We start from the raw sequence: 53,759 nt of genomic DNA on the forward strand, positions 1-53,759 counted from the left end.
CTGACGCAAAAGAATGGTTAAAACTGCTTTTGCGCGGCAGGGAGCTTTAACCATTGCATGCTAGGAACCGGACCGCACATCCGATCAAGAGTCATCATGTTTAAAATTCGCTCCGAGGCCGACAAATGGAAATATGTCGTGGGCATTACCGGCATGGCCGTTTGCCTTTCGGTTCTGCTGACATGGCTGTTGCTGGGGGATGGGCTGACGACCGATATGCTTCGGGCTTCGATTCTGGGGCCGCTGCTGATCGCGCCGCCTGCCTGCCTGATGTCGGCCAACCGCTCGCTTGAAATCCACCAGCTTAACAAACAGCTGGAGCATCTTTTGGCCCATGACCAGATGACCAACCTGCTCAGCCGCAGTCATTTCATGCGGCAGATGCATGAGATGCAGGGGGATCTACGGGGCAGTTTCCTCATGCTGGATATCGACCTGTTCAAGCAGGTGAACGATACCTATGGCCACCTTGTAGGGGATGAGGTGATCCGCCGCGTCGCCGCGGTGATTGAAGAACACGTGAAGCAGGACGGGCTGGCGGCGCGCTATGGCGGCGAGGAATTCGTGGTCTGCCTGCCGCAAAAGGATCTCGATGATGCCATGCAGCGCGCCGAGGACATCCGGCAGGCGGTGGAGCGGCAGACCGTCAAGGTGCTGGACAAAGAGCTGAACTGCACGATTTCCATCGGGCTTGGCTATGCCGATGGCCGCAACCCGGTGGAGGAGGTGCTGCGGCGCGCAGATGAGGCGCTTTATCTGGCCAAGCGTCAAGGTCGCAACCGCGTTGGGGCGCCGCTGCCGCTGGCCACATAGGCCGGGTGCGCCGGGTGCGCCGGAGTTATTTCTGGCCGATTTTCGGTTCGGTTCCGGCGCGCAGGCGGGCGATGTTTTCCGAATGGCGCCAGAAAACGATCACGGTCAGGGCAATGGTCAGCGCCACGATCTGCGGCACACCCAGCAGCAGTGCCCAAACCGGGGCGGCCAGCGCTGACAATAGCGCCGAAGCCGATGACATGCGGGTGATCGCAGCGCCTGCCAGCCAGGTCAGGCAGGCAGCAACGCCCACCGGCCAGGCCAGGGCCAGCATCAGGCCCAGGAAGGTCGCAACGCCCTTGCCACCCTTGAAGCCCAGCCAGACCGGGAAACAATGGCCGAGGAAGGCCGCAAGACCTGCCAGTTGCGCCGCGTCCTCTCCGGCCAGCATCCGCGCCAGAATGACTGCGACCGCGCCCTTGCCGCCATCCAGGAGCAGCGTCAGCAAGGCCGCCAGTTTCGATCCGGTACGCAGCACATTGGTGGTGCCGATATTGCCCGATCCGATGTCCCGCAGGTTGCCAAGTCCCATCAGCCGCGTCAGCACCAGACCAAAGGGAATTGACCCCAGCCCGTAACCCACAAGGGCCCAGAGCAGCATCATCAGGAACGGGGTGTCGAATGCAGGCATCAGTCTCTCCGGAAAACGGGCGCGCCGGCCACATAGGTTGCCAGCACTCTGCCCTGCATCCGCTGGCCGTCAAAGGGGGTATTCTGCGATTTCGATTTCAGCGTAAAGCGGTCCAGCACAAAAGGCACATCCGCATCGAACAGGATCAAGTCCGCAGGTGCCCCGGCAGACATACGCCCGCAAGCCAGACCCAGCCGTTTTGCGGGGTTCAGGGACATCGCCCGGAACAGGGTCGGCAGATCCAGTTGCTCGGCATGATACAGGCGCAGGGCCGCAGGCAGCAGGGTCTCCAATGCCACGGCGCCGGCAGCGGCTTCTTCAAACGGCAGGCGTTTGCTTTCCTCATCCTGCGGCGTGTGCATCGAGGAAATCGTGTCGATCAGCCCGCTGCGCACCGCTTCGATCACCGCCAGGCGGTCCTCTTCCGCGCGCAGCGGCGGTTTCACCTTGAAGAAGGTGCGGTAGTCGGCCACGTCGAGCTCATTCAGGGTCAGGTGGTGGATCGAGGTGCCAGCCGTGATGTCCAGCCCATTGGCCTTGGCACGCTCCAATGCGGGCAGGGCGCGGGCGGTGGTGATCTGGTCGGCGTGATAGCGCGCGCCGGTCATCTCCAAGAGTGCGATATCCCGGTCCAGCCCCATGCGCTCCGCCATCGGAGAGACCGCAGGCAGGCCGCGTAGGGTGGCGAATTTGCTGCTGCTGGCGGCGGCGCCCGCGCTCAGCACCGGTTCCTGCGGGTGGGCGATCACCAGCGCGCCGCAGCTCTTGGCATAGGCCAGCGCGCGGGAAAACACCTTGGTATTGGCGACCACGTGATCGCAGTCGGAAAAGGCGACGGCGCCCGCATCCAGCAGAAAACCGATCTCGGTCATTTCGCGCCCTTCGCGCCCCTTGGTGAGCGCGGCCATGGGCAGCACGTTGACCGGCGTGTCGGCTTGGGCGCGGCGGGTGACGAACTCCAGTGTTTCGGGGCTGTCGATTGCGGGATTGGTGTCCGGGCGGGTGACCATGGTGGTGACACCCCCCGCCGCCGCCGCAAGGCCGGCGGTCTTGTAGCTTTCCTTGTGCCGCTCACCCGGCTCGCACACCTTCACGCCAATATCGACGATACCGGGGGCGAGGCATTTACCACCGCAATCGACCACTTTGGCCTCTGCCGGGTCAATGTTTCGCGCACGAAACAGGTGCTCTACCTGCGTACCCTCGGGCAGGATTTCGGTAATCTGACCGTCCGCGACAAGCACAGCCCCCGGCGCATCCGTTCCGGCCTCGGGGTCGATCAGTCGGGCATTGATGAACAGAGTGGTCATGCGCGGGCTCTTTCGATGGCTGAGAGGGTGGCGGCCGGATTGGCCTGATACTTGATAAGGTGCTTGTCACCGCCCCTGGTGATGATCTGGACATAGCTGCCCATCGACCGGGCGGTCTCGATCTCACCCAGCGGCACGCGGCGTTCGGCGGGGCCGGTCAGCACACCATCTGCGATGCGCCAGACGACGGCCATTTCCTCGCTCGCAAGATACCAGCCGCGCAGGGCGATGGCAGCAAGCCCGCCGATGGCGCCGGTCCAGATATGCGGATTGCCTGCCGCCCAGAGGAGCCCCATGCCCGCCGCCATGGCAAAGGCCGCCATCCAGGCGTGGGCGCGGATATAGGCGCTGCGGTCGGGGGTGAAGCTGATCTCGTCGGTGCCCTGCTGCATGTCAGCGCACCAGCAGATAAAGTACGAGCCCGACCAACCCCATCACCACCGCAAAGAGCGTGGCGCCGATGCGGCGGGCCTCGGCGCGCGCTTTGCGCGGGGCCAGCTTCGGTGCGGAATAGGGTTTGGCGCTTTCGGTCTCAATCGGGGCGCCGCTCCAGCTGGTGCCGGGCGTGCCGTAGGTGGCGACGGGCTTGATCTGCTCGGCGGGCGTCAGGCGCATCTCGCGCCCGCCAAAGGCGCGGGAGCGGATCACCATGACATGACCTTCGAGCGCGGCAAGGCGCTCCCGGTCCGGGGTGATCTGCTCTTCCGGAACGCCCATGCCTTCGGTCAGGTAGCCTGCCAGGCCAAGCTCTTCGAGGTCGCTGACCGGGAAGATTTCGACCTGTTCCATATCCAGCGCATCAATCCCCAGCACCTGCGCCAGTGCGCCTGGCTCGCGCAGAAAGACGGCCTGTTCGGGGCGCATGTCGAGGCGGAACAGGCGGATCACGCCGTGTTCGCCCGCAGGGATATGAATGACACCCTCCACCGGGATCAGCCCGCCTCGGCCACGCGGTCGGCGCGCAGGTTGCGGGCCAGAAGGTCCATCGCGGCCATGCGCACGGCGACGCCCATTTCCACCTGCTCCTGAATGACCGAGCGGTTGATGTCATCGGCGATGGTGCCGTCGATTTCGACCCCGCGGTTCATCGGGCCGGGGTGCATGACGATGGCGTCAGGTTTGGCCAGTGCCAGCTTTTCGGCATCGAGCCCGTAGCGGTGGTAGTATTCGCGTTCGGAGGGGATGAAACCGCCGTCCATGCGTTCCTTTTGAAGGCGCAGCATCATGACGACATCAACACCCTCAAGCCCCTCGCGCATGTCATCATAGATCTCGGCGCCGAATTCGGCGAAATGGCCGGGCACCAGCGTTGGCGGCCCGATCAGGCGGATGCGGTTTTCCATCTTGCCCAAGAGGATCAGGTTTGAGCGCGCCACGCGGCTGTGGGCGATGTCGCCGCAGATCGCGATGTTGAGGCGATGCAGCCGTCCCTTGGCGCGGCGGATGGTCAGCGCATCCAGCAGCGCCTGCGTCGGGTGTTCATGTCGGCCGTCGCCCGCGTTCAGCACCGCACAGTTTACCTTTTGCGCCAAAAGGTCCACGGCGCCGGAATGGGGATGGCGCACCACCAACAGATCGGGATGCATCGCATTCAGCGTCATCGCGGTGTCGATCAGCGTCTCACCCTTTTTGATGCTGGACGCCTGCATCGCCATGTTCATCACATCCGCGCCCAGCCGTTTGCCGGCCAGTTCGAAGCTGGCCTGAGTGCGGGTGGAGTTTTCAAAGAACATGTTGATCTGCGTCAGCCCCGCCAGCACGTCTGAATGTTTTTCCGGGCGGCGGTTCAGATCCACGTAGGTATCGGCCAGATCCAGGATCTCGGTGATCTCATGGGGCTTCAGATGCTCGATCCCCAACAGATGACGGGCTGCAAAACCGGGGCCGGTGGGGGGTGGGGAAACATGAGACATGAGGCAGGCTCCGCGCTGTTTGCGCGCCCTTATAGGCGCGGCGTCGCTGCCGGGCAAGGCACCGTGCTGCCGCTGCGGGGTGGTTTGGCTCAAAGGTGTTACCTCTTGTCCCGATGCGCAAGTCTCTGGTTCCGCTTGGCGCTGAGGCAGAGTAGCTTTGCGCCATGGAATCGGCATTGGATTATCACAGCGCCCGCGCCTTGCTCGCGTGGCAGATCGAACTGGGCGCAACCGAGGCCCTGTGCGAGACGCCCGTGAACCGCTACGAGCTGGAGCAGCAGGCGCCCAAGCCCGCGCGCGGCGCCCAGCCCGATGCGCCGCAGCCGGGCCAGATCCAGCGCCTGCCGGAGGTGGACCCGGTCGAAGTCGCACAAAAGGCCGCCGCAGCTGCGACCTCCCTCCCTGCCCTGCGCGAGGCGATGGCTGCCTTCGATCACTGCGAGCTGAAGCGTGGCGCCCGCAATCTGGTGTTCTGCGACGGTCAGGCCGGTTCCCGCGTGATGATCATCGGAGAGGCCCCGGGTCGCGACGAGGACCGCGAGGGGCGGCCTTTCGTGGGGCGTGCCGGGCAATTGCTGGACAAGATGCTGGGCGCCATCGATCTGGATCGCGACAAGAACGTCTATATCACCAACGTGCTGCCCTGGCGCCCGCCACAGAACCGCGATCCGCTGCCTGCGGAAATGGCGATGATGGTGCCTTTTCTGAAACGCCATGTCGAGCTGGCCGAGCCGGAGGTGCTGGTGCTGATGGGCAATATTAGCTGTCAGGCGGTCCTGGGCAAACGTGGCATCACCCGGCTGCGCGGTCAGTGGGATCAGGTCTGGGGCAAGCCGGTGATCCCGATGTTCCACCCGGCCTATCTTTTGCGCCAGCCCGCGCAGAAACGCGCAGCCTGGGCCGACCTTCTGGAGCTGAAGGCGCGGCTCACCGCCCTTTGACGAGGCTTTACACATGAATATTCTTGCCTTTTCCGACCTGCATCTGGCCCGCGCCCGCGCTGCCGATCTGGTGGCGGCCAGCGCCGATGCAGATCTGGTGGTGGGTGCCGGTGATTTTTGCAACGGGCGGCAGGGGCTGGATCAGGCGATGGAGCTGCTTTCGGGTATTACCGCGCCGATGGTCATGGTCGCCGGCAATGCCGAAAGTGCCGAAGAGCTGCGCGCTGCTGCGCCCGGGCATGCCCATGTGCTCCATGGAAATGGTGTCACAATCGATGGCATTACCTTCTGGGGGCTGGGCGGCGGTGTGCCGGAAACACCCTTTGGCGCCTGGTCCTGGGATCTGTCCGAAGACGCAGCCGAGGATCTGCTCGCACCCTGCACGCAGGCAGACGTGCTGGTGACCCATTCGCCGCCCAAGGGGCTGGGCGATCTCACCTCCACCGGCCTGTCGGTCGGCTCCACAGCGATCCGGGCCGCGATTGAGCGCCTAAAGCCGCAGCTGGCCCTGTTCGGTCACGTGCACGAGGCCTGGGGCACGCGCGGGAAGATCGGGCAGACGGCCTGTGCCAACCTTGGCCCGACGGCCAGTTTTTTTGAGGTGAGCAATGATTGATCCGCTGACGCTTCTTGCCTTTGTGCCCGCGGCGCTGGCGCTGAACCTGACGCCGGGGGCGGATATGATGTTCTGCCTTGGGCAGGGGCTGCGCTCGGGGCGGCGCGCGGCGGTCGCGGCCAGCGCCGGGATCACGGCCGGGTGTTTCGTGCATGTGGCACTGGCGGGTCTCGGCCTTGGCGCGGCGGTTGCTGCGGTTCCGGGACTTTTCGATGTAATCCGTTGGGTCGGCGTGGCCTATCTTCTTTATCTCGCTTGGACCACCTTCCGCAGCGGGCCTGTGACGGGCGATGCGCCTGCGGTGCCCGCGGCGCGGGCCTTTCGTTCCGGTTTTCTGGTGAATCTCACCAACCCCAAGGTGATCCTGTTCGTCCTCGCCTTTATCCCGCAATTCGTGGTCCCCGAGGCAGGTCCCGTGCTGCTGCAGTTCCTGATCTTCGGTGCGGTCCTGTCGCTGGGCGGTTTCGTGATCAACGGGTTGGTCGGGATCTTTGCGGGGCAGGCCGGGCGGCGGCTGATCACCAACCCGGTGGCGGGGCGCTGGCTGGGGCGGATCTCTGGCGGTATTTTTGCCGGTCTCGCGCTGAGGCTGGCCATTCTGGAAAAAGCATAAGGCGTAGCAGACCATGTCGCGTATCGATGAGAGCAAAGACTTCATTCCCGTCCGCATTGCCATCCTGACCGTCTCGGATAGCCGCTCGCTGGAGGAGGACCGCTCCGGGCAGGTCCTGGTGGATCGGCTGACCGAGGCAGGGCATGTGCTGGCCGACAGGAAGATCCTGCCGGATGAGCGCAGCGAGATCGCCGATCAGCTGCGCGCCTGGGTGGCGAACCCGGAGGTGGACGTCGTGATTTCCACCGGCGGCACCGGCCTTACGGGCCGCGATGTCACGGTCGAGGCGCACCGCGATGTCTATGAAAAGGAAATCGACGCCTTCGGTACCGTCTTCACCATCGTGTCGATGCAGAAGATCGGCACCTCGGCGGTGCAGTCACGGGCCACGGGCGGTGTTGCCGGGGGCACGTATCTGTTCGCGCTGCCGGGCAGCCCGGGCGCCTGCAAGGACGGCTGGGACGAAATCCTGGGCAGACAGCTCGATTTCCGCCACCGCCCCTGCAATTTCGTCGAGATAATGCCCCGTTTGGACGAACATCTGCGACGGAAGTGATCCGCGGCCGCGTGTAACCTCGTAACGGGTATGTTCAGTTGCTATCTTTTCAGGTGGGCGATTGCGCCTGCCCGGGTGTTTTGCGGGATCGAAGCGGCAGCATCTGCCACCGGAAGGAATATGAATGCGGTTTTTGCGGCATAGTTTGACGGGTCTGTTTCTGACGGCGGCGATGCTGGGTCTGCTGCTCTACGCGGGCTGGCTGGTGATGGGGGCGGTGCAGGCGCGGCTCAATGCCGAACCGCGCACGCCGCCTGCGCGCGAGCGCGTTTTTGCGGTGCGGGTAGTCTCGGCGGATGTGCAGACTATCGCGCCAGAGCTGATCGCCTTTGGCCGCATCGACAGCCGCCGGACGCTGGAGTTGCGCACCGCGTTGGCCGGTCGGGTCATTCACCTGTCCGAGAATTTCGAAGAGGGCGGCCGCGTCGAGGAAGGCGCGCTGCTGGTGCAGATCGATCCTGCCGATGCGCAGGCGGCACTGGACCGGGCCGAGGCCGACATGATGGATGCCCGCGCCGAAGAGCGTGATGCGGGACGGGCCCTGATCCTGGCCAATGATGAGCTCGAAGCCGCGCAGGATCAGGCGGAATTGCGCGGCAAGGCCTATCAGCGGCAGCTGGATCTTGAGGAACGAGGTGTCGGTACCACGGCAACGGTGGAAACCGCAGCGCTGGCGGCAGCGCAGGCGCGGCAGGCGGTGATTTCCCGCAGGCAGGCGATTTCGCAGGCCGAGGCCCGGGTGGATCAGGCCAAGACGCGGGTGGCCCGCGCCGAGATTGCGCTGGAAACCGCACAGCGCGATCTGGAAGATACCACGATTTCGGCCGCCTTCAGCGGTACCTTGCAGGCGGTCAGCCTGGTCGAAGGGCGTCTCGTCTCGGCCAATGAAAAACTCGCCGAACTGGTGGACGCGGACCGGCTGGAGGTGGCTTTCCGGGTTTCGACCCTGCAATACGCCCGCCTGCTGGATGATGCCGGGCACCTGATCGAGGCCCCGGTGCGGGTGACGCTGGATGCCGCTGGCGCAGCCCTGTCGGCCACCGGGCAGTTGTCGCGGGTCAGCGGCGCCGCCGGGGACGGGCAGACGGGCCGTCTGGTCTATGCGCGCCTTGATGCGGCGCCGGGCTTCAAACCGGGGGATTTCGTGACCGTTTCGGTGACCGAACCGCCGGTGGAGAATGTCGTGCGGGTGCCTGCCTCGGCGCTGGGCAGCGACGGCGCGGTGCTGCTGCTGGGCGCCGAAGACCGGCTGGAGGCGCTGCCGGTGGAACTGGTGCGCAGGCAGGGCGATGCGGTTCTGATCCGGGGCGAAGGCCTAGCAGGGCGCGAGATCGTCACTGGGCGCACGCCCCTCCTGGGCGCGGGTATCCGGGTGCGACCCCTGCGGATCGACGCCAAGGCTGAGATTGCCCCCGAAGCCGCAGGGCCCGAGCTGATAGAGCTGACCGAGGATCGCCGCGCCCGTCTTGTCGCCCTTGTCGAAGGCAATGCGCGGATGCCGGAAGAGGCTCGCAAACGGGTGCTGGCGCAGCTCTCGGAAACGGCGGTGCCTGCGCAACTGGTCAACCGTATCGAAGCCCGCAAGGGAGGCTGATCCATGCGCGATCTGTCCCGGCCCGCTGGCGGCCTGCTAAGCTACTTCACCCGTCACCGGACGGCGGCCAACCTTCTGTTGGTGATCCTGCTGGTGCTGGGCGCGGCGGCGATCCCCAACATGCGGGCGCAGTTCTTTCCCGATGTGATCGTGGAAAACGTCACCGTCCGGGTGCAATGGGATGGTGCCGGCCCCGAGGACGTGGACAGCGCCATCGTGCAGGCGCTGGAACCGGCCCTTCTGGCGGTGGACGGGGTCGAGGAAACCAGCGCCATCTCCCGCGAGGGTCTGGGCACCATCACGCTGGAGTTCGAACCGGGCTGGGATATGTCACGCGCCTCGGATGATGTGCAGACAGCGGTCAGCCTGGTCACCACCCTGCCGGAAGAGGCGGAAGAGCCCACCGTCAAACGCGGTGCCTGGCGCGATCGGGTGACCGACGTGGTGATCACCGGCGATATCGGCCCCGAGCAATTGGGGCTCTTTGCGGATGAGCTGGTCGTGCGCCTGTTCGAGGTCGGGGTCACCCGCACCACTATCCGCGGTGTTGCTGCGCCGGAAACCATCGTTGAAGTGCCCTCGTCTGCGCTGATCACTTATGATGTCAGCATGGCGGAAATAGCTGCCGCCATCGCCGCCGAGGTCGATGCCGATCCGGCGGGCGATGTCACCGGCGCCAATACCCGCGTGCGCACCGGCAGCGAGAAACGCACGCCGGACGAGCTGGCCGGAATTGTCCTGCGCACCAATGCGGACGGATCGGCGCTGACCATTGGTGATGTGGCAACGATCCGGGTCGAAGGCGTCGACCGCAGCCGCTCCTATTTCGTGGGCGAGCACCCGGCGATGTCGGTGCGGGTCGACCGCTCGGATCAGGGCGATGCTATCGGCATCCAGCACAAGGTCGAAAAGGTCGTCGACGAATTGCAGCTGAGCCTGCCGCAGGGGGTCACCGCCGGGCTGATCCGCACCCGGGCCGAGGCGATCTCGGACCGGCTCAACATCCTTGTGGACAACGGGCTGATGGGGCTTGGGCTGGTGTTGATCCTGCTGTTCCTGTTCCTCAACGTGCGCATCGCCTTCTGGGTCGCGGCGGGCATTCCGGCGGCGATGTTTGCGGCCGTGGCGCTGATGTACGCGGCGGGGCTGACCATCAACATGGTCTCACTTTTTGGTCTGATCATCACCCTGGGGATCGTGGTCGATGATGCCATCGTGGTGGGCGAACATGCCGATTTCCGGGTTCGGCGGCTGGGCGAGACGCCGATGCAGGCGGCCGAGAACGCGGCCCGGCGTATGGCTCTGCCGGTGTTTGCTGCAACCCTGACTACGATCATCGCCTTTTTCGGTCTGGTTATCATCGGCGGGCGCTTTGGCGATCTGATCCGGGATATTCCCTTTACGGTCATCATGGTGCTGGCGGCCTCATTGGCGGAATGCTTCCTGATCCTGCCGAACCACATGGCCCATGCCCTGACCCACGCGCAGCAGCGGCACTGGTACGACTGGCCCAACCGGGCGGTGAACCGGGGTTTTCGCTGGGTCCGGGACGTCCTGTTCCGCCCGTTGATGGCGCTGGTGGTGCGCGCACGCTACGTGGTGCTGGCAGGCGCTGCGGTCATTCTGGCCAGCCAGCTGGCGCTGTTCATTGGCGGCGATGTCAAATGGCGGTTCTTCAACGCGCCGGAGCGCGGTTCGATCACCGGCAATTTCGCCATGGCCGAGGGGGCGACCCGCGAAGACACGTTGGAGATGATGCGCGAGATGCAGCGCGCGACCGAGGCGCTGGGCGCGGAATACGCTGAACGCTATGGCGAAAACCCGCTGGATTTCGTCATGGCCGAGATTGGCGGCAACGCCGGGCGCGGTCTGTCAGGTGTCGAGGCCAAGGACGCTGACCTGCTGGGTGGCATCTCGATCGAGCTGATCGACGCGGATAAACGCGATTATTCCAGTTTTGCCTTTGTCGCGGAGCTGCAGCAACGGGTGGTGCGCCATCCACTGGCAGAGACCGTTTCCTTCCGCAGCTGGCGTTCGGGGCCGGGCGGTGATGCGATGGACGTACAGTTCTACGGCGCCGACGTGCAGACGCTGAAGGCGGCCTCGGAGGATCTGAAAACCGCCGTCCTGCGTTACCCCGAGGTGTCGGCGGTGGAGGACAACCTCGCCTATGACAAGGAAGAGGTCATTCTGGATCTGACTCCGCAGGGGCAGGCGCTGAACTTTACCATCGACAGTCTGGGCCGGGCGCTGCGGGCGCGGCTCAACGGGATCGAGGCAGCGACCTATCCGGACGGACCGCGCAGCGCCACCATCCGGGTCGAACTGCCCGAGGGTGAGCTGACGGCGGATTTCCTGGAGCGTACCCTGATGCGGGCGCCGGGCGGCAGCTATGTGCCGCTGGCCGATATCGTTTCGGTCAGCCAACGCAGCGGGTTTTCCACCGTGCGGCGCGAAAACGGCGTCCGGGTGATCAGCGTTACCGGCGATATCTCCGAGGACGATCCCGCCCGCGCCGAGGCGGTGATCACCGCGCTGCAGGAGGAGATCCTGCCGACAATCGCCAGCGAGCGTCAGGTGGAATGGCGTCTTGCGGGCCTCAGCGAGCAGGAAGACACTTTCCTGTCCGAGGCGGGCACCGGTCTGATCCTGTGCCTGACCGGCATCTACCTGGTGCTGGCCTGGATCTTTGCCAGTTGGACGCGGCCCATCGTGGTGATGGCGATCATTCCCTTCGGCCTCGTGGGCACGATCTGGGGGCATTACATCTGGGAGGTGCCTCTCAGCATGTTCACGGTGGTGGGGCTTCTGGGCATGACCGGGATCATCATCAACGATTCCATCGTGCTGGTCACAACCATCGACGAATACGCGGCTGAGCGCGGGCTGGTGCCTTCGATCATCGACGGGGCCGCGGATCGTTTGCGTCCGGTAATGCTGACGACGCTGACCACCGTGCTGGGTCTGGCGCCTTTGATGTACGAAAGCTCGCAGCAGGCGCAGTTCCTGAAGCCGACGGTGATCACGCTGGTCTACGGGCTGGGTTTTGGCATGTTCCTGGTGCTTCTGGTGGTTCCCGCACTGGTCGCGGTGCAGCGGGACGCGGCGCGGCCCATCACATCGCTGCGCCGGGCGCTGCGGTCCGGTCAGTGCGCCCATACCCGGGTTTTGCGCTGGCTGATCGCCGGATCGGCTTTGGTACAGCTCGGCTGGCTGGTGCTGACGCTGGGCTGGGCCATGGCCACCGGCGCGCTGCATCCGGCCCTGCGTGGGGGGCTTATGGCCTCGGACACCGGGCTGGCCGCGATGGAGCCGGTGCGGGCGGGGCTCATCCTGTTCCTGCTGGGGGCCGTGGTGTTCGGGCTGCTGACCTATGTGATCGGGGCGCTGTCCCACGGGCTGCGGTCGCGCCAGCGCGACCGGGCCAAGAGCGCGACCTCGGCCACCTGATCGATCAGTTCCAGCCCGCTGCGGTGCAGATCGTCCACCGCCACCCATTTCGCCTGCAGCGCATCGTCATCCGGGGTCGGTGCACCGCTGACATAATCGCAGAGCACGGCAGTCAGCAGGTAGTGGTGCGCAACCGCCTTGTCCGGGCCGGGCAGGATCACGTCGACATTGGTCAGATAGCCCCGCGGACGGGCAAGGACGCCGGTTTCCTCGTGCAATTCACGCGCGGCGGCCTCCAGCGCGGTTTCGCCCCATTCCACATGACCGCCGGGAAAGCCCCACCAGCCTGCGTTGGGCGGATTGCGGCGTTGGATCAGGATCACGCTGTCCTGTCCGGCTACGGTCTGGCAGACCACGGCCAGCGCGCCCAGAACCGGGCGGCTCATCCGGCGTCGCAGCCTTTGATATCCACCGAATGGCTGCGCCCCAGCACGGTAATGCGCAGTTTCGACCGGTCAATGGAGGTCGGGCTGTTGCTGGTTGCGGGCATGAACTCGGTCCGTGCCAGCAGAATACTGCCGCGCCGTTCGGTGCTGGTTTCCCCGGCCATCAGATGCGGTGTGCCCGGTTCGATCACCGCGACTTCCTCGCCGCCGGCGCTGGGCATGGTGATCTGCGCTTCGACGCGCATGCCGTAACTGCCGGGGGACAGGCTGCAGATCGCCGAGGAGACGCCTGCCTCCTGCGCCGAATAGGGGCGCGAGGCCAGCGCCGCGACGATCGCCGGGTTGCGGCCTGCCTCGGGGTCTGGCCGGTGATCAAAGGACAGCTCGGACGGCACGCAGACGTCCTTGCAAACGCCCAGTTCCATGCGTCCCTTGATGCGGACGGGTTTGGCAGGATTCGCGGGGGTGATCTCGATCGGCAGCACCAGCTGATCGTGATAGCCGATGGTGCGGTAGCCGGAGGTCATGAAGACTTCGGGGGCGGGCCATGTCATCGACACGTCGCCAATGTTGCGCGATCCACGCCAGGAAAATCTGGGCGGAATGCCGGCATCCCCGGGCGCCCGCCAGTAGGTTTTCCAGCCGCTGTCGAGCGTTAGCCGCAGCGCGCCCATATAGGTGCCCCGTTTCGTCATCCCGCCATCGAGGATCTCGATCTGCACCGGATCGGGCGATGCGCCCGCCTGCACAGTCGCGACCGGCATCAGCGCAAGAACGGCGCAAGCCGCCACGGCGGATTTCAGACGGGCCAGCCCGAACACAGATCGGGACACAGGGCGAGAGGAGGGGCGTTCATGTCTCATACACCAATAAATGCGCATTCCGGCTGCAAATGCCAAGTCACGTTCCGGTCAGACTTCGTCAGATCTGGCTGCTTCAGTGTCGCAGGGGACCAGCCCTTGCACCTCTGGGCGTGGGGCTGCATGCTGGTCGCATGCGGTCTGGTCCGATGGACCAAGCAGACAGAAAGACAGGCGATATGGATCTGACAGGTAAACTCTTGATTGCCATGCCGGGAATCGGCGATCCGCGGTTCGAACATGCGGTGGTGTTCCTGTGCTCTCACAGTGATGAGGGGGCGATGGGGCTGATCGTGAACAAGACGGCGCCGGGCGTGCAGCTGGGCAGTCTGCTGGAACAGCTGGAGATCGAGGCAAACACCGATGTTGCATCTCTGCCTGTCCGTTTCGGTGGTCCGGTCGAGACCCAGCGCGGCTTCGTTTTGCATTCGGACGAATATCATTCGCGGGTCAATTCTCTGGATGTTCCGGGCGGTTTTGCAATGACCGCGACGTTGGACATTCTGGAAGACATTGCCGAAGGCAGCGGGCCAGAGCAGATGGTCGTGATGCTGGGCTATGCTGGCTGGGGGCCGGGGCAGCTGGAAAGCGAAATCGTCGCCAATGGCTGGCTGACGGCCGAGGCCAGCGCCGAGCTGTTGTTCGAGATGGACGATCTGGAAAAATGGGGCGCGGCGTTGAAAACACTGGGCGTGGACCCGGTGTCGCTGTCCTCAAGCGCCGGAACCGCCTGACCCCACACGGTCAGTGCGGCGAGATACGCAGGGACGGGTCGCCCCTGCGTGTTATTGTCTGTCAGGTCTGCGCCAATTATGGACGGACGTAAGAGAACCCTTGTTCCTGCAGTTCCACCAGCCGGACCACACCGGAAGGCACGATCGAGGCTTCCTCGAGCAGGGCAACTTCCTTGCCTGCCTTCTCGCTCATCTTGCGGTGGGTGTTGCCGCAGGCGGAAAAGGACAGTTTGTCGTTCTCAAGGCTCATGGTTGCAATGCGGTCCGCGACCGGGCTTTTCCCCGGAATCAGCATGTGCAGGCCGGGGCCGTAGGCGACAACTTCCACAACCGCCGTGTCCCCTTGCGCCTCGTAATAGCGGGTCAGGTTCTGCACGTTGTTGAGCGCCATGTTCATGACCTTGGGGTCATTCTGATTGACGTGAACGGCGATGTGATGCGTGGCACCTTCGGCAAGGGCTGCGGTGGTCCAGCCTGCGCACAGGCTTGTGGCTACAGCGGCCGCTGTCAGTAAATGTTTCATGATGTTCCTCCCTAGTAGGAGGTCAGGATAGCCCGGTATCCCGTTTATGCATAGAGACTAGCGAATATATGAATAATTGATGGGGTTTTGGCGGATCTGGCTGGCCGTTCGGGCCGGGTCAGTGCGCGGAACTGTCGTCCCGGGGCGCGGCGGCCCGGCGCAAACGGTCGTTGATCGCGCTGCCAAGCCCGTGTTCGGGGATGGGCGCGACAGCAATCGGCTGACCGATTGCATCAAGCCGGTGCAGGTGTTCGAACAGATTGGCGGCGGCTTCGGCTAGATCGCCGACCGCTGACAGGTTCAGATCACAGTCCATGGAGCCAAAGCCGAGCAGCAGCTCGCCCTCACCGGCTTCTGTCGCGTTTAGGCGGACGCGGGCATTGGGCGCGTAGTGGGACAGCAACTGCCCCGGCGCCGACAGGGGATCGGCTGCGTCGCGGTCGGTCAGCGACGTACCGAGGGTTGCCTCAATGTCCTCGGCTGCCAGTCCGCCGGGGCGCAGCAGCATGGGGTCTGGTCCGCTGAGGCCAACGATGGTGGATTCCACTCCTACGCCGCAGGGACCATCGTCCACGACGGCAGCGATCCTGCCGTTCAGCCCGGCCAGCACATGCGCGGCCGTAGTGGGGCTGATCCGTCCCGACGGGTTGGCCGAGGGCGCTGCCACCGGTCCGTCCACGAGGCGTAGCAGCCGCAGGGCGGTGGGATGGGCCGGAACCCGAACTGCCAGTGTCTGAAGTCCCGCGGTCACCAGTCCGGAAACGCCGTGGTCCTCGCGCAGTGGCAAGACCAGGGTCAGCGGCCCGGGCCAGAAGGCCGCTGCCAGCCGTTCGGCCAAATCGTTCCACTGCACCAGCTGCTGCGCCGCCGCGACGGAATGTACATGGGCAATCAGCGGGTTAAAGCTGGGCCGCCCCTTGGCTGCATAGACCGAAGCCACCGCCGTGCCGTTGCGGGCATCGGCGCCCAGGCCGTAGACCGTCTCGGTCGGAAAGGACACCAGCTGCCCCGCCTTCAGAAGATCGGCGGCGCGGCTCAGATCAGCATCCGAGGTCCCCAGAATTTCGGTGGTCAGGCTGGACATGGCGGGTGACGCGGCGTTTCGGTTGATTGAAAAGGTCGAGAGGATAGGTAATCGGACAGGCCGCGAGATATAAAGGGCCTCGTAAGCAATGCCAAGACTGGGTAAAAGACTAGCCCAGACACGAGAGAGCCCCACAGGACGCCAAGAGGACGCCAATGACCTTCCGTTCCCCCGTTTCCGAGTATGAGTTCATGCTCAAGCACATCGTCGGTTTTGAGGATGTGTCCGCAACCGACCTGTTTGCCGAGGCTTCGGACGACATGGTGACGGCGATTCTGACCGAAGCGGGCAAGATGTGCGACGAGGTGATGGCACCGCTGGAGCGTCCGGGAGATCTGAACCCGGCCTATCTGGAAAACGGCGTTGTGCGTACTTCGCCCGGCTTTGCCGATGGCTGGCGTGCCATCGCCGAGGGCGGCTGGCTCGGGATGAGCGCACCGCAGGAGCACGGTGGCATGGGGCTGCCGATGACGATCACCTCGGCGGTCAATGAAATGATGTCCGGCGCCTGCCTGTCGTTGCAGCTGGCCCCGCTGATGAGCCAGGGACAGATCGAGGCGTTGGATCACCACGCCAGCGACGCGCTGAAAGAGCTATACCTGCCGAAACTGATTTCGGGCGAATGGACCGGCACCATGAACCTGACCGAGCCGCAGGCCGGATCGGACGTGGGCGCGCTTAGTTCCAAGGCCGTGCCGAATGGCGATGGCACCTATGCCGTCACCGGGCAGAAGATCTATATCACTTGGGGCGACAACGATTTCGCAGACAACGTCTGCCATCTGGTGCTGGCGCGGCTGCCCGACGGTGTGCCGGGCACCAAGGGGATCTCGCTGTTCCTGGTCCCCAAATTCCTGCCGGATGACAATGGCAACCCCGGCAAGGCGAACAGCCTCAAGGTGGTCAGCCTCGAACACAAGCTGGGCCTGCACGGCAGCCCGACCTGCGTGATGCAATATGATGGTGCCACCGGCTGGCTGGTGGGCGCCGAACATGGCGGTATGGCGGCCATGTTCACCATGATGAACAACGCGCGTCTGGGTGTCGGCGGTCAGGGTGTCGGCATTGCCGAAGCCGCCTATCAGAAGGCGCTGGCCTATGCGCTGGAGCGCAAGCAGGGCAAGACGCCGTCGGGCGGCATTGTTGACCACGCGGATGTGCGCCGGATGCTGATGGAGATGAAGGCGGATCTCTTTGCCTCCCGTGCGATCCTGCTGGCCTGCGCTCAGGCCATCGACATGTCCACCGCCACCGGAGAGGCGGATTGCAAGACCCGCGCCGCCTTCCTGACGCCGATTGCCAAGGCATTCGGCACCGACACCGGCATTCGCGTCGCAGATATCGGCCTGCAGGTGCATGGTGGCATGGGCTTCATCGAGGAAACCGGCGCCGCGCAATTCTGCCGCGATGTGCGCGTGACCTCGATCTACGAAGGCACTAATGGCATTCAGGCGATGGATCTTGTTGCCCGCAAGATGATGGATGGCGGCGAGATGGCCAACCGGCTGATGGATGAGATCGAAGAGCTGGCCGAACGCGCCCGTCCGACCCACCCCAATATGGCCGAAGCCGTCTGGCAGGCCTGCGAAAGCCTGCGCGAAGCGACCGACTGGCTGGTGGGGCAGGGTGATCTGCAGAACCGCTTTGCTGGGGCGGTGCCTTATCTGCGGGCCTTTGCCCGGGTGCTGGGAGGGCATTACCACCTGATGGCGGCCTTGGCTGACAAGGGCGGCCCGCGCGAAAAACTGGCGCGGTTCTACATCAAGCGGATGCTGCCCGAGCATGTCGGCCTGCTGCAGCACGCGCAGGAAGGTATCGAGGGTGCCATGGCGCTGACACTGGACGAGCTGGCCAGCTGATGGCCTCCGTTCCCGAAGTCGGCCCGCGTACCCCCTGGGAAGAACCGCCCGCGCTGGGCGAGGTGATCGAGGTCGCCGAAGGCGTCCTGTGGATGCGCCAGCCGCTGCCGATGAAGCTGGACCACGTCAACGTCTACGCGCTTGACGAGGGCGATAGCTGGACGGTGATCGACACCGGGTTCAACACCCGCAAGAGCCGCGAACTGTGGCAAAGCCTGATGGCAGGCCCGCTGAAGGGCAAACCCATCAGTCGTGTCGTGGCCACCCACCATCACCCGGATCACATCGGTCTGGCGGGCTGGTTCCAGTCCGAATACGGCGCCGAGCTGGTCACCACCCGCACTGCCTGGCTGTTCGCCCGCATGCTGACGCTGGATGTGCAGGAAACTTGGCCCGAGGAAACGCTGGCCTATTACCGCAGCGCGGGCATGGACAAGGAAATCTATGACCAGCGGGTTGCGGACCGGCCGTTCAATTTTGCCGATACCGTCTATCCGATGCCGCTGGGCTTTACCCGGGTGCAGCAGGGCGATGTGTTCCGCATGGGCGGGCGCGACTGGGATGTGCACATGGGCAACGGCCACGCGCCGGAACATGCCACCTTCTGGAGTCGTGACGACAATCTGGTGATCACCGGGGATCAGATCCTCTCGTCGATCAGCCCCAATATCGGCGTCTATGCCACCGAACCGATGGCGGACCCCTTGGGCGAATGGCTGGAGGCCTGCGAACGTCTGGCGCCGCTGGCACGGCATGATCATCTGGCCCTTGGGGGTCACAAGCTGCCGTTCTCGCGTCTGCCGCTGCGGATGCGGCAGCTGATCGACAACCACCACGGCGCGCTGGACCGGCTGATGGACCATCTCGACAGCCCGCGCACCGCGGCCGAGTGTTTTTCGCCGCTGTTCAAACGCGCCATCGGGCCGGGTGAGTACGGGCTGGCGCTGGTCGAGGCGGTGGCCCATGTCAATCACCTTTTCCATCTGGGGCGGGTCACACGCGAACAGCGCCAAGACGGCGCCTGGCTGTATCAACGCAAAGACTGACGGGGTGGCGCCAGGGCGCTACGCCGGGAAAGGCGGGCACAGATGAGTGACAAGACACGCAAACCGGGCGCTTCGGCCATTCACGACAGTATCGATACCAGTGCCGAGGCCGTCGAAGCGGCGATCCTGCCGCAGGTGCATGAGGTGCATTGCGACCCGAGGCCGGGCCAGAGCAGCCCGACGCTGCCCAAGGCGATGCAGAAACCGGCCGAAGAGAAAAGCCCGGCTCGCTGGGCCTATGAGCGGATGATTCTCTACATCAAGAACTTCGAGGAGCAGCTGGACAGCGCTCATGAGGTCGCGATGGGGTTTGCCGGTGGCGACGCCGGTGTCATGCGGATCGAGGGTATGGGCTATTTCGACCCTGACATCGTGACCTTTTACGGGTCGGATAACTCCGGTGCCCGCACGCAGCTGGTCCAGCATGTGACGCAGCTCAACGTGATGCTGCGGGCCCTGCCCAAGGCGCAGCCGGAAACCCCGGCCATGCGGATCGGATTTCGCCTGGCGAAGGATCTGGAGCCCGATCCGGCCCCGGATGCGGATCCCGATATCGTGGCAGAGGCAGAGCCGGATACCTGAGAGACCCGGTGCAGGGGCAACCGCGCGATTCGGCGATGTGATGCGTGACGACCCGCAAGTCGGGGCGAGACGGCTGTGCAAACAGGCCGCAGGCCTCGGGTTTTTCGCCCTGCTGCGCTGCATTGACGTCGTGACAGGGCGCGGGAAATCCAGTAATCAGCAGGAAATCGAACGCGAATAGGACATTTAGACATGGCTGAGCATAAACACGGAACCATGGACATCTCGGTTCAGGAAAAAACCTTTGCGGGTTTTGTGACCTTCACGGTGCGCTTCTGCATCGCTCTGGCGCTCTTCGCGGTCTTCCTGGCCGTCTTCGCGACCTGATCTTCGGGCCATGTCCGTGGGCCGTTTGCTGCTGCGCCTGACGCTTTGTGCGTCGGTTGCAGGGGGAGCCTTTGCGCTGTCGGGCTGCGCGTCGCAGCCGCAGCCCAATGCCGATGATGCAACGCTAGAACGTGTCGCGTATCGCGCCGAGGGCGCCCCATCCCTGACCCTTTATACGATGGTCAACAACCGGACTGGACAGGGCGGGCATACCTCGCTGATGGTCAATGCCTCGGAGCGGGTCATCTTTGATCCCGCCGGGTCGTTTTATGCAGACCGCGTACCCGAACGGGATGACGTGCTTTACGGGATCACGCCTGCCGTGGAAAAGGCCTATCGCGGATCGCACGCCCGCAGCACCCATCACGTGATGGTTCAGGAAGTTGCAGTGACGCCGGAACAGGCGCAACGCGCCTATGAACTGGTTGTCAGCAATGGCCGCGTGCCCGGCGCCTATTGCGCCAATGCTACCGCTTCGGTGTTGAAACAGGTTCCCGGTTTCGAGGATATCAAGGTTACCTTTTATCCGGTAAAACTCGCCGACCAGTTTGAACAGCGACCCGGCGTAAAAACTACCCGTTATTACGAGAACGACAGCGCCGACCTTCAGGAAGGACTCGCGCGCAACAATGCAATCCTAAACGGAGAGTAGCGCGGCGCATCCTCAGAACGTGCGCCGCAGCGGTGGACCCGTGGCCGACGCTCGCGTCTTAGCCCGATACGTAGAGCAGCAGCACGAAGGACCCTGCGCCAGTTCCCATGGCCAAGAGTACATTCTTGGTCAGATAGCCGACTGCCAGCGTCAGCGCCGCCACCGCGACATGCGGCAGGCTTGGGGTGCCGCCTGTCGGAGCGGGCCAAGCCACCAGCGGCGCCACCAGCGCCGGGATGATGGCAACCGCGGTATAGCGCAGGTGGCGCATCAGCCAGTCCGGCATGGCGCGCCCGCCAACAATCCCGATAAAGGCAAAACGCAGGGCAAAGCTGCCAACAGCCAGTCCGATGATGGCCGTCCACAGGATTACGGGATCAATCAGGGCAGGGGCAGTGCTGGTCATTGCGCGGTCTCCTCTTGGCTGCGGCGCAGCCGGTTTTCCAGCCAGACCTCTGTCTGGGCGCCGGCCATCATGCCAGCCAACCCAGCCACGATCAGACCCAGGTTATAGGGCAGGGCCGCAGCCGGCAGCGCAGTCGCGACAGCGACGAAACAGGCCACTACATGCGCGGGGGTGCGCAGCATCGGGCCGATCATCGCCAGAAAGGCCAGCGGCAGCACAAAGTCGAGGCCCCAGCTGTTCGGGACCTGCGCGCCGATCATGGCGCCGGTAAAGGTCGCGATCATCCAGCCCGGTGCCACCAACCCGTTGGTGCCAAAAAAATACGCCATGCGTTCTGGCACGGTCATCTCCGGCTCGGTTTCGAATTGCACGATCGACAGGGCATAGGACTGATCGACGGTGAAATAGGCGGCAATCGCCCGCTGCCACAGCGGCGCCGACCCCAGATAGGGCGTCAGAGAGGCGGAATACATCGCCACCCGCAGGTTCACCGCAAGCGCCGAAATCAACACGATTAGAATCGGTGCGTTCTCCTGCATCAGTTGCAGAGCGGTGAATTGCGCCGACCCGGCAAACACCGCGAGCGAGAAGGTCAGTGCCTCGGGGACAATAAGTCCCGCCTCGGCGGCCAGAACACCAAACAGCAGGCCAAAAGGTCCTGACACCAGAAGAAATGGTGCGCCATCGCGGACGCCCTTCCAAAAGGCTGATTTGGGTGTGGTGATCGCCATTTGCACGTCCTAAATTGAGACGCAGCACGGGGCTGCTGTCATGGCCTACGGGGGATTGGGGAGGTTTGCAATTGGCAAAAGCCGAAGATCACGCAGAGTATATCATCGCGCCTGCGCCGCAGAACGCGCGGCTGACCCGCGCGGTGACGGGCGTCGATCACACCGGCGCCCAAAGCGAGATTTCCGTGGTCGAGGAACGTCCGCTGACCATCTATCTCAACCGGCAGGAGATCGTCACCGCAATGACCATCGGGGATTATCCCGAGTACCTGGCGCTTGGCTTTTTGCGCAATCAGGGCATGCTGCGCGACGATGATGTGATCACCGGCGTCGATTACGACGAAGAGCTGGAAACCGCTGTGGTGCGCACCGAGGTCGAGACTTCCTACGAGGAAAAGCTGCAGAAAAAGACCCGCACCTCGGGATGCGCCGTGGGCACCGTCTTTGGCGACATGATGGAGGGGCTGGAGGATGTGCGCCTGCCCGCAACGCCGGTACGCACCTCCTGGCTCTATGCGCTGGCGCATAAGATCAACCGCACGCCGTCGCTTTACCTTGAGGCTGGTGCGATCCACGGCACGGTGCTGTGCCACCGGGACCGCCCGCTGGTCTATATGGAGGATGTCGGTCGCCACAACGCGGTGGACAAGATCGCGGGCTGGATGCTGTCCACGGGCAGTGATCCGGCGGACAAGATCCTTTACACCACCGGGCGGCTGACCTCTGAAATGGTGATCAAGACGGCGATGATGGGCATTCCGGTGCTGGTCTCCCGCTCCGGTTTCACCGCCTGGGGGGTAGAGATCGCCCGCGAGGTTGGCCTGACCCTGATTGGCCGGATGCGCGGCCAGCGGTTCATCTGTCTCTCCGGCGATGACCGGCTGGAACGGGACGTGGACCCCGCATCGATGCCGCAGGAAGACAAGAAACATCGCAGGAAGAGCGCAGAATGATGTCAGCTACTCGTCATTGCCCGGCAAAGCCGGGCAGCGCCCAACCCGCCCCCCACGGGGCGGGCGCTTCGCACCCTCCCCGCCGGGTCGGACGCTGGGAGGGTGTGGCATGACCAAACCGCTGGGCGTGATCTTGGCGGGCGGTCTGGCCACCCGCATGGGCGGTGGCGACAAGGGGCTGCTGAGCATCGGCGGGCAAAGCCTTCTGTCTCGTGTGATCGACCGGCTGTCGCCGCAGGTGGCGGGTCTCGCGCTCAACGCCAATGGGGATGCTGCGCGCTTTGCCGACCTTGGCCTGCCGGTAGTCGCCGACAGTATCGAAGGTTTTGCCGGGCCGCTGGCGGGCGTGCTCGCGGGGCTGGACTGGGCCGCCGAGCAAGGCGCCGAAGCAATCGTGACGGCGGCTGCCGATACGCCCTTCTTCCCCACGGATCTGGCGGCGCGGCTGATGGCAGCCTCCGAAGGGCAGTCCCATCCCCTGGTACTCGCCACGACCCCGCGCACTGGCGAAGAGCTGAAATCCGGCGGGCGCAGCAAGGTGAACCGCCACCCCACATTCGGCCTTTGGCCCGTGGCGCTGCGCGATGATCTGCGCGCGGCCCTTAAGGATGGCCTGCGCAAGGTGGTCCTGTGGACCGATGCCCATGGCGGGCGTGAAGCGTTGTTTGAGGCCGATCCCTTTGATCCATTTTTTAACGTCAACACGCCCGAGGATCTGGCGCGTGCAGAGAGATTGCTAGTATGAAAATTTACGGAGTAACCGGCTGGAAAAACGCCGGCAAGACAGGCCTGATGGAGCGGCTGGTGGCTGAGTTCTGTGCTCGTGGCCTGAGCGTTTCGACCCTGAAACACGCCCATCACAGCACCGATGTGGATCAGCCCGGCACCGACAGTCACCGCCATCGCAGCGCGGGCGCCTCAGAGGTTCTTCTGGCCTCGCCCAACCGGGTGGCGATCATGCAGGAATTGCGCGATGCGGAAGAGCCGTCCTTTGTCGATCTGCTGTCGCGGCTCAATCCAGTGGATCTGGTTCTTGTCGAGGGCTTCAAACGCGAGCCGCATCCCAAGATTGAGGCCTATCGCACCGATGCGGGCAATCCGCTGATCGCGCCGGGGGATCAATCGATCCGGGCCGTGGCCAGCGATATTTCCCTCAATCTGGATCGGCCCGTGTTTGATCTGGACGATACCGTGGCGATTGCCGATTTCATCGCGGGTGAACTGGGCTTGTGAGGCCGTTTGACACCTTCGTGATGGTGGATTGGTCCGGCGGCAACGATGCCGGATCGCGTCCACGCCGCGATGCGATCTGGGCCTGCCGGGCGGACTGGCAAGGCGCCGAGGAGCCGCTCTATTTCCGCAATCGCCAGCTGGTCGAAGACTGGCTCTGCGATCAGGTGGAATTGGCGCTGAGCCGGGATCAACGGCTTTGCATCGGATTTGATTTTCCCTTTGGCTATCCCGCAGGCTTTGGCCCGGCGCTGACCGGGCAGAGCGATCCTCTGGCGCTCTGGGATTGGTTCGAGGCGCGCATCGAAGACAGCCCCAGGGCAAACAACCGTTTTGATTTGGCGGGCGAGATCAACCGCCGCTTTGGCGGGCAGGGGCCGTTCTGGGCCAATGCGCTGAAGCGCGATATCGACGGGCTGCCGCGCACCAAGCGCACCTACCAAAACCCCTTTCCGGATCGGCGCGCGGTCGAACATCTGGCGCCGGGCGCCTTCACCTGCTGGCAGATGGCTGGGGCAGGATCCGTGGGCGGTCAGGTGATGATGGGATTGCCGGTACTGTCCCGGTTGCGCCGCCGCTTTGCGCCGCATGTGGCCGCCTGGCCGTTTGAAGCGCTGGACAGGCCGGTGGCGCTGGTGGAGATCTGGCCCTCGCTGACGGTTCCTACGCCGCCTGCTGGTATGATCAAGGATGCCTGGCAGGTGCAGCAGGTGGCTCTGGAACTTGCCCGCCGCCCTGTGGCAGAACTGGAGAAGATGCTGGATATCACCGCCCCCGAAGAGGGCTGGATCCTTGGAGTGGAGCCGAGATGACCCTGAAGCCGCCGCCCCTGCGCGATGATTGCTTTGCCTTGCCGACGGGCGTGAACTGGACCCCGGTCGAGGATGCGCTGGCGCTGCTGCGGCAGCGGCTGGGGCCGGTGACAGGCGTGGAGAGCCTGCCGCTGGACCAGACGGTGGGCCGGGTGCTGGCCGCAGATGTGGTGGCGCAACGATCGAACCCGCCGCAGCCCAATACCGCGGTGGATGGTTACGGCTTTGCCGGTCCCATAGCCGAAGGGGCGCAGGTCATGGAACTGGTCGCCGGGCGTGCGGCGGCGGGGGTGCCCTTTGACGGCGTGGTGCCTGCGGGGCAGGCCATTCGTATCCTGACCGGGGCCGCACTGCCCGACGGGGTCGACACGGTGATCCTCGAAGAGGACGTGACCACAGATGGCCGTCAGATCGCCTTTCACGGGCCGCTGAAGAAAGGGGCCAATACCCGCCGCGCCGGTGAGGATGTGGCGGCCGGAGATGTGATTCTGAGTGCGGGGCGGGTGGTGACACCTGCCGATCTGGCGCTGGTGGCGGCGACGGGTATCGACACATTGCCACTTCGGCAGCCCCTGCGCGTTGGAGTGCTTTCTACCGGCGATGAACTGCGCGATCCGGGTGCGCCTGCCGGGCTGGGGCAGATCTATGATGCCAACCGGCCGATGCTGCTGGCGTTGCTGCGGCAGTTGGGCGTGATTGCCGTGGATCTGGGGCGCGTCGGTGATGATCGCGCTGCGCTGCGGGCGCGGCTGGACGGCGCGGCGTCGCAGGCGGATGTGATCCTGACCAGCGGCGGTGCTTCGGCGGGGGATGAAGATCATGTCTCGGCCCTCTTGCGGGAGGCAGGCGCCATGCAGGAATGGCGCATTGCCCTGAAACCCGGCCGTCCGCTAGCGCTGGGGATGTGGCAGGGAATGCCGGTCTTTGGCCTGCCGGGCAATCCGGTGGCGGCGCTGGTCTGTACGCTGATCTTTGCGCGCCCTGCCATCGGGGTGATGGCGGGGGCCGGGTGGCAGGAACCGCAGGGGTTCGATGTGCCTGCCGGGTTTGAGAAGCGCAAGAAACCGGGACGGCGAGAATACCTGCGCGCCCGTATCCGGCAGGGGCGCGCCGAGGTGTTCAAATCCGAAGGCTCTGGCCGGATCAGTGGGTTGAGCTGGGCCGAGGGTCTGGTCGAGATTGGCGAGGATGCGGCGCATATCCGGCCCGGCGATCCGGTGCGTTTCCTGCCCTATGGCAGTTTTTCCCTTTAGGCAGGTGTCTGTGGGGCGGGGAGCTCCCGCCCATTCAGTATCATTGCAGGCAATGACTATCGCGGTTGGGCCGGGCGCCCTGCGGTGCAGGGCGCTGGATGGTGGCAACCGCGCCGCGCTTAGCGTGGCGCCGGACCCAACGGGAGAGCGGTGATCTGTGATCGCCGGAATCCGGACGGGAGCGCTCTGGCGGGCGAAACGGGGGGTGTTGGCTCAGGATCAGTCGAAGGTGCCCGCGACGCGGCCCACCAGCATGAAGGCGCGCGCGGTGCGGGTGTCGCCAAGAGCGGAGATTTCGCTGTCGTTGGCTTCGGTCTCAAATTCGGTGAACATCTGGTCGAACCGGCGCAGGAAGTGATGCGCGGCATCGCGGAAGATCGGATCCTGTTTCATCCGCGCGGCGGTCAGGGCCAGCGATGTCCGGTCCCGCACCCCGCCAAGCGCCGCCACGGCGCGGCCACGGGCGCCCTGGGCGAACTGGCGCCAGATTTCGGGGCGCGCCATGTCCGGGCGCAGATCGTCCATATAGATGCCGTCCTGGCTGAGCAGGGTCAGAACGTCCTGCGCCGCCTGGATCACCTGCGAGGCCTTGCGGTCCTTGAGCGCGGCGCGCAGGGCCGAGAAGCCTTCTTCGTCCTCTGCGGTTTCCGGGAAATTGAGCGCGCGGATGAACTGGTCCACCGGCAGCGGCGGCGACATGTCTTCCGAGGAGGTGCCAAGGGCCAGCGTACCCTGATCCGCTGCGGCCATCTGGGCGGCTTCGGCGGGGATCGCCGGGCGGGGCGGGTTGCGGCGGCTGCTCTGGAAAGTGGCCAATGCGCTTTCGGTCTTGCGCGTCGCCTCGGCGATTTCCTCGAGCTTCTTGGTGACCGAAGGCTCCGCCACCGCCGTGGCCTGCTGGGCGTGGGTCAGGTAGCTGTGCCGCAGCCCGTCGATGGCCGATTGCAGGCGCAGGGTTTCCTCGCGCATGATCCGGATCGACCGCAGCACCATGGCGCCGCCCCAGAGCAGGATCACCGGCAGGCAGACGGCCAGCGCCGTCTGCACCCAGCCGGTCCAGCCATTGGCACCGTCCGTTTCAGCAGGAGCCAGAAGGTAGGCCGCCAGAACCGCCAAAAGCCAGATGCAGCCCAGCACGATCGCCCCCATCTCGGCGCCGCCCAATCCCGTGGCCGAGGGGCGCTCGAACGTGCCGAGCGGCTGGTTATGGGCGGTCTTTGAGGCGGGATCCGGTGCGGTCATGGCGGATGGGTTCTGTCTTGTCAGGAATAAACGATTTGCAAAATCTCATAGGCGCGCTCCCCGCCGGGGGTGCGTACCTCCACACTGTCGCCTTCTTCCTTGCCGATCAAGGCCCGGGCAATCGGTGATTTGATGTTCAGCAGGCCCGCTTCGATATTGGCTTCGTGTTCGCCGACGATCTGCCAGGTCTTTTCCTCGTCGGTGTCTTCATCCACCACGGTGACCTTGGCGCCGAATTTCACAGACCCCGACAGTTTCGCCGGATCAATCACATCCGCGAGGCTCAGAATGCCTTCGAGTTCCTTGATGCGGCCCTCGATAAAGGACTGTTTTTCGCGCGCCGAATGGTATTCGGCATTCTCCGACAGATCGCCGAGCTCGCGGGCTTCGGCGATGGCCTGGATGATGGCCGGGCGCTCGACGGATTTCAGGTTCTTGAGTTCCGCTTCGAGGGCCTGAAAGCCCGTCGGCGTCATCGGGATCTTTTCCATGGTCTGCTCCGCTTTCGTCTGGTCGTGCCGTGCATGTGCTACGGGTCTTTTGAACGTGACAGCCCCGCCGCAGGTGCGACGGGGCATTTATTCGTGTTGGCATTTACCTGACCCAATCGCGGGGCCAAATGCAAGGGGGACCTGCGGCCACGGGCAGAGTTTTGCTGCAGGGACCGGGACTTGCTGCGGGATTTATCGCCGCTTGAAATGCCGCGGTGGCAGCGGGTCCGGCACCGGCAGATGCGCTTCGATGCGCCAGAACTGTGCCTCGGCCTGATCGCCGTGGAACCGCGTGGTGTGCCTGCCCCGGGGCCGCCTGTGTGCGTCGAGACCCAACAACTCAATCATATTGAACAAGCTCATATTCCACCCCCTCTCCATCCAGGAAATAGAACCGTCGTCCGGGTTCGTAATCGGCGTGGTTCATCGGCGTGAAGCCGACCTCCCGAACCGCCTCCTCGGCGCTGTCCAGATCCTCGACGATCAGCGCCAGATGGTTGAGCGTTCCCTTGTTGGCATAGCGGGGCAGCGGATCACCTAGGTCTTCCGGTGGCGTATAAAGCGCAAGATAGCTGTCCTTGCTGCCGACGTGGACCGAAAGGCCGCCGTGGATTGCCGGACCCTGCCAGCGGATCCGCCAGCCAAAGACCCTTTCCATCCAGGCGGCGGTGGCATGGGGATCGCTGACGCAGAGGTTCGCGTGTTCAAGAATGGCGGTCATTTCGAATCTCCTTTGATAATCTCTGCATCCTGTGTAATTTCTAAACCTAACTTTAGATCAAGGTATTTCTCATCACGTCAGGGAAGGGATCCGACATGGCAAAATCCGCAGGTGTTTCGATTGGCTATCTGGCAGAGCGCACCGGGCTGGCGGTCTCTGCTATCCGGTATTACGAGGCGCAGGGTCTGGTCGAGCCCTGGCGCAATGCGGGCGGGCAGCGGCGGTTCCTGCGCTCGGATCTCAGGCGGCTCAGCTTCATCATGATCGCGCAGCAGTTCGGGTTTTCCCTGCCGGAGATCCGCGAGTACCTGAAAAAACTGCCGGGCGGGCGCACCCCGACGCAAGAGGATTGGGCGGCGATTTCCTCGGACTTCCGCGATCATCTGGATCAGCGAATCGAGACGCTTATGAAGCTGCGTGATAACCTTGATGGCTGTATCGGATGCGGCTGCCTGTCCTTGCCGAGATGCGCGCTATATAATCCGCAGGACAAGGCAGGAGAGAAGGGCACCGGCCCGCGCTATCTGATGGGGGACAGCCCAGAGGTTGAAAATGACGGATGAGCGTCGGAAATGAGTATGTTTTATACGGAAAAGCCCGTTCTGCTGGAACGTAACGCAGAGTATGGATTGACCTTTGTAATCCCCAAACGCTAAGCAACCGCGAAAGAAAATTGCGCCCAGGACCATCTGTCCGATGGGGACAGAAACGAACGATAGCCAAGGAGCACATCATCTATGGCCGAGATTGAACGCGAAGCGATGGAATATGACGTTGTGATCGTCGGGGCCGGCCCTGCGGGTCTGTCGGCGGCGATCCGTCTGAAGCAGTTGGACAGCGACCTTGAGGTCGTGGTGCTGGAAAAAGGCTCCGAAGTGGGCGCGCATATCCTGTCGGGCGCGGTTCTGGATCCATGCGGTCTTGATGCGCTGATCCCCGACTGGAAGGAAAAGGGCGCGCCGCTGAATGTGCCGGTGAAGGAAGATAACTTCTACATGATGGGCGAGTCGGGCGAGGTGCGGATCCCCAACTTCCCGATGCCGCCGCTGATGAACAACCACGGCAACTACATCGTCTCCATGGGCAATGTCTGCCGCTGGATGGCTGAACAGGCCGAGGAACTGGGCGTCGAGATTTTCCCGGGCATGGCCTGCTCCGAGCTGATCTACGGCGACAACGGCGAAGTCAAAGGCGTGGTCGCCGGTGTCTTCGGGCTGGAGGCCGACGGCTCTTACGGTCCCAACACCGAGCCGGGCATGGAACTGCACGGCAAATATGTCTTCCTCGGTGAAGGCGTACGTGGCTCGCTGTCCAAGGAAGTGATCGCCAAATACGGCCTGTCCGATGGCAAGGAGCCGCAGAAATACGGCGTCGGCATGAAAGAGATCTGGGAGATCGACCCGGCCAAGCACAAGGAAGGCACCGTCACCCACACCATGGGCTGGCCGCTGAATTCCAACGCTGGCGGTGGCTCCTTTATCTATCACTTGGAAAACAACCAGGTTTACGTGGGCTTCGTGGTGCACCTGAACTACAAGAACCCCTACCTGTTCCCCTACATGGAATTCCAGCGGTTCAAGCACCACCCGATGGTCGCCGAGCTGCTGGAAGGCGGCAAGCGCGTGGCCTATGGCGCCCGCGCCATCACCGAAGGCGGCTGGCAGTCGATGCCGAAGCTTGTGGCACCCGGCGTGGCGCTGCTGGGCTGTGCCGCAGGCATGGTCAACGTGCCGCGCATCAAGGGCAACCACAACGCCATGCTGTCGGGCAAGGCCGCAGCCGAAGCCGCCTATGACGCCATCAAGGCCGAACGCTCCGGTGACGAGCTGTCCGCCTATGAGACAGACGTGCGCGAAGGCGCTATCGGCAAGGACCTCAAGATGGTCCGCAACGTCAAACCGATGTGGTCGAAGTGGGGTCTCACCGCCTCGCTGATGCTGGGTGGTCTGGATATGTGGACCAACAACATCCTTGGACTGTCCTTCTTTGGCACCCTTGGTCACGGCAAGAACGACGCCGAAGCCACCGAAGAAGCCAGCAAGCACAAGCCGATTGATTACCCGAAACCCGATGGCACCCTGTCCTTTGACCGGCTGACCAACGTCTCCTTCGCGATGACCAATCACGAGGAAAGCCAGCCCTGCCACCTGCACCTTGGCAATGCGGATACGCCGATCTCGGTCAACCTGCCAAAATACGACGAACCGGCGCAGCGCTATTGCCCGGCCGGCGTCTACGAGGTGGTCGAAAAGGACGGCAAGCCGGAGTTCGTGGTGAACTTCCAGAACTGCGTGCACTGCAAGACCTGCGACATCAAGGACCCGAGCCAGAACATCACCTGGACCACGCCGCAGGGCGGTGACGGGCCGAACTATCCCAATATGTGATCCGGTTTGGGCAAATCTGCCCGCAGCCGGGCGGATTTCCTCCGGTTTTGCCGGAAATAACGCAAAAGTGGGGCGCCTTCCGAGGCGCCCCATTGCGTGTTGTCAGCGCCCGGATTACCCTTTTTCACAATCACGAATACATACCCTTGGGGGAGGTCCCGGTGCCGGTTCAAAATCTTCGCAACCTGTCATCCGCGGCGCTGGTTGCGCTGTCTGTTTCGGTCACATCCACGCTGGGCCTTGCGGCGCCAGTTGCAGCCAACGGATTGGCGGGGGCTTACCTCGCTGGTCGGGCCGCCACCTATGAGAGTGATTTCTCGGCAGCTGCCGAATATTACACCCGCGCTCTGGTCCGCGATCCGAAGAACCCCGTGTTGATGGAAAATGTGGTCTTTGCCCAACTGGCGCAGGGCGATCTGGATCGTGCACTGCCAGTGGCACAGCGCCTGTGGGAGATGGAGCTGCGCAGCCAGGCGACGAATATGGTCATGGTGGGCGATTTCGCCCGCCGCGGCGCCTTTGTCGACATTCTGGCGCGGGATCTGGCGATCCGCGATATTCACCCGCTGGTGGATGGGTTGCTGACAGCCTGGGCGCATATGGGCGAAGGGGCTGTCTCCGCCGCGATGCAGAGTTTCGAAGCCCTTGCCGAAGACCAGAACCTGCGCCCCTACGCGCAGTTTCATCAGGCGCTGGCGCTGGCCTCGGTCGGGGACTACGAGGGCGCAGAGGCGATGTTCGCCGCCGAGGATGGCAAGCTGACCCGCCTGTCGCGCCAATCGGTTCTGGCGCGGATGCAGATCCTGTCGCAGCTGGGGCAGAACGAAAAGGCGCTTGAGGTGCTGAGCGGGGCTTTCAGCAGCGGCTTTGATCCGGCGCTTGCGGATTTGCGGGGCCGACTTGAGGCAGGCGAGGCGCTTGGCTTTACCATGGCGCCCGGCCCGGTCGAAGGGATCGCCGAAGTCTTTTTCACCATGGGATCGGCGCTGAATGGGCAGCAGGCGGATGACTATGTGCTGATGTATGCCCGCATGGCCTCGGTCCTGAACCCGGATCACGTCGATGCGGTTCTGCTAAGCGCGGAGCTCTTGGACAAGCTGGGCCGCTTCCCGCTGTCGATTGCCACCTATAAACAGGTGCCGCGCAGCCATCCCGATTATTATGCCGCTGAAATGGGCCGCGCCGAGGCGCTGCGCCGCTCGGCCAAACCGGACGCCGCAGCCGAGGTATTGGCGCAACTGGCAGAGATCTATCCTGAACTGCCTCAGGTTCAGGTCAGCCTGGGCGACCTGCTGCGACAGCAGGAAGACTACACTGGCGCCGTGACCGCCTATGACAAGGCGCTGACCTACACGCCTGAACAATCGCCGAGCCGCTGGTTCCTCTATTATGCCCGCGGCATCTGCCACGAAAGGCTGGATAACTGGGCCGAGGCCGAGGCCGATTTCCGTGCCTCTCTGGCGCTGGAGCCGAACCGCCCGCAGGTGCTGAACTACCTTGGCTACTCGCTGGTGGAAAAGCAGAAGAACCTGGATGAGGCGCTCGACATGATCGAGCGCGCCGTCGCAGCACGTCCCGAGTCGGGCTATATCGTCGATTCGCTGGGCTGGGTGCTGTATCGTCTTGGCCGCTATAGCGAGGCGGTGGGCCACATGGAGCGCGCGGTGGAATTGATGCCGGTGGATCCGGTGGTGAATGACCATCTTGGCGATGTTTTCTGGGCAGTAGGCCGCCAACGCGAGGCGGAATTCCAGTGGAAACGAGCGCTGTCCTTCATCCACTCTGGCGAAGGCGATGGTGAAGCCGATCCCGAACGGATCCGCCGTAAGATCGAGGTCGGTCTGGATGTGGTGCTGGAAGAAGAAGGCGCGGATCCCCTGAAGGTTGCCAATGGCGGTTGAGGCTTTCGCCCCGGCCAAGATCAACCTGACCCTGCATGTGACCGGCCAGCGCGCCGATGGTTATCACCTGCTGGATTCGCTGGTGGCGTTTTGCGATGTCGGGGATCAGGTGCGGGTGCGCCGGGCTGAGGATCTGTCCCTGCAGGTGGGTGGGTCACGGGTGGCTGGCGTGCCCACGGACGGTTCCAACCTTGTGTTGCGGGCGGCAGAGGTTTTGAAACCTGCCGGGCAGGGCGCCGAGATTACGCTGGAAAAACACCTGCCTGCAGCGGCTGGCATTGGTGGCGGCTCTTCGGATGCGGCGGCAACGCTGCGGGCGTTGGCGCAGCTTTGGGATGTGAAGCTGCCCGGCGAAGCGGATTTGCTAAGCCTCGGCGCAGATGTGCCCGTCTGCATGGCGCCGGGAGCCTGGCGCATGGCCGGGATTGGCGAGGATCTGACGCCGCTGCCACCCTTGCCGTCTTGCGATATCCTGCTGGTGAATCCGGGAGTGGCGGTCTCGACCCCGGTGGTGTTCCGCGGGTTGGCCTCGCGCGAGAACCCGGCCATGCCGCAGGACCTGCCGGTCTGGGGCGATGCGCTGGAGCTGTCGGCATGGCTGGCGCGGCAGCGTAACGATCTGCAGGCCCCAGCCGTGGCCGCTGCGCCGGTGATCGGAGAGGTTCTGGACGCGCTGCGTGCCTCGGGGGCGCTGTTTTCGGCGATGTCCGGCTCTGGCGCCACCTGTTTTGCGCTGTTCGAACCTGACGAGGGGCAGGCGCAAAGCGCGGCAGAGGATATTCGTGCGAAACACCCTGACTGGTGGGTGGCTGCGGGGTGCGTGCTCTAGGCGCGGGGGGCCTCCCGCGCCTGTATCGCCGCATCAAAGATGCAGCAAACAGCCTTGGGCCCGGCAGCGCGCCTGCGGCGCGCTGTTTTCCAGATCTGCTGAGAGGCGCCTGAAGCGCAGGTCTGCGCTGCAGGCGCCACATCGAGTGTGGAGGTCCAAAATCCGCCTCAAGGGCAAGCCGCGCGCGGCGCGGAGGCTAACGCCTCCCTTGACCCGGACTTTGGAAGAAAGGGGCTGATATGCCGACTTTGGCATGTTGCCCCGGCGGGTTAGTGCAGCCGAGCCACCACGTAATCGGCGAGATCATGCAGCATCTGACGGATCGGGTGCTCCGGCAGGCTTTGCAGCGCGGTCTTTGCCTTTTCGGCCCAGGCCATGGCGTCGTCGCGGGTGGCCTCCAGCGTCTTGTACTTGCCCATCAGCGCCAGAGCGTGGTCGAGATCGCCCTCTTCTTGGCGGCCCTTTTCGATGGTGCGGGTCCAGAAGGCGCGTTCTTTATCGGTGGCCTGCGCCACTGCCTTGATCACCGGCAGGGTCAGCTTGCGTTCGCGGAAATCGTCGCCGACGTTCTTGCCAGTTGCCTTGCTGTCGCCCTGATAATCCAGAAGGTCATCGGCGATCTGGAAAGCGATGCCTAGGGCATCACCGTAATCGAACAGCGCCTTGATCTGCGCCTCCTCCACCCCGGCGATGACGCCGCCGACCTCGGTCGCGGCGGAGAACAGCGCTGCCGTCTTGCCGCGCACCACCTGCAGGTAGATCGCTTCGTCGGTTTTTAGGTCGGTTGCCGCAGTCATCTGCAGCACCTCGCCCTCGGCGATGGTGGCGGCAGCATTGGCGAGGATGTCCAGCACCCGCAAAGAGCCGGTTTCCACCATCAGCTGGAAGCTGCGGGCAAAGAGGTAATCGCCGACCAGAACCGAGCTTTTGTTGTCCCACAAGAGGTTGGCGGTGGGGCGGCCGCGGCGTTGGCCGCTTTCGTCGACCACATCGTCATGCAGCAGGGTAGCGGTGTGGATGAACTCCACTGTGGCCGCCAGTTTGACGTGATTGTCGCCCTCGTAGCCACACATGCGCGCCGCCGCCAGGGTCAGCATCGGGCGCAGGCGCTTGCCGCCAGCCTCGACCAGATGGGCGGTCACCTCGGGGATCCGGGGCGCGTGCTCGGAGGCCATCCTTGTTCGGATCAGCGTGTTTACCGCCGCCATCTCGTCGCTGAGGGTGGCTGCCAGCATTTCATGCGGCTTTTGCGTCATGACTTGGTCCATTGCTTTCCCGGCTTTCAGGCTCGACAAGGTATTGCCCTTGCTCTTAGATCCATCCCCATGAAGGAACTTCTGCGCAGCACCGATCCAACCGTCTTGGCCTTTGCCTCAGCCCTTCTTGAGGGAGAGGATATAGACTGCTTTCAGTTGGACGTAAATATGAGCATCCTCGAGGGCGGCATCGGAATTTTTCCGCGCCGCCTTATGGTGCATCCGGATGATTACGACCCGGCTTTGCGGGTGATGCGCGACAATGACATCCCGCTGGGCCAATGAGCATTTTTGCCGACGCGGATCTGACCTGTAACGATTTCCTGGGCGGCCGGGTGCGGCTGTATCAGCCCGTCAAAGGCTACCGTGCCGGGGTTGATCCTGTGTTGTTGGCGGCCGCTGTTCCGGCGCGGGCGGGGGATCATGTGTTGGAGCTCGGCTGCGGTGCGGGGCAGGCGCTGCTGTGCCTTGCGGCAAGGGTGCCGGGGCTGCGCCTTACGGGCGTGGAGTTGCAGGCCGCCTATGCCGACCTGGCGCGGCGCAATGGCGCGCTGAACGGGCAGGGCATTGATGTGATCGAGGCGGACCTGGCGCAGTTGCCGGTGTCTTTGCGCCAGATGCAGTTCGCCCATGTGATTGCCAATCCGCCTTACTACCGGGCAGGGGGGCACAGCCCGGCGCAGGATGCCGGGCGGCGGGTTGCCCTCGGAGAAGAGACACCACTGCAGGACTGGATCGCCGTTGCCGCCAAACGGCTGGCGCCGCGTGGATACCTGCACATGATCCAGCGCGCGGACCGGTTGCCGGATATGCTTGTGGCCTGTGCCGGGAGGCTGGGGTCGCTGGAGGTGCTGCCGCTGGCGCCACGACAGGAGCGGGCGGCAGAGCTGGTGATCCTGCGCGCGCGCAAGGAGGGGCGGGCGGAGTTCCGGCTGCACGCGCCACTGATCCTGCACAAGGGTGCGCGGCACGAGCGGGACGGTGAAAGCTATCAAGAAGAGGTGGCCGATGTTCTGCGGCAGGGGGCGGCCCTGCCCTGGCCCGGGGAAAAGCGGCCCGCCTGAATAGCCAATCCTCTATCGCGGCGAGTCGGTCGCCAAGGCGGTGACGTGGTATCGGGGACTGCCATCAGAGCGTTGCCGGGGCCTGTCTGACCGGACGCCCATATGGGTAGGACCCTTGCGTCTTTCAAGCGTTACATAGTCGTTTTACCGTGGCTTTGCGCCTTTATTGCAAGGCTGAGCGGCGGTTTTTGGCAGTCTTCAGCCGATGCAACAGATTGATGACAAAACTGTGCGCCTGCAGCGTGACAGACGCATTTTCTTATGCTCCACTTGAGGTGTCCTGCTGACGCAGGGCGTATTTTGCTCAAAAAGGAGGAACGGCATGAGCCTCAGCTCGCATCTCACGGAACTGAAGAAGAAGCACGAGCACCTCAGCATGGAAGTCGAACAGGCCCAACGTGCACCCAGTACCGACGGTCTGGAAGTCGCTGCCATGAAAAAGCAGAAATTGAAGCTCAAGGAAGAGATTGAGCGATTGTCCGCAAGCGAACTGGCGCACTGACGCGCGAGCAACTCGGGCGCAGCCGCAAACCGGAGCAAAACCGGCACGGGCGGCGCGCCCACGATATGTCTGATGAAATTGGGCTGCCAGATCTGGTGGCCCTTTTGCTTTTGAAAGGGGCTGTCCGGGCGAACCGCGTGCGAGTGGTCAGGAATGCTGCATTCAGGGGGGGGCGATATCGGTGACCGGGATGATATCGAACCGCTCAGACACATAGGATGTCTTGTCGATCTCACCCATGAACCAGTCGCGGAACGCCTTGATCTGGGGGCGATCCTCGGTGCCCTTGGCGCAGACAAAGCGAAACCGTCCTTCGGTTTCAATCGCAGTCGCGAAAGGGGCCACCAGACGCCCGGCGTGCAGATCGGTCACCACCATGGCGCGGCGGCCAAGCACGACGCCTGCCCCGGTCAGGGCGGCATCCACCGCATGGTCGGCCTGCGAGAAATGCGCGCCATGCGTGGGGGCAAAATCGATTCCGACAGCGGCGAACCATGCTGGCCAGTCGCAGGGCGGCTGCAGGAAGTTCAGGGATTCGTCGAACAGAAGCGGCGCCTCGGTCAGGCTTTCGGAGGTTTTGTATTTCTCTGCCAGTTCCGGCGTCATCACCGGTGTCATCCATTCCTTGCGCAGGGGCAGGGACCAAAGGCCCTCGTCCGGGCCGACGCCAAACCGGATTGCCACATCGACCTCGTCACGCTGGAAATCCATTTGCCTGAGTGTCGCGGAAAAGCGCAGGTCGATTTCGGGATGGGCACGCGCAAATTCATAAAGACGCGGCGCCAGCCATTTCGCGGTAAAGCCTGGGCCAGCGGTCACCGTCAGTGTGCTGTTGTCCTGCAGCCGCCGGGTGGCGCGCCAGGCATCGCCAAGAATCTCGAAACCCTCGGCGGCGCCTGGGGCCAGCGTGCGTCCGGCCTCGGTCAGCTCCACCGCACGGTTGAGCCGACGGAACAGCGGCGCGCCGAGGTGCTCCTCGAGCGATTTGATTTGAAAGGACAGCGCCGCCGGGGTCACGTTCAGCTCCTCTGCCGCCTTGGCAAAGGACATGTGGCGGGCGGCGGCATCAAATGCGCGCAGGGCGGTCAGGGGGGGCAGGCGTTCTGGCATGATCACATCAGTAATACTTAACTGAATGACTGAAAAGTCTCGTTTGTAAGTTTTTTCACCCGCAATCATATTGGTGTCAGGTTAATGATGCTGATCCGAAACGGAGGTTTGCGAGATGGAATATACAGTCAACGCCGATATCAAACTGGCCATGCAGCGTGCACATGAAGAACGCGGCCAGGTGCTGAAATCCTTCTGGGCGCGCCTGTTCCGCCGCGGCAAGCCTTCGCTGGTCAGCACAAGGGTTTCCCGCTGGGCATAGTGCACATGTCCTTACGGGATTGAAAAAGGGCCGGTCCATCAGGACCGGCCCTTGTTGATTTTACCATTGCGCACTCGGATCAGACGAAGAACTGACCGCCGTTGGCGGAAATGGTCGACCCGTTGATGAAGCCTGCGTCGTCAGAGGCCAGGAAGGTCACGCAGCGGGCGATTTCCTCAGGCTCGCCCAGGCGGCCGGTCGGGATCTGTGCGATGATCGAATCACGCACCTTTTCCGGCACGGCCATCACCATTTCAGTGGCGATATAGCCGGGGCAGATCGCGTTGGCGGTGATGCCTGCGCGGGCGCCTTCCTGCGCCAGGGATTTGACGATGCCCAGATCGCCTGCCTTGGTGGCAGCATAGTTTACCTGAGCGAACTGACCTTTCTGACCGTTGATCGAGGAGATCACGATGATACGGCCGAACTTGCGCTCGCGCATGCCGGGCCAGATCGGGTGAATGGTGTTGAAGACGCCGGTCAGGTTGGTGTCGATCACCTGGTGCCACTGCTCGGGCGTCATCTTGTGGAAGGGGGCATCGCGGGTGATCCCAGCATTTGCCACCACGACGTCAATGGCCCCCAGATCGGCTTCGACCTTTTCGATACCGGCCTTGCTTTCCTCGTAGTCGCCCACGTTCCACTTGTAGGTCTTGATGCCGGTTTCCTCGGTGAATTTGGCCGCGGCTTCGTCATTGCCGGCATAGGTGGCTGCGACGTCATAGCCTTCGGCCTTCAGAGCCTTGGAAATTGCTGCGCCGATGCCGCGGGAGCCGCCTGTGACGAGTGCAGTTCGTGCCATTGAGTTGTCCTCCAGTGATTCATTTACTTGGTAATCTTGCTACATGCAGAGGTTAGTTTGAGCAACAATATTGCGCAACGGATTTTGCTGCGCCGCCGCATAAATTGTCGCACCCCTGACAAACCTTTGAAGCCTAAAAGAAAAGGGCGCCAAGATGGCGCCCTTAGATATGTCCGGTTACGAGGCCACGTTACGGGCGCTCCACGCACATGGCGACGCCCATACCGCCACCGATGCAAAGCGTGGCGAGGCCTTTCTTGGCACCGCGCCGCTTCATTTCAAACAGCAGCGTGTTCAGAACCCGGCAGCCCGAGGCGCCGATGGGGTGGCCGATGGCGATGGCGCCACCGTTGACGTTGACGATGCTGGGATCCCAGCCCATTTCCTTGTTCACGGCGCAGGCCTGCGCGGCAAAGGCTTCGTTGGCCTCAACCAGATCCAGATCCGAGGCGCTCCAGCCTGCCTTCTCCAGCGCCTTGCGGGAGGCGTGGATCGGGCCGACGCCCATGATCGAGGGATCGACGCCAGCGGTGGCATAAGAGGCGATGCGGGCCAGCGGCTCGATACCGCGTTTTTCGGCTTCATCGGCGCTCATCAGCAGGGTGGCCGCAGCACCGTCGTTCAGGCCGGAGGCGTTGGCAGCGGTGACCGATCCGTCCTTGGTGAAGGCGGGGCGCAGTTTCTGCATGGCTTCGATGGTGGCGCCGTGACGGATGTATTCGTCGCTGTCCACCACGATGTCGCCCTTGCGGGTTTTCACGGTGAAGGGGGTGATTTCATCAACGAACTTGCCCGCCTTCTGGGCGGCTTCGGCCTTGTTCTGGCTGCCGACGGCGAATTCGTCCTGCTGATCGCGGGAGATCTGCCACTGTTCGGCGACGTTTTCAGCGGTCTGGCCCATGTGGTAGCCGTTGAAGGCATCCCACAGACCGTCACGGATCATGGTGTCGATATACTTCATGTCGCCCATCTTGTGACCAGCGCGCAGATTTGCGGCGTGGGGCGACAGGGTCATGCTTTCCTGGCCACCGGCACAGACGATGGCGGCATCGCCCAGCTGGATGTGCTGTGCGCCGAGGGCCACGGCGCGCAGACCGGAGCCGCAGACCTGGTTGATGCCCCAGGCGGCGCTTTCGATGGGCAGGCCGGCATTGATATGGGCCTGACGGGCCGGGTTCTGGCCCTGAGCGGCGGTCAAAACCTGACCGAGAATGGTTTCAGAGATCTCGCTTTTGTCGACGCCGGCGCGAGCAACAACGGCCTCCAGAACAGCGGCACCCAGATCATGGGCGGGCGTATTGGCGAACGAGCCGCCAAAACTGCCGACAGCGGTCCGTGCGGCGGATGCGATTACAACATTGGTCATTGATATGGGTCCTCTGCCATCAATTAACTCCGGAGATGTTGCACCCGCGCGGTTGGTGGTGAAATCAAAACCCCGCGATGGCAAACACGTCCTCCCGTACTCCGGGGCAGGCATAGCGTATTGCTGCACCTGCAGCAATCGACAGGGTGTCCCAGCGGCTGACGGGAAGTCAACCGGCATAAACGCAAAAAACCACCGGTGACGGTGGCTCTTTTTAGGGGGTCATGCGGTCAGATGCACAGAAGGCTCTGAAACAAGGAGGCTATTCCCGAGCGCTGCAGTGCAGCGGATCAGGCGCGGCTGCGTTCCTTCAGTTCCTCCAGCCAGGGTGGGCTGACCGTCGGGGCGCCGAACAGGAAGCCCTGCATGCAGTCGACGCCGATGGAAACAAGGTATTGCGCATCGGCTTCGGATTCCACCGACTCGGCCACCACCAGCATGTCGAACTGCTTGGCAATGCCGACCAGAGCGCAGGTCACGGCCTGATTGTCCGGATTGCCGCTGATGCCGCGGATGAACTGACCGTCGATCTTGACCGCGTCGAAGAAGAATTCGCGAAAGTGAGCGATGGCCGTGGTGCCGGCCCCGAAGTTATCCAGCGCAAAGGCGATGCCGTGTTTCTGCAGCCGCTCCATGAAGTCGATGACCAGCTCTGGCGCGGCCATGGCCGAGGCTTCGGTGATTTCCAGAACCAGACGTTCGCCAATGGTGGAGTCTTTCTTCAGGAAGCGGTTCAGCACGTCCATCCAGCGGCCGTAGCCGATGGAGCGCGCCGACATGTTCACGGACAGGCGGATCTGGGGCGATTTCATCAGCGCCCGCAGCCCGTGCTGCAGCGCCAGACAGTCCAGAGCGCGGCCGATTTCCTTTTCCTCGACCACATGCATGAAGTCACGGGCAGGAATCACCCGGCCGGTGGCATCCAGAACCCGGATGTAACCCTCATAAAAGGCGGTCTGATGCGGGGGCATGGCCTGCATGACCGGCTGGAAGGCCAGCATCGTCTGGTCATGCTTCACCGCCTCGGCAACCATATCCAATGTGGACCGGTCGCGGGATACTACCGCTGCGTTCAGTGGGTTTTCTGAGCCTTCTGGCAGGTCCGCTTTTTTCCAGCGACTGTGTTTCACTGTTTTGCCCCCTGGCTATACCTGTGCCTGATCATGTGCATGGAAACTATGCGTTGCTTTGCACTCTCGGACAAAAGGGTGAACCATGGATTAAAGTTAAAACTTTAGGAAAAGTCGCATCTGATGTCGCGGCCCGGTCCGTCAGGTCGGGTCGGCTGGTTGTTCAAATCCCGGCGTGCCGCGGTCACCCGGGTTGCGGGCCAGGTATTTCGCCTTGATGGTTTCGCTGGTGTCGCGGCTGCCATCGTGGCTGTAGCCGGGCGGCGCCAGCGCATAAAGCAGCCGTTGTTTCAGGGTCAGGCCGGGCTGGGTCATGTCACGGAAAATCCCCACCCATTCGTGAAAGGCGACCCGTAGCGGATTGAAGGTGCCGATGTTGTGGACAAGGCCGTAATCGACGCGGTCGTTCTCCTGTTCAGGGACGAAGGTGCCGAACATCCGGTCCCAGATGATGAAGACGCCGGCATAATTACAGTCCAGATAGCGCGGGTTGCGGCCATGGTGTGCGCGGTGGTGGCTGGGGGTGTTCATCACCGCCTCGAACCAGCGGGGCATCTTGCCAATCGCTTCGGTGTGAATCCAGAACTGGTAGATCAGGTTGAGGCCACCGACGAACAGCACCAGCGCCGGGTGGAACCCCAGCAGCACCAGCGGCGCGCGGACAACCATCATGAAGGTGAAGGTGCCGGTCCAGGTCTGCCGCAGCGCGGTGGTCAGGTTGTAATGCTGGCTGGAGTGATGGTTCACATGGCTGGCCCAGACCCAGCGCACCCGGTGGCCGAAGCGGTGCACCCAGTAATAGCGCAGATCGTCCAGCACGAAACAGACCAGAACCGCCCAGATCGACGTCCCCATATCAAGCGGCGTGAGCCGCCACAGAACCATGAAGAATGCCCAGGCGATGAAACCCAGCAGGATCCCTGCCGCGACGCTGCCCGCCCCCATGATCAGCGAGGTCAGCGCATCGCGGGTTTCATAACGACCGCCCCGGCCTTTGATCGCGATCCACAGGAACTCGGCCAGGATCGCCGCGATGAAAAACGGCACCGCATATTGAGTCACATCGGGGTAAGAGATTGGATCGCTCATCGGCGGGGTTCCTTCAGGACGGGATCATCATCTGTTGCCAGTCTGCGCGCTCGTGCGGCGCAAGAGAGAGCGAGACGCCCGGCGTACCAAAATCGTGGAACTCCAGCCTGAGGCCGGTTCCGGTTTCAAAGACATCAAAATCAATAAGATGGCGCGCCACGGTGTCGGCGCCAAAGGCCCAGAGAAGGCCGGTTCCGCCTTCGGTCTGAACCAGCGCGGCGTGGCCGTTTTCGGCGATCAGCACCTGGTGGATCACATCATCGGGGAAATGGCGATGCCACTCGGCGCGGGCATCTTCGACCGACAGCACCGTCTGCGCCGAGCGGCCCGACAGGTGTAGGATCGCGGCGACCGCGCTGACGCCGCCGATAACCATGATCAGCAGGATCTCTAGTGGCATATGCTCCTCCCTGATCCCTACATTGGCGGACCGGGAAGGAGCCTGTCAAAGGTCGCGTGAGGTCAAGCCGTGATCGGGGCGCGGCCGGACCCGTTGCGGGATGCGCAGATCAATGCGTTGCAATCATCTCTTTGATGATCGCCTTGGCGCTGTCGCTGTTCCATTCCGCATCGCCCAGAAGGCGGGCAACCTCTTCGCCTTCGCGGTTGATCAGAACGGTAATGGGCAGGCCGATCACTGCCATGTTGCGGGCCAGTGCCTGTTTCGGATCGGTGTGGCGGGGCAGGCCGGTGATGCCGTTTTCCTCGAAGAACTTGACGATACCGGCGGGGGAATTGCGCCCGGTGGCGATGGTCAGAACCTCGAAGTCCTCGCCGCCGAACTCTTCCTGCAACTCGGCGATTTGCGGCATTTCCTTGCGGCAGGGGGCACACCAGGTCGCCCAGAAGTTCAGCAGAACGATCTTGCCCTGATAATCGGTCAGCGTGGCGGTGCCGCCATCGTTTTCCAGAAAGAACTCCGCGTCAGAGACGGGGCGCGGCTCGGAATGGACGACCAGCCGTTTCAGACTGTCGGCGCGCAGCGCCTCCAGCGTCGCGACATCTGCGGCGAAGGCGGCATTTGCACCCAAGGCAAGGGCCATATAAAGGGTGAGGTGACGAAACAGACGCATGTTATCTCCGGGGTTCAGCCATGACAGATCAATCCTCAAACCAGATGTGGGGCGGCCGCTTTGCCGCTGGCCCTGACGCGATCATGGAGGCAATTAATGCCTCAATCGGGTTTGACAAGCGTATGGCAGCCCAGGACATCGCAGGCTCAAGAGCCCATGCCGCCATGCTGGCCGCGACAGGCGTCATTACGGATAACGACGCCGAGGCCATTCGGGAAGGGCTACTCACGGTCTTGTCAGAGATCGAAAGCGGCAGCTTCCAGTTCTCTACCGCGCTGGAAGACATCCATATGAACGTCGAAGCGCGCCTGAAAGAGGTGATTGGAGAGCCCGCCGGGCGTCTGCACACCGGCCGGTCGCGCAATGATCAGGTGGCGACCGATTTCAAACTCTGGGTGCGCGATCAGTTCGACGCTGCCGAAAAGGGCCTGCTGGCGCTGATCAAGGCGCTGGTCGATCAGGCCGAGGCTGGCGCCGACTGGGTGATGCCCGGCTTTACCCACCTGCAGACCGCGCAGCCGGTAACCTGGGGCCATCACATGATGGCCTATGTGGAAATGTTCGGCCGTGATCTGTCCCGCGTGCGTGATGCCCGCGCCCGGATGAACGAATCGCCCCTGGGTGCGGCGGCGCTGGCTGGCACCTCCTTCCCCATCGATCGCGAGATGACGGCATCGGCGCTGGGCTTTGACCGTCCTGCGGCGAACTCGCTCGATGCCGTGTCGGATCGCGATTTCGCGCTGGAGTTCCTGAGCACCGCATCGATCTGCGCCGTGCACCTCAGCCGTTTTGCCGAAGAGCTGGTGATCTGGTCCTCGGCCCAGTTCCGTTTCGTGACTCTCAGTGATCGCTTCTCCACCGGCTCCTCGATCATGCCGCAGAAGAAGAACCCGGATGCGGCCGAACTGATCCGCGCCAAGGTAGGCCGGATCTTTGGCGCCAATACCGCGCTGATGATGGTGATGAAGGGGCTGCCGCTCGCCTATTCCAAGGACATGCAGGAAGACAAGGAACAGGTCTTTGATGCAGCCGACAACTGGATGCTGGCGCTGGCTGCGATGGAAGGCATGGTCAAGGATATGACTGGCAACCGCGAGTCGCTGGCTGCCGCCGCAGGTTCGGGTTTCTCCACCGCCACCGATCTGGCCGACTGGATGGTGCGGGTGCTGAAGGTGCCCTTCCGCGATGCCCACCACGTGACTGGCGCCTTGGTCGCGATGGCCGAGGGCCGTGGTTGCGATCTGCCTGACCTCAGCCTTGAGGACATGCAGGGCGTGCACGAAGGCATCACCGAGGATATCTTCAACGTTCTGGGAGTCGAAAACTCGGTCAACTCGCGCATGTCCTATGGTGGCACCGCGCCCGCGCAGGTGCGCGCGCAGGTGCAACGCTGGAAAGAGATCCTGGCGGGCTAAGCAGGCCTTTGCCGAGATCCTGCGGTGGGGGCGCTTGTGATTGGCCAGCGCCCCGCCCATATTGAATGAATACCCACCCGAGCCGAGGGCTTCTCTCCGATGCGCGTTCTTGTTTTTCTTTTCGTTGCAGCCACAACACTCGCGGCCTGTGGCGTGGATGGAGAACCGGTGCGCCCCACACTCAATGCCGGGGTCGGGGTCTCTACCAGCGGTGTCCATGCCGGGGGCAGTGTGGGTGTGCAGCAGGGACCGTTCAGCCTTCTTCTGGGCTTCTGATGCTCTCGCGTCCTGCGTGCGCCGTCTTCTGGCTGCCGGTCGTGATCGCTTTGGCGGGATGTGAGCCGTCGGCCTCTGAACGCACTGCGGGTACCGCAAGCGGTAGCTCTGCGTCTCAGACACCCGGGTCGGGTGTGACAGTTTCGGGGTACGCCCGGGTTGGCGTTTCTATCGGGAACTGAACGCCGAAACCTTTGTCCCGGCACGATTTGAACAAATCCCAGCATAGTGATCGCCCAGCGACCGGCTGCCATATTGCGGTCCGATGGCGTCCTGCTGGCAGGAGGTCAGGAAAAACTCGAACGGCCCCCAGACATGACGCGGGGTGCAACGTTTCATCACTGATAGGGCCGCATGGCCCAGCCACAGTGGCAGGTGGGTGATCCGGGCGGGTTTACCGAGGGCGTCAAAGGCCAGTTCTGCGATCTGATTGAGGCTCAGCACCTGGGGGCCGCCGATCTCCACATCCGCCTCCCCGGCTTCGATGGCATCAAGAATGGCACAGGACAGATCGCGGGCATGAATCGGGTTGATCCGCACCGATCCGTCACCGATCAGCCAGACCCGGCCCTTTTTCGCCATCGACAGGATCTCTTCCATATCGGCAAAGAACCCGTTGGGGCGGATGACGCACGCCTGCAGCGGGGCGGTTTGCAGCACGCCGACGAACCGCGATTTGGCCGCCACCAGATCAGAGGTGGGGGTGCCCCGGGTCAGCACATGCACATAGGCAAACTGACCGACCCCGGCGTTCACCGCCTCTTTCAGCAGGTTGAGGTTGGCCTGATAATCCACATCCAGATAGGTCACACGGTCGGTCTGCCGGGTCAGCCCCAAGGCCGAGACAACGAGTTCCACCCCATCCATAAGTCCGCTGAGGCTGGCCGGGTCGGTGGCCTCTGCGGTGACGATTTCAATACCTCGGGGAAACCCGGACGTATCCGAGCCGGACCGGACCAGTGCCCGCACGGAGTAGCCCCGGGCCGACAGTTGCGCCACCAGATGGCGCCCCAGATGGCCAGTTGCACCGGCGACAAATGCAATCTTCTGATTTTCACTCATTGACACTAATCCATTTTTGACCAATTGGTCAGATATAGCGCGCTATCTAGGGGCCGCATGACTGACCCGCAAGTCATTTATATGCCGGGACAGGTCAACCCCGCTATGCATTCCGTGCAATCAGGCCCAAAAGGAACGGCAATGCCGAAGATCGTCGACAAGGATAAAATGAGGGCTGAGATCCTCGAGGCGGCGATGATGTGTTTTGCGCGCACGGGCTATCAGGCCACCAAAATGACCGATATTGCCAGGGCCGCGGGCGTGGCCAAGGGCACGCTCTATCTTTATTGCGACGGCAAGGATGACCTCATCCTGAGCTTGATCGGGCAATATTTCGACGGGCTGAGGGGCCAGATCACCCTGCTGCCCGCCCCGCAGACGCTTGAGCTTTATCTGGATGGCCTGCGCCAGACGGTGATCCTGGCGCAGCGTGATATGACATCGCTGATCTTTGAAGTGCTGGGACCGGGGTTCAAGGATCCCCGTGCCGTAGAGATCATCGACGGGTTTTTCGATTGGCTGGCCCGTCACTGGGCAGAACATTTCGCGGATCTTGCCGAAGCGCAGGAAATCCGCGCTGACTGCGATCCGATGGCGCTGGCGCGGGCGGTGATCGCGATGCTGGACGGGGTTTTCCTGCATCTGAGCCTGTTCGATGCGGGGTCCAAGATCGCCACCCTGCGGCGCGAGACCGCCTTTACCATGATCGCATCGGGGCTGCGGGGATAAACGCGCAGTGGACAGCGCTGTAGCAGGACAAATTCCATTGATCCGGCGGCCTCTTTTGGTCTAATCGCCAAGACATGGATCATTTTCTTTACCGCGATGGCGCGCTCTGCGCCGAGGACGTTCCGGTGGCTGAAATCGCCGCCGCCGTAGGCACGCCGTTCTATGTCTATTCCACCGCGACGCTGCTCAGGCATTTCCGCCTGTTCGACGAGGCGCTGGAAGGCACCGAGCATCTGGTCTGTTTTGCGATGAAGGCAGCCAGCAACCAGGCCATCCTGCAAACGCTGGCACAGGCGGGCGCGGGCATGGATGTGGTCAGTCAGGGCGAATACCTGCGCGCCAAGGCGGCTGGTGTGCCGGGCGACAAGATCGTCTTTTCCGGCGTTGGCAAAACGGCCGAGGAAATCCGCTGCGCCCTGTCCGGTGGCATCCGCCAGTTCAACGTGGAATCCGAGCCCGAGATGGAGGTGATCAACGCGGTCGCTCTGGAACTGGGCACCCGTGCGCCGATCACCATCCGCATCAATCCGGATGTCGATGCAAAGACCCACGCCAAGATCGCCACCGGCAAATCCGAGAACAAGTTTGGCATCCCGATTTCCCGCGCTAGCGAGGTCTACGCCCATGCCGCCAGCCTGCCGGGGCTGGAGGTGATCGGGATCGACGTGCATATCGGCTCGCAGCTGACCGAGCTGGCCCCGTTCGAGGCCGCCTATCAGAAGGTTGCGGAGCTGACCGAAACCCTGCGCGCCGAAGGCCATGACATCCGGCGCCTGGACCTGGGCGGCGGGCTGGGCATTCCCTATACCCGCTCGAACGAGGCGCCGCCGCTGCCGGTGGAATATGGCGCCCTGATCAAGCGTACGCTGGGCCACCTCGGCTGCGAGATCGAGATCGAACCGGGTCGCCTGATCGCGGGCAATGCCGGGCTAATGGTCAGCAAGGTAATTTATGTGAAATCCGGCGAGGGCCGTGATTTCCTGATCATCGATGGGGCCATGAACGATCTGATCCGCCCCGCCATGTACGAGGCGCATCACGATATCGTGCCGGTGATCGAACCGGAGCCGGGCGTCGAAAGCCAGCCTTATGATATCGTCGGGCCGGTCTGCGAATCCGGCGATACCTTTGCCAAGCAGCGCGAAATGCCGCCGCTGGCTGCCGGGGATCTGATCGCCTTCCGCAGCGCCGGAGCCTATGGCGCGGTGATGTCGAGCGAATACAACTCGCGCCCTCTGATCCCCGAGGTACTGGTGCATGGGGATCAATTCGCGGTTATTCGCCGACGTCCGACCTTTGACGAAATGATAAACCGCGATACCATTCCAGAATGGCTCTGATCGCGGCTGCGGATTTTTCGCGGTCGGGGCACCCCCGCAACCGCGCCCGCACCCGCGCAGAGAGGCATCGCCGAAATGGCCGCATCCGACGCTGCATTCCCCAAGGCTGACCCGCGTCTGAAACCGCTGCGCTGGCCCCTGCGCCTAACGCGGGCGGGCATGATCGCGGAGCAGCTGCTGCGCGCCCTTTGGCCTGCGGCCTCCGTGCTGATGCTGGCGCTGGCGGCGGTGATGCTGGGGCTGCACGATGAATTACCGGTCGAACTGGTCTGGTCTGGTGCCGTGCTCAGCGCGCTAGCGCTGGGGCTGGCGCTCATCTGGGGCATCAAACGGTTTTCCTGGCCAAGCCATGCGTCGGCGCTGGCGCGGCTGGACGCAACCCTGCCGGGGCGACCAGTCAGCGCGCTTCTGGATAGTCAGGCGATTGGCGCTTCCGACCCGGCATCGGCGGCCTTGTGGCAGGCACATCAGCGGCGCATGGCGACAGCGGCGCGGCAGGCCCGCGCGCCCTCTCCAAATCTGAAAATCGCAGCGGCGGATCCCTTTGCCCTGCGGTATATGGCGCTTCTGGCGCTAGTAGTGGCGCTTGTCTTCGGCTCGTTCTGGCGGGTCAGCAGCCTCAGTGGCATGACACCGGGCGCGGCCTCAGCGATGAACGGGCCGACCTGGGAAGGCTGGATCGCACCGCCGCGTTACACGGGCCTGCCGGTTCTTTACCTCAACGATCAGCCTGCCGGGGAGCTGACCCTGCCCGAGGGCAGCCAAATCACCCTGCGGTTCTATGGTGAGATCGGCGCATTGACGTTGGATGAGACCGTTTCCGCCCGCACTGGCGAACTACCCCCGGCGACCGATCCGCAGCAGGAATTCGAGGTCCGTCAGGAAGGCCAGCTGGCCATCGCCGGGCAGGGCGGGCGCGATTGGCAGGTCACGGTGACGCCGGATGCACCGCCCGCAGTTGCGGTGGCGGGCGCGCCGGATCTAGGCCCCGAAGGCGCGCTGAACCTACCCTTCGCGGCGCAGGATGATTACGGCGTCGTCGGCGGAACCGTGCGGATTTCTCTGGACCTTGCGGCGCTGGACCGGCGGCACGGGCTGCAGATCGACCCGGACCCGCGCGAGGATATCGTACTGGACCTGCCGCTGCCGCTCACCGGCGGGCGCAGCGATTTTACCGAACGCCTGATCGAGGACTTCTCGCAGCACCCTTGGGCCAATTTGCCGGTCACTTATACCTTCACCGCGCAGGACGCGGCGGGGCAGAGCGGCACGGCAGCCCCCTTTGGCGCGCCGCTGACAGCGCGGCGCTTTTTTGATCCGCTGGCCGCTTCAGTAGCCGAGCAGCGCCGTGATATCCTTTGGGCGCGGGCCAATGCGCCGCGGGTGGCGCAGATCCTGCGGGCGGTGTCGCATCGCCCCGATGGGATTTTCCGCGATGCGGGTAGCTATCTGCGCCTGCGCGGCATTCTGCGGCGGCTCGAAAGCCATCTGGCGGCAGGCGCACTGACATCCCCTGCGCAGGAAGACATCGCAGCGGCGCTGTGGGATCTGGCCATCGCGCTGGAGGAAGGCGATGTGGGCGACGCGCTGGAGCGGATGAAACGCGCTCAGGAGCGGCTGAGCCAGGCCATGCGCGAAGGCGCCAGCGATCAGGAGATCGCCCGCCTGATGCAGGAGCTGCGCGAAGCAACCGATGATTACCTGCGCCAGCTGCAACGGCAGGCCGAACAGAACGGCGAGATGATGGAACCGGGTGAGATGCCCGAGGACATGATGCAGCTCAGCCAGGACGACCTGCAGGCGATGATGGACCGCATTCAGGAACTGATGGAGCAGGGTCGCATGGCCGAGGCCGAGCAGGCCCTGCGCGAATTCCAGCAGATGATGGAAAACATGCGCATGACCCGCGGCCAGCAAGGCCAGCAGGGCGGTGATCAGGGACGGCAGGCCATGGAGGGTCTGGCCGAGACCCTGCGCGAACAGCAGGGCCTCTCCGATCAGGCCTTCCGCGATTTGCAGGAACAGTTCAACAGCGATGCACAGCGCGGTCAAAGCCAGGGCAACGAGGGCCGCAACGGCGGTCAGGGCCGTGGACAGAGCCACGATGGCACCGGCGGCACTGGCGAGGGCGGCGAACAATCCGGGCAACAACAGGGTGGCGGCGGCGATCCGGGACAAAGCCAGCCGGGGCAGGGCGGCTCTGGCGCGGATGGCAATCCCAGCGCGGGCGATCTGGCTCAGCGTCAGCAGGCCCTGCGGAACGAGCTGGAACGTCAGCGTGACGGCCTGCCCTTTGGGGGCGAGGAAGGGCGTAATGCCCGCGATGCGCTGGATCGGGCAGGCCGCGCCATGGAGGGTGCCGAAGAGTCGTTGCGGAACGGCGATCTAGCCGAGGCCATCGACCAGCAATCCGATGCGATGGAAGCCCTGCGCGAAGGCATGCGCTCGCTTGGCGAAGCCATGGCACAGCGCCAGCAGCCGGGACAGAACCAAGGACAGCAGGGACAGGCCCAGCCCAATGGCTCGGCCGAGGGGCTGGATCCGCTGGGACGCGCCAGCGGCATGGACAATGGCGACAGAGGTGCGGTTCCGGACCGGGGTTCGGCGCATGGCCGGGCCTGGGATCTGTTGGAGGAAATCCGTCGCCGGTCGCAGGATCGCAGCCGTAGCGAGGAAGAGCGCAACTATCTGCAGCGGCTGTTCGACCGGTTCTGAAGCGGCTAGGGCTGAATTGAGACCCTATGCGTGGCATTCTTTAAGGAAATGACGGTCTCAAACGCAGTTGATCAATGCGCCTGCTGGACCAGAAGCGGTGATCAGGGCTGCGGTGTTTGCAGCGCCTTGACCTGCGCATCCAGCCACAGCCGCGCCTGATCGACCCAGGTGACATAGCTGCTGAGGTAAGGATCGGCCTGCGGTACCGCCTCGGCGATCTTGGCGGCGTTGGTGTAGATCATCATCAGGATCAACGCGAGCAGGATGGTGAGCGCAAAACCGCGTGCAAAGCCGCTTTTGCGTGGCACTGGCGTGTCCTCGGCAGCGGCCTGAACGGCGGCGGCATCCCCGGCGCGCAGGGTCGAGTTGATCTCTTCGATATCCGGCAGCACGCCCCGGCGTTGTCCGCTGGCTTCGGCTGCCAGTTGACGCGGGTCCTGCCCCTTGATCCGGGCCATCCGGTCCTTGGCCTGACGGGCGCGCAGGGCCTGTTCGTTTTCGGGCAGATCATCCAGACCCAGATTGGGCTGGCTCTCCAGCCCCTGTGCAGGCGCAGAGGCCGCGCGGAGGGAGGCTTCGCGCTCTGCCTCTTCGCGCAGGATGTCCGATAGCGCCGGGTCCAGGCCCCGCTGCCGCCGCGCGGCGCGTTCGGCTTCGTCGTCCATGTCAGGGGCGGGGGCAGGCTCTTCCGGCTCGTCCTCTTCCTCGGCTGGCAGCTCCTCGGAGGTGGTCAGATCCTCTGCCGCCTCGGGCATCTGCTCTTCTTCAACATGGGGAGCGTGTTCTGGGGAAGGTATTTCCTCGGCTGCGGCCTCTGATATGATGGCTTCTTCTGTGGCGACCTGTTCGGATACCTCTGGTGTGCCCTCAGGCTCTGGGGCTGTGTCCTCGGCCACAGGGGGCTCTGCGCTGGCGCCTGCAGCGGGTTGGAACCAGGTGGTGCCGCAGCTGGAGCACTGAACATCGCGTCCTTCTTCCGGGATAACGTCATCCGGCACTTCGTACTGGGCAGCGCAATTCGGACATGTCAGGCGCATTCTGTGTCTCCTTGGACCCGGAGTGTTCCGGGTGCAATTCAGCGGTATTTCCAAATGACCATAGGGAGTTCGGGGCCATCAAGGAAGGGGCAATTGCGCGGGGCGCCGCGCACGCGGGCGTGACCGGCGGCGCCCGCAGGGCTGCGGGCCATTGAAACTGGCGGTGCTCTGGGGCAAAACGAGCAAGCAGCACCAGGGGGACGCCGTGATCGAGCTGGACAACGTAGGCTACAATTATGGCGGCGGAGAGCTGCTGAGCAATCTGTCGATGCAGCTGGCGCCGGGATCCTTCCATTTCCTGACTGGTCCTTCGGGCACCGGCAAGACAACCCTGCTGAAGCTTTGCTATGGAGCGCTGACCCCGACCTCGGGCCGGGTGCGCGTCTTCAACATGGATGTCAAAGGGCTGGACCGGGACCAGATGGCCTTTCTGCGCCGCAGGGTCGGCGTGGTGCATCAGGATTGCCGGTTTCTGGACCACCTGCCGGTGATCGAGAATATCGCACTGCCGCTGACCGTCTCGGGGCGGGATCTGGGGCAGGAGCAGGCGAACCTGCGCGAATTGCTGAACTGGGTCGGGCTTGCGGAGCGCTCGGATGCGCTGCCGCCAGAGCTGTCCGGCGGCGAACGCCAGCGTGCGGCGCTGGCGCGGTCGGTGATCCTGTCGCCGGATGTGATCATCGCCGACGAGCCGACTGGGAACGTCGATTGGGAGATGTCGCAACGGCTGCTGCAATTGCTGGTCGAGCTGAACCGCATGGGCAAGACCATCCTTGTGGCAACCCATGATCTGTCGCTGATCCGGGCGGCCAAGAACCAGGTTCAGGCCCGGGTGCTGAGGATTTACGACAAACAGCTGCATCTTGCGGGAGCGGATCTATGAGCAGGGACGGCTTTGGCGGGCGCCTGCGGGCGCTGATCAGCGGCGATGCACAGGCCGACCGGGTGGTGCCCCCCAGTGGCTTCACGGCGCAGCTGACCCTGTTTGCTGCCGGGGCGATGGCGTTCCTGGCGGTCTTTGCGCTGGCGCTGTCGCTGGCCTCGGGGCGGCTGGCGGACCGTTGGGCGGATGAATTGGCCCGCGCCGCGACCCTGCGCATCAATGCTCCCGCCGAACAACGTGCCGCCCAGACCGGGGCGGCCCTGACCATTTTGCGGCAGACGCCCGGTGTGGCCTCGGCACGCGCCTTTACCCCCGAGGAACAGGCGGCGCTGCTGGCGCCCTGGTTCGGCGCCTCGGTGCCGATTGATGCGCTGCCGGTACCGCAGCTGATCGAAGTGATCGAGGATGATCCCGGCTATGATGCCACCGGCCTGCGCCTGCGTCTGCAGGCCGAGGTGCCCGGTGCGGTGCTGGACGATCATACCCGCTGGCGGGCGCCGCTGGTGGATGCGGCGCAATCGCTGCGGCGTCTGGCGGTGGTGTCGATCCTGCTGATCGGTGGCGCCATGGGGGCGATGATCTCGCTTGCGGCCAATGCAGCGCTTGCGGCCAATGCCCAGGTGATCGAAGTGCTGCGCCTTGTCGGCGCGCAGGACAGCTATATCGCGCAGGCCTTTATCCGCCGCTTTACCCTGCGGGCCTTCAGCGGCGCGATTGTGGGGATGGGATTTGGCATGTTGGGTGTCTGGCTGATGCCTGCCGCCTCGGACGAGGGCGGCTTTCTGACCGGGCTTGGCTTTCAGGGCTGGGGCTGGCTGCTGCCGCTGGTCATTCCGGTGCTGGGGGCGCTGGTGGCCTATGTGGCGACGACCCGCGCGGCCAACAAACGTCTGGGAGAATTGACGTGAAGGATGCAATTCAATGGCTGCGCTCGCTGCTGTTCGTGGGCCAGATCTATCTGATGATGCCGGTGATTGGCCTTGCCTTTGCGCCCTGGGCCATCTTCAGCAAGCGCGGTGCGCGCGTCTGTTGCAAGACCTATTCGCGCTGGGTGTTCTGGAGCGCCCGCTGGATGGTTGGCATCCGCTGCGAGGTGCGCGGCACCCCGCCATCGGGTGAAGCGCTGATCGCGGCCAAGCATCAGTCGTTCCTTGATATCATGATGATCTTCACGGCGCTGCCGACGGCCAAGTTCATCATGA

Annotated in this window: 59 protein-coding genes (1 of these 59 cut by a window edge); 34 read left to right on the top strand and 25 right to left on the bottom strand. The window is 63.6% G+C overall.

The window, feature by feature from the left end:
* Positions 1-96: 96 nt before the first annotated feature.
* Positions 97-813 (top strand): GGDEF domain-containing protein, encoded by a 717-nt coding sequence (locus JL2886_RS13340; protein ID WP_065272452.1) that lies wholly within the window; start codon positions 97-99, stop codon positions 811-813.
* A gap of 25 nt (positions 814-838) precedes the next feature.
* Here JL2886_RS13340 and plsY read toward each other — a convergent pair whose 3' ends face one another.
* The 5 genes from plsY to JL2886_RS13365 are packed head-to-tail and all read right to left on the bottom strand — an operon-like array spanning position 839 to position 4,667.
* Positions 839-1,444 (bottom strand): glycerol-3-phosphate 1-O-acyltransferase PlsY, encoded by a 606-nt coding sequence (plsY, locus tag JL2886_RS13345; RefSeq protein WP_065272453.1) that lies wholly within the window; start codon positions 1,442-1,444, stop codon positions 839-841.
* Positions 1,444-2,754 (bottom strand): dihydroorotase, encoded by a 1,311-nt coding sequence (gene pyrC / locus JL2886_RS13350; protein ID WP_065272454.1) that lies wholly within the window; start codon positions 2,752-2,754, stop codon positions 1,444-1,446. Before pyrC ends, plsY begins: the two co-directional genes overlap by 1 nt.
* Positions 2,751-3,146 (bottom strand): hypothetical protein, encoded by a 396-nt coding sequence (locus JL2886_RS13355; RefSeq protein ID WP_065272455.1) that lies wholly within the window; start codon positions 3,144-3,146, stop codon positions 2,751-2,753. The genes pyrC and JL2886_RS13355 overlap by 4 nt, the downstream gene beginning before the upstream one ends.
* A 1-nt stretch (position 3,147) precedes the next feature.
* Positions 3,148-3,681 carry a hypothetical protein gene (locus JL2886_RS13360; RefSeq protein WP_065272456.1) on the bottom strand — a complete coding sequence of 178 codons (534 nt, stop codon included), beginning with the start codon at positions 3,679-3,681 and terminating at the stop codon, positions 3,148-3,150.
* Between the two features lie 5 nt (positions 3,682-3,686).
* Positions 3,687-4,667 (bottom strand): aspartate carbamoyltransferase catalytic subunit, encoded by a 981-nt coding sequence (locus JL2886_RS13365; protein ID WP_065272457.1) that lies wholly within the window; start codon positions 4,665-4,667, stop codon positions 3,687-3,689.
* 164 nt (positions 4,668-4,831) lie between these two features.
* Between JL2886_RS13365 and JL2886_RS13370 the strand changes: the two genes are divergently transcribed.
* From JL2886_RS13370 to JL2886_RS13395, 6 genes are all read left to right on the top strand, one after another.
* The gene (locus JL2886_RS13370) at positions 4,832-5,608 is read left to right on the top strand and encodes a uracil-DNA glycosylase (RefSeq protein WP_065272458.1); all 777 of its coding nucleotides are present in this window, start codon (positions 4,832-4,834) and stop codon (positions 5,606-5,608) included.
* Positions 5,609-5,621: 13 nt separating this feature from the next.
* Positions 5,622-6,224 (top strand): metallophosphoesterase family protein, encoded by a 603-nt coding sequence (locus JL2886_RS13375; RefSeq protein WP_065272459.1) that lies wholly within the window; start codon positions 5,622-5,624, stop codon positions 6,222-6,224.
* On the top strand, positions 6,217-6,837 hold the full coding sequence (locus tag JL2886_RS13380; RefSeq protein ID WP_065272460.1) for a LysE family translocator: 621 nt from the start codon (positions 6,217-6,219) through the stop codon (positions 6,835-6,837). The genes JL2886_RS13375 and JL2886_RS13380 overlap by 8 nt, the downstream gene beginning before the upstream one ends.
* A gap of 13 nt (positions 6,838-6,850) precedes the next feature.
* Entirely contained in the window at positions 6,851-7,393 is a 543-nt protein-coding gene (gene moaB / locus JL2886_RS13385; RefSeq protein ID WP_065272461.1) for a molybdenum cofactor biosynthesis protein B, read from the top strand.
* Positions 7,394-7,517: 124 nt separating this feature from the next.
* The gene (locus tag JL2886_RS13390; RefSeq protein ID WP_065272462.1) at positions 7,518-8,987 is read left to right on the top strand and encodes an efflux RND transporter periplasmic adaptor subunit; all 1,470 of its coding nucleotides are present in this window, start codon (positions 7,518-7,520) and stop codon (positions 8,985-8,987) included.
* Positions 8,988-8,990: 3 nt separating this feature from the next.
* Positions 8,991-12,437: an efflux RND transporter permease subunit gene (locus JL2886_RS13395; protein ID WP_065272463.1), complete on the top strand. Its 3,447-nt coding sequence runs from the start codon at positions 8,991-8,993 to the stop codon at positions 12,435-12,437.
* Here the strand turns inward: JL2886_RS13395 and JL2886_RS13400 are convergent.
* Together JL2886_RS13400 and JL2886_RS13405 are read right to left on the bottom strand one after the other, a co-directional pair.
* Positions 12,359-12,823, bottom strand: a complete 465-nt coding sequence (locus JL2886_RS13400; protein ID WP_065272464.1) for an NUDIX hydrolase — start codon at positions 12,821-12,823, stop codon at positions 12,359-12,361. The two genes, JL2886_RS13395 and JL2886_RS13400, sit on opposite strands and share 79 nt — an antisense overlap.
* Positions 12,820-13,686, bottom strand: a complete 867-nt coding sequence (locus JL2886_RS13405) for a protein-disulfide reductase DsbD domain-containing protein (protein ID WP_420480629.1) — start codon at positions 13,684-13,686, stop codon at positions 12,820-12,822. Before JL2886_RS13405 ends, JL2886_RS13400 begins: the two co-directional genes overlap by 4 nt.
* A 176-nt stretch (positions 13,687-13,862) precedes the next feature.
* Between JL2886_RS13405 and JL2886_RS13410 the strand changes: the two genes are divergently transcribed.
* On the top strand, positions 13,863-14,417 hold the full coding sequence (locus tag JL2886_RS13410; protein WP_065273701.1) for a YqgE/AlgH family protein: 555 nt from the start codon (positions 13,863-13,865) through the stop codon (positions 14,415-14,417).
* A 76-nt stretch (positions 14,418-14,493) separates the two neighbouring features.
* On the opposite strand, the gene JL2886_RS13415 is transcribed toward JL2886_RS13410, so the two are convergent.
* Positions 14,494-14,940, bottom strand: a complete 447-nt coding sequence (locus tag JL2886_RS13415) for a DsrE family protein (RefSeq protein WP_065272465.1) — start codon at positions 14,938-14,940, stop codon at positions 14,494-14,496.
* A 118-nt stretch (positions 14,941-15,058) separates the two neighbouring features.
* Complete coding sequence (locus tag JL2886_RS13420; protein WP_065272466.1) at positions 15,059-16,024, bottom strand: L-threonylcarbamoyladenylate synthase; 966 nt, start codon at positions 16,022-16,024, stop codon at positions 15,059-15,061.
* Positions 16,025-16,179: 155 nt separating this feature from the next.
* Between JL2886_RS13420 and JL2886_RS13425 the strand changes: the two genes are divergently transcribed.
* The 5 genes from JL2886_RS13425 (at position 16,180) to JL2886_RS13445 (ending at position 20,490) form a co-directional block, all read left to right on the top strand.
* Positions 16,180-17,883, top strand: a complete 1,704-nt coding sequence (locus JL2886_RS13425) for an acyl-CoA dehydrogenase (RefSeq protein ID WP_065272467.1) — start codon at positions 16,180-16,182, stop codon at positions 17,881-17,883.
* Entirely contained in the window at positions 17,883-18,929 is a 1,047-nt protein-coding gene (locus tag JL2886_RS13430; RefSeq protein WP_065272468.1) for an MBL fold metallo-hydrolase, read from the top strand. Before JL2886_RS13425 ends, JL2886_RS13430 begins: the two co-directional genes overlap by 1 nt.
* Before the next feature lie 42 nt (positions 18,930-18,971).
* Positions 18,972-19,511 carry a DUF6173 family protein gene (locus JL2886_RS13435; RefSeq protein ID WP_370570628.1) on the top strand — a complete coding sequence of 180 codons (540 nt, stop codon included), beginning with the start codon at positions 18,972-18,974 and terminating at the stop codon, positions 19,509-19,511.
* 192 nt (positions 19,512-19,703) lie between these two features.
* Positions 19,704-19,838 (top strand): aa3-type cytochrome c oxidase subunit IV, encoded by a 135-nt coding sequence (locus tag JL2886_RS13440; protein ID WP_065272469.1) that lies wholly within the window; start codon positions 19,704-19,706, stop codon positions 19,836-19,838.
* Between the two features lie 10 nt (positions 19,839-19,848).
* Complete coding sequence (locus JL2886_RS13445; RefSeq protein WP_237028373.1) at positions 19,849-20,490, top strand: hypothetical protein; 642 nt, start codon at positions 19,849-19,851, stop codon at positions 20,488-20,490.
* 58 nt (positions 20,491-20,548) lie between these two features.
* Here JL2886_RS13445 and JL2886_RS13450 read toward each other — a convergent pair whose 3' ends face one another.
* Together JL2886_RS13450 and JL2886_RS13455 are read right to left on the bottom strand one after the other, a co-directional pair.
* Positions 20,549-20,896, bottom strand: coding sequence for an AzlD domain-containing protein (locus JL2886_RS13450; RefSeq protein WP_065272470.1), 348 nt, complete (start codon positions 20,894-20,896; stop codon positions 20,549-20,551).
* The gene (locus JL2886_RS13455) at positions 20,893-21,627 is read right to left on the bottom strand and encodes an AzlC family ABC transporter permease (protein ID WP_065272471.1); all 735 of its coding nucleotides are present in this window, start codon (positions 21,625-21,627) and stop codon (positions 20,893-20,895) included. Before JL2886_RS13455 ends, JL2886_RS13450 begins: the two co-directional genes overlap by 4 nt.
* A gap of 65 nt (positions 21,628-21,692) precedes the next feature.
* Here JL2886_RS13455 and JL2886_RS13460 point away from each other — a divergent pair, with 65 nt between their 5' ends.
* From JL2886_RS13460 to glp, 5 genes are all read left to right on the top strand, one after another.
* Positions 21,693-22,580: a formate dehydrogenase accessory sulfurtransferase FdhD gene (locus tag JL2886_RS13460; protein ID WP_116560314.1), complete on the top strand. Its 888-nt coding sequence runs from the start codon at positions 21,693-21,695 to the stop codon at positions 22,578-22,580.
* A 109-nt stretch (positions 22,581-22,689) separates the two neighbouring features.
* A complete protein-coding gene (gene mobA, locus JL2886_RS13465; RefSeq protein WP_065272473.1) occupies positions 22,690-23,325 on the top strand; it encodes a molybdenum cofactor guanylyltransferase MobA in 636 nt (211 codons plus the stop codon).
* On the top strand, positions 23,322-23,813 hold the full coding sequence (gene mobB, locus JL2886_RS13470) for a molybdopterin-guanine dinucleotide biosynthesis protein B (protein ID WP_065272474.1): 492 nt from the start codon (positions 23,322-23,324) through the stop codon (positions 23,811-23,813). The genes mobA and mobB overlap by 4 nt, the downstream gene beginning before the upstream one ends.
* Positions 23,810-24,622, top strand: coding sequence for a molybdopterin guanine dinucleotide synthesis (locus JL2886_RS13475; protein ID WP_065272475.1), 813 nt, complete (start codon positions 23,810-23,812; stop codon positions 24,620-24,622). The genes mobB and JL2886_RS13475 overlap by 4 nt, the downstream gene beginning before the upstream one ends.
* The gene (gene glp, locus JL2886_RS13480) at positions 24,619-25,875 is read left to right on the top strand and encodes a gephyrin-like molybdotransferase Glp (RefSeq protein WP_065272476.1); all 1,257 of its coding nucleotides are present in this window, start codon (positions 24,619-24,621) and stop codon (positions 25,873-25,875) included. The genes JL2886_RS13475 and glp overlap by 4 nt, the downstream gene beginning before the upstream one ends.
* Positions 25,876-26,094: 219 nt before the next feature.
* Here glp and JL2886_RS13485 read toward each other — a convergent pair whose 3' ends face one another.
* The 4 genes from JL2886_RS13485 to JL2886_RS13495 form a co-directional block, all read right to left on the bottom strand.
* Complete coding sequence (locus JL2886_RS13485; protein WP_065272477.1) at positions 26,095-27,117, bottom strand: hypothetical protein; 1,023 nt, start codon at positions 27,115-27,117, stop codon at positions 26,095-26,097.
* A gap of 20 nt (positions 27,118-27,137) precedes the next feature.
* Positions 27,138-27,608, bottom strand: a complete 471-nt coding sequence (gene greA / locus JL2886_RS13490) for a transcription elongation factor GreA (RefSeq protein WP_065272478.1) — start codon at positions 27,606-27,608, stop codon at positions 27,138-27,140.
* Between the two features lie 192 nt (positions 27,609-27,800).
* Complete coding sequence (locus JL2886_RS19475; RefSeq protein WP_156767921.1) at positions 27,801-27,971, bottom strand: hypothetical protein; 171 nt, start codon at positions 27,969-27,971, stop codon at positions 27,801-27,803.
* Positions 27,949-28,329, bottom strand: coding sequence for a VOC family protein (locus tag JL2886_RS13495; protein WP_065272479.1), 381 nt, complete (start codon positions 28,327-28,329; stop codon positions 27,949-27,951). Before JL2886_RS13495 ends, JL2886_RS19475 begins: the two co-directional genes overlap by 23 nt.
* A gap of 95 nt (positions 28,330-28,424) precedes the next feature.
* Between JL2886_RS13495 and soxR the strand changes: the two genes are divergently transcribed.
* From soxR to JL2886_RS13515, 4 genes are all read left to right on the top strand, one after another.
* On the top strand, positions 28,425-28,892 hold the full coding sequence (gene soxR, locus JL2886_RS13500; RefSeq protein ID WP_065272480.1) for a redox-sensitive transcriptional activator SoxR: 468 nt from the start codon (positions 28,425-28,427) through the stop codon (positions 28,890-28,892).
* Between the two features lie 174 nt (positions 28,893-29,066).
* On the top strand, positions 29,067-30,716 hold the full coding sequence (locus JL2886_RS13505) for an electron transfer flavoprotein-ubiquinone oxidoreductase (protein WP_065272481.1): 1,650 nt from the start codon (positions 29,067-29,069) through the stop codon (positions 30,714-30,716).
* A 161-nt stretch (positions 30,717-30,877) separates the two neighbouring features.
* On the top strand, positions 30,878-32,617 hold the full coding sequence (locus tag JL2886_RS13510) for a tetratricopeptide repeat protein (RefSeq protein WP_065273704.1): 1,740 nt from the start codon (positions 30,878-30,880) through the stop codon (positions 32,615-32,617).
* Positions 32,607-33,446, top strand: coding sequence for a 4-(cytidine 5'-diphospho)-2-C-methyl-D-erythritol kinase (locus tag JL2886_RS13515; RefSeq protein WP_065272482.1), 840 nt, complete (start codon positions 32,607-32,609; stop codon positions 33,444-33,446). The genes JL2886_RS13510 and JL2886_RS13515 overlap by 11 nt, the downstream gene beginning before the upstream one ends.
* A 269-nt stretch (positions 33,447-33,715) precedes the next feature.
* On the opposite strand, the gene JL2886_RS13520 is transcribed toward JL2886_RS13515, so the two are convergent.
* Positions 33,716-34,714, bottom strand: a complete 999-nt coding sequence (locus tag JL2886_RS13520) for a polyprenyl synthetase family protein (RefSeq protein WP_065272483.1) — start codon at positions 34,712-34,714, stop codon at positions 33,716-33,718.
* A 57-nt stretch (positions 34,715-34,771) separates the two neighbouring features.
* Here JL2886_RS13520 and JL2886_RS13525 point away from each other — a divergent pair, with 57 nt between their 5' ends.
* The 3 genes from JL2886_RS13525 to JL2886_RS13535 all read left to right on the top strand — a co-directional run bounded on the left by JL2886_RS13525 (position 34,772) and on the right by JL2886_RS13535 (position 36,268).
* Positions 34,772-34,987, top strand: a complete 216-nt coding sequence (locus JL2886_RS13525) for a DUF2007 domain-containing protein (protein ID WP_065272484.1) — start codon at positions 34,772-34,774, stop codon at positions 34,985-34,987.
* Positions 34,984-35,766 (top strand): tRNA1(Val) (adenine(37)-N6)-methyltransferase, encoded by a 783-nt coding sequence (locus JL2886_RS13530; RefSeq protein WP_065272485.1) that lies wholly within the window; start codon positions 34,984-34,986, stop codon positions 35,764-35,766. Before JL2886_RS13525 ends, JL2886_RS13530 begins: the two co-directional genes overlap by 4 nt.
* A gap of 322 nt (positions 35,767-36,088) precedes the next feature.
* Complete coding sequence (locus tag JL2886_RS13535; protein ID WP_065272486.1) at positions 36,089-36,268, top strand: YdcH family protein; 180 nt, start codon at positions 36,089-36,091, stop codon at positions 36,266-36,268.
* Between the two features lie 162 nt (positions 36,269-36,430).
* Here the strand turns inward: JL2886_RS13535 and JL2886_RS13540 are convergent, their stop codons facing one another.
* Positions 36,431-37,378 carry a transcriptional regulator GcvA gene (locus JL2886_RS13540; protein ID WP_065272487.1) on the bottom strand — a complete coding sequence of 316 codons (948 nt, stop codon included), beginning with the start codon at positions 37,376-37,378 and terminating at the stop codon, positions 36,431-36,433.
* A 115-nt stretch (positions 37,379-37,493) separates the two neighbouring features.
* Here JL2886_RS13540 and JL2886_RS19480 point away from each other — a divergent pair, with 115 nt between their 5' ends.
* Positions 37,494-37,640, top strand: coding sequence for a hypothetical protein (locus JL2886_RS19480; protein WP_156767922.1), 147 nt, complete (start codon positions 37,494-37,496; stop codon positions 37,638-37,640).
* Between the two features lie 79 nt (positions 37,641-37,719).
* Here the strand turns inward: JL2886_RS19480 and phbB are convergent, their stop codons facing one another.
* From phbB to JL2886_RS13570, 6 genes are all read right to left on the bottom strand, one after another.
* Positions 37,720-38,442: an acetoacetyl-CoA reductase gene (phbB, locus tag JL2886_RS13545; RefSeq protein WP_065272488.1), complete on the bottom strand. Its 723-nt coding sequence runs from the start codon at positions 38,440-38,442 to the stop codon at positions 37,720-37,722.
* Between the two features lie 190 nt (positions 38,443-38,632).
* Positions 38,633-39,808, bottom strand: a complete 1,176-nt coding sequence (locus JL2886_RS13550) for an acetyl-CoA C-acetyltransferase (RefSeq protein ID WP_065272489.1) — start codon at positions 39,806-39,808, stop codon at positions 38,633-38,635.
* 290 nt (positions 39,809-40,098) lie between these two features.
* Positions 40,099-40,938, bottom strand: a complete 840-nt coding sequence (locus JL2886_RS13555; RefSeq protein ID WP_065272490.1) for an EAL domain-containing protein — start codon at positions 40,936-40,938, stop codon at positions 40,099-40,101.
* A gap of 141 nt (positions 40,939-41,079) precedes the next feature.
* Entirely contained in the window at positions 41,080-42,027 is a 948-nt protein-coding gene (locus JL2886_RS13560; RefSeq protein WP_065272491.1) for a sterol desaturase family protein, read from the bottom strand.
* 13 nt (positions 42,028-42,040) lie between these two features.
* Positions 42,041-42,427 (bottom strand): hypothetical protein, encoded by a 387-nt coding sequence (locus tag JL2886_RS13565; RefSeq protein WP_065272492.1) that lies wholly within the window; start codon positions 42,425-42,427, stop codon positions 42,041-42,043.
* 109 nt (positions 42,428-42,536) lie between these two features.
* A complete protein-coding gene (locus tag JL2886_RS13570; RefSeq protein WP_197492318.1) occupies positions 42,537-43,100 on the bottom strand; it encodes a TlpA disulfide reductase family protein in 564 nt (187 codons plus the stop codon).
* 20 nt (positions 43,101-43,120) lie between these two features.
* Between JL2886_RS13570 and argH the strand changes: the two genes are divergently transcribed.
* Positions 43,121-44,515 (top strand): argininosuccinate lyase, encoded by a 1,395-nt coding sequence (gene argH / locus JL2886_RS13575; protein WP_197492319.1) that lies wholly within the window; start codon positions 43,121-43,123, stop codon positions 44,513-44,515.
* Positions 44,516-44,614: 99 nt separating this feature from the next.
* Positions 44,615-44,791, top strand: a complete 177-nt coding sequence (locus JL2886_RS19615) for a hypothetical protein (RefSeq protein ID WP_165832669.1) — start codon at positions 44,615-44,617, stop codon at positions 44,789-44,791.
* 168 nt (positions 44,792-44,959) lie between these two features.
* Here the strand turns inward: JL2886_RS19615 and JL2886_RS13580 are convergent, their stop codons facing one another.
* Entirely contained in the window at positions 44,960-45,853 is an 894-nt protein-coding gene (locus JL2886_RS13580; protein ID WP_065272494.1) for an SDR family oxidoreductase, read from the bottom strand.
* Positions 45,854-45,994: 141 nt separating this feature from the next.
* Between JL2886_RS13580 and JL2886_RS13585 the strand changes: the two genes are divergently transcribed.
* From JL2886_RS13585 to JL2886_RS13595, 3 genes are all read left to right on the top strand, one after another.
* Positions 45,995-46,582, top strand: coding sequence for a TetR/AcrR family transcriptional regulator (locus JL2886_RS13585; protein WP_065272495.1), 588 nt, complete (start codon positions 45,995-45,997; stop codon positions 46,580-46,582).
* Positions 46,583-46,656: 74 nt separating this feature from the next.
* Positions 46,657-47,922, top strand: coding sequence for a diaminopimelate decarboxylase (gene lysA, locus JL2886_RS13590; protein WP_065272496.1), 1,266 nt, complete (start codon positions 46,657-46,659; stop codon positions 47,920-47,922).
* Between the two features lie 75 nt (positions 47,923-47,997).
* Complete coding sequence (locus JL2886_RS13595) at positions 47,998-50,637, top strand: TIGR02302 family protein (protein WP_065272497.1); 2,640 nt, start codon at positions 47,998-48,000, stop codon at positions 50,635-50,637.
* A 101-nt stretch (positions 50,638-50,738) separates the two neighbouring features.
* On the opposite strand, the gene JL2886_RS13600 is transcribed toward JL2886_RS13595, so the two are convergent.
* Positions 50,739-51,674 carry a zinc-ribbon domain-containing protein gene (locus JL2886_RS13600; RefSeq protein ID WP_065272498.1) on the bottom strand — a complete coding sequence of 312 codons (936 nt, stop codon included), beginning with the start codon at positions 51,672-51,674 and terminating at the stop codon, positions 50,739-50,741.
* Between the two features lie 205 nt (positions 51,675-51,879).
* On the opposite strand from JL2886_RS13600, the gene JL2886_RS13605 reads away from it, so the two are divergent.
* The 3 genes in view from JL2886_RS13605 to JL2886_RS13615 are tightly spaced (each overlapping or abutting the next) and all read left to right on the top strand, a layout consistent with a single transcriptional unit that may run on beyond the window.
* A complete protein-coding gene (locus tag JL2886_RS13605) occupies positions 51,880-52,557 on the top strand; it encodes a cell division ATP-binding protein FtsE (RefSeq protein ID WP_065273706.1) in 678 nt (225 codons plus the stop codon).
* On the top strand, positions 52,554-53,465 hold the full coding sequence (locus JL2886_RS13610) for a cell division protein FtsX (RefSeq protein WP_065272499.1): 912 nt from the start codon (positions 52,554-52,556) through the stop codon (positions 53,463-53,465). The genes JL2886_RS13605 and JL2886_RS13610 overlap by 4 nt, the downstream gene beginning before the upstream one ends.
* Positions 53,462-53,759, top strand: the 5' end (the start) of a protein-coding gene (locus tag JL2886_RS13615; protein ID WP_065272500.1) for a lysophospholipid acyltransferase family protein. Its footprint extends 452 nt past the window's final position; only the first 298 of its 750 coding nucleotides appear in the window; the start codon lies at positions 53,462-53,464; the stop codon falls past the right edge of the window. The genes JL2886_RS13610 and JL2886_RS13615 overlap by 4 nt, the downstream gene beginning before the upstream one ends.

The organism is Phaeobacter gallaeciensis (genome assembly GCF_001678945.1).
Taxonomy (GTDB): Bacteria; Pseudomonadota; Alphaproteobacteria; order Rhodobacterales; family Rhodobacteraceae; genus Phycobacter; species Phycobacter gallaeciensis_A.

What these genes read in the sequence shown, in the direction of transcription:
- JL2886_RS13340 (WP_065272452.1), top strand. Translation starts at nt 97, where the DNA reads ATGTTTAAAATTCGCTCCGAGGCCGACAAATGGAAATATGTCGTGGGC.
- plsY (WP_065272453.1), bottom strand. Translation starts at nt 1,444, where the DNA reads ATGCCTGCATTCGACACCCCGTTCCTGATGATGCTGCTCTGGGCCCTT.
- pyrC (WP_065272454.1), bottom strand. Translation starts at nt 2,754, where the DNA reads ATGACCACTCTGTTCATCAATGCCCGACTGATCGACCCCGAGGCCGGA.
- JL2886_RS13355 (WP_065272455.1), bottom strand. Translation starts at nt 3,146, where the DNA reads ATGCAGCAGGGCACCGACGAGATCAGCTTCACCCCCGACCGCAGCGCC.
- JL2886_RS13365 (WP_065272457.1), bottom strand. Translation starts at nt 4,667, where the DNA reads ATGTCTCATGTTTCCCCACCCCCCACCGGCCCCGGTTTTGCAGCCCGT.
- JL2886_RS13370 (WP_065272458.1), top strand. Translation starts at nt 4,832, where the DNA reads ATGGAATCGGCATTGGATTATCACAGCGCCCGCGCCTTGCTCGCGTGG.
- JL2886_RS13375 (WP_065272459.1), top strand. Translation starts at nt 5,622, where the DNA reads ATGAATATTCTTGCCTTTTCCGACCTGCATCTGGCCCGCGCCCGCGCT.
- JL2886_RS13380 (WP_065272460.1), top strand. Translation starts at nt 6,217, where the DNA reads ATGATTGATCCGCTGACGCTTCTTGCCTTTGTGCCCGCGGCGCTGGCG.
- moaB (WP_065272461.1), top strand. Translation starts at nt 6,851, where the DNA reads ATGTCGCGTATCGATGAGAGCAAAGACTTCATTCCCGTCCGCATTGCC.
- JL2886_RS13390 (WP_065272462.1), top strand. Translation starts at nt 7,518, where the DNA reads ATGCGGTTTTTGCGGCATAGTTTGACGGGTCTGTTTCTGACGGCGGCG.
- JL2886_RS13395 (WP_065272463.1), top strand. Translation starts at nt 8,991, where the DNA reads ATGCGCGATCTGTCCCGGCCCGCTGGCGGCCTGCTAAGCTACTTCACC.
- JL2886_RS13400 (WP_065272464.1), bottom strand. Translation starts at nt 12,823, where the DNA reads ATGAGCCGCCCGGTTCTGGGCGCGCTGGCCGTGGTCTGCCAGACCGTA.
- JL2886_RS13405 (WP_420480629.1), bottom strand. Translation starts at nt 13,686, where the DNA reads ATGAGACATGAACGCCCCTCCTCTCGCCCTGTGTCCCGATCTGTGTTC.
- JL2886_RS13410 (WP_065273701.1), top strand. Translation starts at nt 13,863, where the DNA reads ATGGATCTGACAGGTAAACTCTTGATTGCCATGCCGGGAATCGGCGAT.
- JL2886_RS13415 (WP_065272465.1), bottom strand. Translation starts at nt 14,940, where the DNA reads ATGAAACATTTACTGACAGCGGCCGCTGTAGCCACAAGCCTGTGCGCA.
- JL2886_RS13420 (WP_065272466.1), bottom strand. Translation starts at nt 16,024, where the DNA reads ATGTCCAGCCTGACCACCGAAATTCTGGGGACCTCGGATGCTGATCTG.
- JL2886_RS13425 (WP_065272467.1), top strand. Translation starts at nt 16,180, where the DNA reads ATGACCTTCCGTTCCCCCGTTTCCGAGTATGAGTTCATGCTCAAGCAC.
- JL2886_RS13430 (WP_065272468.1), top strand. Translation starts at nt 17,883, where the DNA reads ATGGCCTCCGTTCCCGAAGTCGGCCCGCGTACCCCCTGGGAAGAACCG.
- JL2886_RS13435 (WP_370570628.1), top strand. Translation starts at nt 18,972, where the DNA reads ATGAGTGACAAGACACGCAAACCGGGCGCTTCGGCCATTCACGACAGT.
- JL2886_RS13440 (WP_065272469.1), top strand. Translation starts at nt 19,704, where the DNA reads ATGGCTGAGCATAAACACGGAACCATGGACATCTCGGTTCAGGAAAAA.
- JL2886_RS13445 (WP_237028373.1), top strand. Translation starts at nt 19,849, where the DNA reads ATGTCCGTGGGCCGTTTGCTGCTGCGCCTGACGCTTTGTGCGTCGGTT.
- JL2886_RS13450 (WP_065272470.1), bottom strand. Translation starts at nt 20,896, where the DNA reads ATGACCAGCACTGCCCCTGCCCTGATTGATCCCGTAATCCTGTGGACG.
- JL2886_RS13455 (WP_065272471.1), bottom strand. Translation starts at nt 21,627, where the DNA reads ATGGCGATCACCACACCCAAATCAGCCTTTTGGAAGGGCGTCCGCGAT.
- mobA (WP_065272473.1), top strand. Translation starts at nt 22,690, where the DNA reads ATGACCAAACCGCTGGGCGTGATCTTGGCGGGCGGTCTGGCCACCCGC.
- mobB (WP_065272474.1), top strand. Translation starts at nt 23,322, where the DNA reads ATGAAAATTTACGGAGTAACCGGCTGGAAAAACGCCGGCAAGACAGGC.
- glp (WP_065272476.1), top strand. Translation starts at nt 24,619, where the DNA reads ATGACCCTGAAGCCGCCGCCCCTGCGCGATGATTGCTTTGCCTTGCCG.
- JL2886_RS13485 (WP_065272477.1), bottom strand. Translation starts at nt 27,117, where the DNA reads ATGACCGCACCGGATCCCGCCTCAAAGACCGCCCATAACCAGCCGCTC.
- greA (WP_065272478.1), bottom strand. Translation starts at nt 27,608, where the DNA reads ATGGAAAAGATCCCGATGACGCCGACGGGCTTTCAGGCCCTCGAAGCG.
- JL2886_RS19475 (WP_156767921.1), bottom strand. Translation starts at nt 27,971, where the DNA reads ATGAGCTTGTTCAATATGATTGAGTTGTTGGGTCTCGACGCACACAGG.
- JL2886_RS13495 (WP_065272479.1), bottom strand. Translation starts at nt 28,329, where the DNA reads ATGACCGCCATTCTTGAACACGCGAACCTCTGCGTCAGCGATCCCCAT.
- soxR (WP_065272480.1), top strand. Translation starts at nt 28,425, where the DNA reads ATGGCAAAATCCGCAGGTGTTTCGATTGGCTATCTGGCAGAGCGCACC.
- JL2886_RS13505 (WP_065272481.1), top strand. Translation starts at nt 29,067, where the DNA reads ATGGCCGAGATTGAACGCGAAGCGATGGAATATGACGTTGTGATCGTC.
- JL2886_RS13515 (WP_065272482.1), top strand. Translation starts at nt 32,607, where the DNA reads ATGGCGGTTGAGGCTTTCGCCCCGGCCAAGATCAACCTGACCCTGCAT.
- JL2886_RS13520 (WP_065272483.1), bottom strand. Translation starts at nt 34,714, where the DNA reads ATGGACCAAGTCATGACGCAAAAGCCGCATGAAATGCTGGCAGCCACC.
- JL2886_RS13525 (WP_065272484.1), top strand. Translation starts at nt 34,772, where the DNA reads ATGAAGGAACTTCTGCGCAGCACCGATCCAACCGTCTTGGCCTTTGCC.
- JL2886_RS13530 (WP_065272485.1), top strand. Translation starts at nt 34,984, where the DNA reads ATGAGCATTTTTGCCGACGCGGATCTGACCTGTAACGATTTCCTGGGC.
- JL2886_RS13535 (WP_065272486.1), top strand. Translation starts at nt 36,089, where the DNA reads ATGAGCCTCAGCTCGCATCTCACGGAACTGAAGAAGAAGCACGAGCAC.
- JL2886_RS13540 (WP_065272487.1), bottom strand. Translation starts at nt 37,378, where the DNA reads ATGCCAGAACGCCTGCCCCCCCTGACCGCCCTGCGCGCATTTGATGCC.
- JL2886_RS19480 (WP_156767922.1), top strand. Translation starts at nt 37,494, where the DNA reads ATGGAATATACAGTCAACGCCGATATCAAACTGGCCATGCAGCGTGCA.
- phbB (WP_065272488.1), bottom strand. Translation starts at nt 38,442, where the DNA reads ATGGCACGAACTGCACTCGTCACAGGCGGCTCCCGCGGCATCGGCGCA.
- JL2886_RS13550 (WP_065272489.1), bottom strand. Translation starts at nt 39,808, where the DNA reads ATGACCAATGTTGTAATCGCATCCGCCGCACGGACCGCTGTCGGCAGT.
- JL2886_RS13560 (WP_065272491.1), bottom strand. Translation starts at nt 42,027, where the DNA reads ATGAGCGATCCAATCTCTTACCCCGATGTGACTCAATATGCGGTGCCG.
- JL2886_RS13565 (WP_065272492.1), bottom strand. Translation starts at nt 42,427, where the DNA reads ATGCCACTAGAGATCCTGCTGATCATGGTTATCGGCGGCGTCAGCGCG.
- JL2886_RS13570 (WP_197492318.1), bottom strand. Translation starts at nt 43,100, where the DNA reads ATGCGTCTGTTTCGTCACCTCACCCTTTATATGGCCCTTGCCTTGGGT.
- argH (WP_197492319.1), top strand. Translation starts at nt 43,121, where the DNA reads ATGACAGATCAATCCTCAAACCAGATGTGGGGCGGCCGCTTTGCCGCT.
- JL2886_RS19615 (WP_165832669.1), top strand. Translation starts at nt 44,615, where the DNA reads ATGCGCGTTCTTGTTTTTCTTTTCGTTGCAGCCACAACACTCGCGGCC.
- JL2886_RS13580 (WP_065272494.1), bottom strand. Translation starts at nt 45,853, where the DNA reads ATGAGTGAAAATCAGAAGATTGCATTTGTCGCCGGTGCAACTGGCCAT.
- JL2886_RS13585 (WP_065272495.1), top strand. Translation starts at nt 45,995, where the DNA reads ATGCCGAAGATCGTCGACAAGGATAAAATGAGGGCTGAGATCCTCGAG.
- lysA (WP_065272496.1), top strand. Translation starts at nt 46,657, where the DNA reads ATGGATCATTTTCTTTACCGCGATGGCGCGCTCTGCGCCGAGGACGTT.
- JL2886_RS13595 (WP_065272497.1), top strand. Translation starts at nt 47,998, where the DNA reads ATGGCCGCATCCGACGCTGCATTCCCCAAGGCTGACCCGCGTCTGAAA.
- JL2886_RS13600 (WP_065272498.1), bottom strand. Translation starts at nt 51,674, where the DNA reads ATGCGCCTGACATGTCCGAATTGCGCTGCCCAGTACGAAGTGCCGGAT.
- JL2886_RS13610 (WP_065272499.1), top strand. Translation starts at nt 52,554, where the DNA reads ATGAGCAGGGACGGCTTTGGCGGGCGCCTGCGGGCGCTGATCAGCGGC.